Source organism: Pseudomonas sp. NPDC089918 (genome assembly GCF_050280605.1).
GTDB lineage: Bacteria > Pseudomonadota > Gammaproteobacteria > Pseudomonadales > Pseudomonadaceae > Aquipseudomonas.
Genome location: NZ_JBNNVP010000036.1, coordinates 1 through 56,835 on the forward strand (window position 1 = coordinate 1; position 56,835 = coordinate 56,835).

Here is a 56,835-nt window from a genome sequence, read left to right on the forward strand (position 1 = left end):
AGGCGCCGTCGAAGGCGATGACTGCCGTGCGACCGGTGGCGCCACGGACGATCTTCAGGGCGTTTTCCGCCGCTTCCGCACCGCTGTTGGTGAGCTTCGGCATGGGCGTTGAGCGTCTGGCCATGCTGCGTTACGGCGTGAACGACTTGCGTCTGTTCTTCGACAACGACTTGCGGTTCCTCGCGCAATTTCGCTAGTCGTAACGAATTCTTAGGAGAGCAGGATGAAATTCAGTGAACAATGGCTGCGTGGCTGGGTAAGCCCGCAGGTAAGTCGCGACGAGCTGGTTGCTCGTCTGTCGATGGCCGGTCTTGAGGTCGATAGCGTTACGCCGGCCGCCGGTGAATTCAGTGGCGTGGTGGTGGGCGAGGTGCTGAGCACCGAGCAACACCCGGACGCCGACAAGTTGCGCGTTTGCCAGGTCAGCAATGGCTCGGAGACTTTCCAGGTCGTGTGCGGTGCGCCAAACGTGCGCCCGGGCCTGAAGATCCCGTTCGCCATGATCGGTGCTGAGCTGCCAGGCGACTTCAAAATCAAGAAAGCCAAGCTGCGTGGTGTTGAATCCAACGGCATGCTGTGCTCCCAGGCCGAGCTGCAAATCGGCGAAGGCAACGATGGCCTGATGGAATTGCCGGCCGATGCGCCGGTCGGTCAGGACATTCGTGAGTACCTGAGCCTGGATGACGCCAGCATCGAGGTCGATCTGACCCCGAACCGCGGTGACTGCCTGTCGCTGGCCGGTCTGGCCCGCGAAGTAGGCGCGCTTTATGCTGCCCAAGTCGTGCGCCCTGTGATTGCCAACGTTCCGGCCGTGCACGATGAAGTGCGTTTGATTGAAGTACTGGCACCGGCCGCGTGCCCGCGTTACCTGGGTCGTGTGATCCGTAACGTCGACCTGTCCAAGCCTACGCCGCTGTGGATGGTCGAGCGTCTGCGTCGTGCCGACGTGCGCAGCATCGACGCAGCCGTCGACATCACCAACTACGTGATGCTGGAACTGGGCCAACCGCTGCACGCGTTCGACCTCGCCGAAATCAATGGCGGCATCCGCGTACGCATGGCCGAAGAAGGCGAGAAACTGGTTCTGCTTGATGGTCAGGAAGTCAGCCTGCGTAGCGATACGCTGGTGATTGCCGACCACACCCGTGCCTTGGCTATCGCCGGCGTCATGGGTGGCGAGCACAGCGGCGTCAACACCGCGACCACTCGCGATATATTCCTGGAAAGCGCGTTCTTCGACCAGATTGCTGTCGCTGGCAAGGCTCGTTCCTACGGCCTGCACACCGATGCCTCGCACCGCTACGAGCGTGGCGTGGACTGGAAGCTGGCCCGTGAAGCCATGGAGCGCGCCACTGGCCTGCTGCTGGAAATCACCGGTGGCGAAGCCGGTCCGATCATCGAAACCGTCAGCGAGCAGCACCTGCCGTCGATCGCGCCGATCACCCTGCGTGCCCAGCGCATCACCCAGATGCTGGGCATGGAGATGGATTCGGCCGAAGTCGAGCGTCTGCTCAGCGCCTTGGGCCTGATCATTTCTGCCGATGGGGCAGGGCAGTGGCGCGTTGAAGTGCCAAGCTTCCGTTTCGATATCAGCCTGGAAGTCGACCTGATCGAAGAGCTGGCCCGTCTGTACGGTTACAACCGTCTGCCGGTTCGCTACCCGCAAGCCCGTCTGGCGCCGCAAGCCAAGGCCGAAGCGCGCAGCGATCTGCCTGAACTGCGTCGTCTGCTGGTGGCTCGTGGTTATCAGGAAGCGATCACTTACAGCTTCATCGATCCGAAACAATTCGAGTTGTTTAATCCGGGTGTCGAGCCGCTGCTGCTGGCCAACCCGATTTCCAACGACATGGCTGCCATGCGTTCGTCCCTGTGGCCTGGTCTGGTCAAGGCGCTTCAGCACAACCTGAACCGTCAACAGGATCGCGTCCGTCTGTTCGAAAGCGGCCTGCGCTTCGTCGGTCAGCTGGAAGGCCTGAAGCAAGAGCCGATGCTGGCGGGTGTTGTTTGCGGTAGTCGTCTGCCGGAAGGCTGGGCACAAGGTCGCGATGTGGTGGACTTCTTCGACGTCAAAGCCGACGTGGAAGCGGTGCTGGGCTTCGCCGGTGCATTGGATTCATTCACTTTCGTGCCGGGCAAACACCCAGCATTGCACCCGGGCCAAACCGCGCGCATCGAACGTGAAGGCCGTTTGGTAGGTTTCGTTGGCGCGATCCACCCTGAGTTGTCGAAAACCCTCGGTCTCGACCGTCCGGTCTTCGTATTCGAGCTGGTTCTGGCCGAAGTGGCGTTGGGCAAAATGCCTAAATTCCAGGAGTTATCGCGCTTTCCTGAAGTGCGTCGTGACCTGGCACTGCTGGCGGACAAAGACGTTGCGGCCACTGCCGTACTGGACGTAATCCGTGAAAATGCAGGTGAATGGCTGACAGACCTCAGGCTATTTGACGTGTATCAGGGTAAAGGCATTGATCCGCATAGAAAAAGCCTTGCAGTTGGCTTGACCTGGCAGCATCCATCGCGCACTCTTAATGACGATGAGGTGAATACCACGACGCAAAACATCCTCACCTCGCTCGAACAAAGGTTGAACGCCACGTTAAGGAAGTGACGTATGGGGGCTTTGACGAAAGCTGAGATGGCGGAACGTCTGTATGAAGAGCTGGGCCTGAACAAGCGGGAGGCCAAGGAATTGGTCGAACTGTTTTTTGAAGAAATCAGGCACGCTCTTGAAGACAACGAACAAGTCAAATTGTCCGGTTTCGGAAATTTTGACCTTCGGGACAAACGCCAGCGGCCTGGCCGCAATCCGAAAACGGGAGAAGAAATCCCGATCACGGCTCGCCGTGTGGTCACCTTTCGTCCAGGGCAGAAGTTGAAGGCCCGAGTTGAGGCTTATGCTGGAACCAAGTCATAACGACGAGCTACCCGTCATCCCGGGCAAACGCTACTTCACCATTGGTGAAGTCAGCGAGCTATGTGCCGTAAAACCGCACGTGCTGCGCTACTGGGAGCAGGAGTTTCCTCAACTCAACCCCGTCAAACGCCGCGGAAACCGCCGGTATTATCAGCGCCAGGACGTGCTGATGATCCGGCAGATCCGCGCGCTTCTTTACGATCAGGGGTTTACCATCGGCGGCGCACGCTTGCGTTTGTCCGGCGATGAAGCCAAAGACGACACCACCCAATACAAACAAATGATCCGCCAGATGATCGCCGAGCTGGAAGATGTTCTGGTGGTGCTCAAGAAATAAATTCCTGCTTTTAAATACTTCCAGTTTTCAAAAGCTTGCGATATATTCTTGAGCGTTCCTCGAGATGAGGGACAGATTCAACGCCTAGTCGGGGCGTAGCGCAGTCCGGTAGCGCACTAGCATGGGGTGCTAGGGGTCGAGTGTTCGAATCACTCCGTCCCGACCATATTTTTCAATGACTTTGCCGAACCATAACCAGTTCGGCTTTTTCATGTCTGAAAAATTACTCCCACATTTACTCCCACGGATGTCTCGGATCTAGGTAGCTGTGAGTTCGCGCCGTTTTTGGCCCTTCTCGCGCTGACTTTGGCACCAACCTTGTTTTACTTTTCTCTTCCCTTCAGTGCGTCATCAAACTGAAGTTTGTCGAAGCTTTACGCCTTCAATATGGCGTCGACGATATAGCAGGCTGTCTCGACCAGTGACTTCCCTCGCCCGACGTATGCCAGGCTTGTTTGCGACGACTTCCGACCGCGTTACGCGGTGAACATCGAAGTCCTCGGCCCGGACGGTGAACCCGATCCGCAGCTGCCCCAGCTCGCCGGTGTGCCATTGCCGCTGCCTACCGGGGGCGAGGAAATGGGCATGTATGCCTTTCCGGAGGAGGGTACTCAAGTGGTGGTGGGCTTCGCCTACGGTTTGCCGAACAAACCCTACATCCAGACGATCCTGCCCCACGGCCTGAGCATGCCCAAGGTGCCGAAAGGTGACCAGGTTTGGCAGCACAGCGGCGCCGCCCAGCAGCGCGTCGATGCCGACGGCAACTGGTTACGCCAGACCGACGGCAAGATCCAGGACAAGGCGATCGAGCGCGAAGTGGAAGCCCTGGAGAACCGTGAGCAGTTCCAGAGCCACACACAGACGATCGACGACCATTCGACCGAGACGGTGGGCGGTGTGAAAAAGATCGAGGCGCTGGGCGCGCTCAAACTGTTGTCGGGCGGATCTGCGAGTCTGGCGGCGGTGGACGATCTGCACCAAGCGACTGGACGAGATCTGAATCTGGTGGTCGGGCAGAAGCATAACGCCACGGTTGGTGGCGACATGCAGGAGCGGATTACAGGCTTGCGCCGGAGTGTGGCTGGGGGCAGTCAGCGCCTTCAGGCACCAAGAACCTGGCTTGGCTCGGAAAGTGTGAACGTGCTGCAGGTGCTATGTGAGCTGCTTGACCTGGTACAGGAGATGAACACGCAGATCGCGGCACATACGCACCCCCAAGTTCCAGTCCCGATGAATGCAGCTGCTTTCGTTGCAGCTGCCGCAGAGGCGAGGGCACTTTCGACAACGTTATCTAGCGTGACACTTTGATATTTGGCCTATAAAACTCACTCGGTTTTATACGGGCCATGATACTTTGAAGCCTCTTCCAGAACGCATTGTAGTATTTCTTTAAAGGGCGCTCGCCCATTCAGTGCTTCATGAACCGACCTAGTAGCATAATATCGATAGTCTGCGTTCGGGTCATTAATCGTTCGGACGCCTTCTTCATTATATTTGGCCAAAGTAGATAAGACCTGTTTTCTAATCTCATTGGGGCCGACTTCCAGTAGGTTAGAATGCCAATCCAGAGTCTCGCCATCTATAATTTCATTTACGACCTCACGCTTCCAAACCATACCTATCTGAGCATCGTCCTTCTCTTGGGAGTACATGCGACCAACATAAATACCTAGAAAGACGACAAACTCTTTACCTACTAGAATGTTTTTACCTCCGATCTGTAGTATACCCCTTTTGTTATAGTGAAAGACTGGGGCGCCTGACATTCCAGGTCTAGAGGCCGAATCAATCAAGAATAGAGGTTGTCCATTCCAACCCATCTTCAGGCTTGAAGCTACTGTAGCTCGTTTCCATACAGGGTTTGCATGATAATCGGAAATATTTTCCGGGTATCCGGGTATAAATAGCTCGTCCGTCACATCTATATTGTCAATACATGCCGCTAGCAATTCTTGATCAGAAAGCTCATATTTTTGTAATGGGCATAGCTCGGATGGAAAATCGCCTTGCTGTATCAGGTTTATATGCCCAGTGAACTCTCTGCCGTCGCCTGCCTTTACTGACATTTCGTACGACCTGTCAATGTCTAGCGGTATTATCGCTACATCTATTCTCGGATAGTTTGTTGGGTGTACATAATAAAAAGTCTCATCTTCAGAAGATAGTGGGACTATAAATGGTATCCGAGTTCCTCCCATTCCGGGGAACTCTCGAACCATAGTAACGATAACGTTGTTAGGCGATGCTTTATGCGGATGTTGAATCTCTAACGTTTCCGGATGTCGCCCGGTGAGGTTGTGCCACGCTGTAACAATGTAATATTTCTGGTTGTAAAAATATAGCATTCCACTCCCAGTTGAAAGTACGGTTGAGTTAAAGCGCATTTTCAAATGTACAACCGAGTAGCTAGCTGCGGCCATGATAATTCCTTTTTAATCAGAGCCTCTTGGCCCGTTGATACACAGGTGGCGTCAGGCCGTCCTCTTTCGATAAATAACGCATGTTCAAAAAAAATCCAAACAAAAATTCACTTATCCCCCTCCCGCCGACGGGCTTTGCGTCCCTTTTTTGTGCAAAGACAGGTAGTGGTGCAAATCAAGGCCGCGCCCAAGCCCGCTGCGGGGGCTGTGAGGCATTTTGCAGTTTCACGAAGTGCAAGGTTTTGCAAAGAAGTGCAGCAGCTTTGCGAAGCGCCCAAAGCAAGCCAGGTCGGTGGCTGATCTCTAGAGGCCCCGGTTTGCAAGGAAACGTCATTTGAAAACAAGCGTCATAACGAGTTTTTGATTTCTCAATAGCTCGCACCAGGGGAGGTTTGGACGTGTTTCAGGAAGGGTATCAACTTGCCTTAAAGCCCCGGCGCAGAGGGCTTTCAGGCTGTTTAGCGCATTTCACAGGTGACCAGCGGTGATATGGCTAATTCGGACGACCGTAATCGACCCATAGCTGCCGGTGGCGAAAGGCAGTAAACGGCCCAGAGTGTGTAAAAACGCTGAGCCAAAATTGAAGTCTGCGCTTCTATGCCAAATCTGAAATTTATCGGCTGGTTGGCAGACCTAGATTTTGCGTAGAAACGCGATTTTCAGTTCTACTTTGGACACCAATCGCGCTGAAAAACGTTTTTACACACTCTGGGCCAGAAGCGGTCATTCGAATGTTCTTACGAGGCTAGGAGAGATCCACTAGAAAAAACGGCATCCTTAAAAAGATGCCTTAGGAATGTTGAGCTTTTGGTGGAGGCGCTCTTGATATTGTTAATCAAGAGTTTTTGAAAATCTTGAAGAACTCATATTCTGTCTTCAAGCCTTTCAAGTATTCCATTAAGTATTTTGATAAGTACATCAGCTGGGACTGTTTCATATTTAAGTTGTTTGAGTACAAATAAGTACGCCATGCTTAATACTGATTCGTCGTGAGGGGCGACGTCGTATGCCCACTCTCGACAATACTTGATGATTGGATATAGCGGAGAGCCTTTGCCGTAGACATTTAAATCTAACCAACTTTCACTTGAGGATTCAAGCTGAGCAGCTAGCCCATTTATTCTAGCATCCGGATGAAATATAAGGCTTAGTTCTAGAGTTATCGGATCTAGGCAGGTATAACCTGCACCAACATCACCAAAGTCGATTAGCACTGGGACGTAATCACTATTTACTAAAATATTTCCTCCATGCAGATCTCCATGTATGCAAGCCTCAGAGATCTCAATATTTTTCTCCTCTAGTACTAATAATCTCTCTAAATCATGTGTTGTTATTATTTTTTGAAAATTTTCGTCACTCAAGATGTGTCGTCGAATTTCTTTTATTGGAACTAATGTTACACTTCTCGAATCTGACCATCGAGCTAAAGCAGCGCGTATCCTTGTTAATACATCAATAGCTGCTTCAGGATTCGTTAAAACTAACTGAAAAAAAGTATCGGTATGTTCGTCAGCTAGAACGTAGAATATAGCTGCAAACCCACGCAACCCTTGATCATTAAAACTTAGAACGGGGGCAAATGCGCCGAGCCGAAGGTGCTTTACTTCTGCATTATATGCCACAATTTCTTTATTAACATGACTTGCAAGTCCTAATTTACCAACGCACTCACACCTCACTCGTCCAGCCTGATCCATCACTGAGATTTTCAGAACAATCGCATCTGATAAGCCGCCTAGTTTCTTTAGCCTACAGGAACTACCCCCGTTAGCGCGAGTGAATACTTTGATTGCTCTTTTTTGCTCAGGCTTAAGTTCAATTACTTGCGCACCGATATTTATCCGGATTGCGTCTGTAATAGCTATACGTGAAGCTATTTCTTGAATTTCAGCTATTAGTTGATCACCATCTTCTTTGAGGTGATATGCTACAGTCGGTACTAACGTCCCGTCTCCCCACAAGTCGACACTTTGTCCCTGTTTGGCTAGCCCTCTCAAGAAGGCATCTGGCTCGGAACCTGTTAATATGTAAATAGGGGTGCCAGGTGCATAACTCCTTGCACAGTAAAATACCTCATGCCCATGTTCAACTTCTAAGTCGAAAGCACCGTCTACTGTGGGGATTTCCAGATCAAGAACCACCAAGTCAAAAAAATGATCCTTTAGAAGGCTCATTGCACTGTCCCGACTTTCTGCTAGTAGCACTTCAGTTGGAGTGGTAAACTTCAAAAGTTGCTCTCTTAGCGTTTCCGCATATGAGCGGTTATCTTCAACTAGTAGAAGCTTCATTTTCTTTATACCATCTAAGTTCGAAACGTGCGCCACCGTCCAGGCTGTTAGAAAGCAGCAGTTCACCCTCCATTGCTTTCATTGCACTAGATGCTGTGGCAAGACCATAACCTGTATGAATATTTTTATCTTTGTTGGTGACACCAATTTTTAAAGCATTATTAGGGTTCCCGTTAAATCCAGAACCTGAATCTATTATTGCAAAAAACACTTCGTCGCCTGCGCGCCCCCATGTAAGCAGCACCTCAGGAGGTGTTTTTCTGCTAAATTCAAGAAGCGCTTCATTTGCATTTCTTAAACCATTAATGATTGCTAAAAACATTGAGCCGCGGTCTGCGCTAACCATGAAAGGACGCTGCCCAGCCTCAATCAACGTTATGCCTTCAAAGATTTTCGGATTTTCTTCGATGATTTGGTCTATCAAGTCGCCAAGATTAAAATCGCTGTAATCTGGAGATGCAGAAGCACGTTTTAGTTCTCGCACGGCTCGAAGTATTTCTTTTAACCTCGACATTAGCCTGAACGTCTGAGATTCAGCGAAGCCATCAAACTCAGACATTGCCTTCATATTGATTTCGCCAATTATCGTACTAAACTCATGAAGGATAGTACCAGTAACTTCCTCGGTAGCGCGCGCCATCACAGATCTTATTAAACGGCCATTCACCTCACCTTCAGATGAGTGATTTACATCTGCGGGCCGTATCACCGAAACGTCCGCCCGCTCCAGCGCCAAGGTTAAAGCCTTTTTTATCCAACTAACTCCTTCTTGTGAAAGCGCTTCTCTCAATAATTCAGTACTTACTTCGCTGGGGTTTTGGGAAAAAAATCTTGCTGCTTTTAAACGTTCCTTAACCGTGCCTGCAATAATACATTTTCTAGCTTCTTCGGAATTCATCTTTAGCTATGTCCTGCGTAAAACCGGGCACGGGTCGCAAAGGCTTCTGCACCACCCTCCATCACGTTGGTGATGGCTTCTACTGCCTCGATATCATCAAGAGGTTTACACAGCTGCACATAACCGTTTCGACCGTCTGAAGTCATCTCTATAACTAAATCCGCCTGCCCGAGAACGGGGATGTTAGCGTTATGAGTTGAAAGAATAACTTGCCCCTCACCTTTCCTGCGGACTAGTGCCTTAATGACGGTATTGGCAATAAATGAGTTATCCAAATGATCTTCAGGCTGATCTATTATTAAAGTTCGCTCGTGATGCTGAAGAACGATTGATAATATAACTGTGCACCGCTGACCGGCCGACAATGCAGTCACATCTTTATAATCTAGACCATCCAAGAGGGATAACTTAACATTGTCTTCAACTTCACTTGTCACAATCTCGGATATACCGGTTTCAGCTAACACTCCTAACAGTCTCGAGCACCGTTCGCGAGGGATGTTTGTTATCTGTGAAAGTGACTCAAAATCATTGTACTCAACAAAGTCCATTAGTTCCTGAGGGCTAACTTTTTCTGAAATATTTGAAGCTAGCTCATTGTATTTCATACCGCTGCCCCGCAATGCATTTGCTATTGAGCGAGTGTATTCGGCGAATTGAGCTGAACCTTCTAGCTCAACTTTTACCCAAGGAGCTAACGATTCATTTAACTTAGCTACAATCTCTTTGCGAAGAACCGATCGTCCCGCTCGAATTTCTAAAAGTTCTTCCAGCTTCTGATCTCTTCGGGCTCTTAAGTTGACCAGTCTGGCCTTCCTTTCATTAATAAGTTTTTGTCTGGACTGAATCTGAGCGGCATTTGCTCTTAATATGGTAATCTGCCGCGCTAACGCACCAGCTCCGACTGTATTATGATCAAGCTCACCCCTGATGGTTCTGGATTCTTTTTCTAATTCTATTTTGGATTTCTGTATGTCCTCAAGCTTACTTTCTGCTAGCTCCTTCATTTGCCTGAAAGAACCTAGTGCATCGTCCAGTTGCATTATCGTTTGCGAATATTTAACACGAAGCTCAGATAACGGGTCTTCGTCCGGTGAACCATCCCACTCTTCAGGCCCGAAATCTTCAAAAATCTGACTTTCTAATTTTTGAAACCAGCTTCCAGTCGTATTGCTAAAGCGTTGTAATACTCCGTCCTTCACACCTAATTCGGAAAGTTTAGAGGATACTACACCGAATTTTAATTGCTTAACTGCGATTTCCTCGGACTCTCCAAGGTACTTTTTTTGCTCTAGTTCAAGTTGGCTTATTTTGTCCTGGAGTATCTGAAATTCTTCAATCCCTTCACCGAGACTTATTATTTCTTTTTCAAGTGCTTCGAGTTCTTTGTAGAATGAGCGAATACTATTCGACGTTTCCGCAAGGACGGATTTAATTGAGTTCCTGTTAGAAATAAATCCGTCAATAAGTGAAAGTCTACCAGTTTCACTCAAGCCGACGGTTTCTATTTCAGTTTGAGATAAAATTATTGGAGAGATAAAAGTGGAGGAAGCTCTGAACTTATCTTCGTCAGCACCTCTGCTTACGATTACGTTCTCGATCAAGTCATTTAGCGTTATGCACACTTCGCCGCCTTCAAGTACTGCCCGCGCGTGATCTAGCGAACGACTTTTAGATTCGCTTGTCATATTTCTAACATCTAGTGCGTAACGTATGAGTTCAATTATCGAAGTTTTTCCTGTTCCACGAGCGCCGATTAGAACATTCAATCCTGCCGAAAGGGTTATATCAACCCCATTTAGAAAACCACCTTCAATTTGAACTCTTTCAATATTCATTCGCCCCCCCTTTTGCGCAGCATAATATTGCTGATTTCGCCCCAGCATTAGCTATAATAGCTTCGGTTGCTGGCATAATCAACTTTCGCTCGAGCTGCTTGTTTTGACTTTGATATTTACTGTTTGTTTTTTTGCGCTTTTTTTCAGAGCCAATATGTAAAGGTCTGATAATGTGGTTTGTCTGGCGTCTTGTTAAGAGGTTTTATGAGGCAGCGTTATTTTTTAATATTACATTACCTGATGTAGATTGAGGCTGATGACAGCTAACTTATGATCAGTTATTGCTCCCGAGAGTAACGAATTAGCTTCCTTGTCTGTCGTAAGTGACTTTCCAACTATGAACTCGACAACTTTGCCGATGATGATCTCTGCAGTGAGCATGTTATCTCCAAGGAAGACTCATAACCTGAATGGACCATGAAATTGTAGACGTATATCGATGACTGCTTTTGGCCGATTGCTGGCCCTCGCGAAGGGCTGCAATCGACCGATTCTGTTGAAAAAGTCGGTTTTCCCAAAACGCTCGAACATTGATGGGTGAAAACACCTCTTTTGCACGCTGCTACGTGAAATCCGAGTCCTGAACCTTCTGCCAAAAACACAGATTTCAATCTCAGGCGCGTACTTTTCTGCCGTGGAAACCGAAGCCGACTTTTTCAACAGAATCGACCCGTAGCTGCTAGTGACAAACTAATGAAGCTAGTTCCTCTTGTCCGTCCTGCCGAGCCAGGTACAACGTGTCATCTCCCATATTTCGACCCGCATCGACCCAGATACAAAATGTCCGTCTCGAATTGCCACCCTGCGCATACCCTCATACTCTGAAACCTTGCGTGAGGCGTGGTTGGCGACGGCCTTGGAAACCGACATTACCGGATGCGATAATGTCTCGAACCAGTACGCGTTAATGATCCGGCAGGCTTCTCGCATGTAGCTTTTTCCCCACCATTGAGCAAGCTTCTACAGGGCTACTCATACAGATCCTGGTCACGGGTTCATGGTCGCCTGGCGAGAGCCATGAACGCTGCCATGATCTCGGTGCGCTCTTCGTCCAGAAGCTTTTTCACCATCGCTGAGTAGGGCTTCGAGGGAGCCTTCAGCTCGTCCAGCTCGACGAAGATCTCCATTGCGTGGTTGTACAGATAATCGAAGAATTCACCGGGCTCCTTGGTGGCCGCTTTCATCAAGGCATTGCGCGCTTTGAGTAGTTGCTTCTTTACTTCAAGCATCAATGTTGTGCGTGTTTCCACCAGTTTTTTGCGGTTCAAACCAAAGATCTGATAGGTGTGCAGTCCGTAGGGGTCCCAGGCGGTTCCCACTCTTTCCGGCGCAATCAGGCTTAGGCCACCTTCGACAATCCACTGCAAGTGATCATTCGGGTTCCGACGGGTCGGGTCGATAAGGTAGGCGTCTTCACGGTCAAGATCATCGCCTTCGGCGACTGCCCGCTGGCCACCAATCGGGAAATAGTCGTATTTTCCCAGTTTGTATCTGCCAGTATGCGTTTTTTGCGGATAAGGCTGCTCGACAGTCAGTTTATGTACTTCATGATATTCCGAGGTATTGCAGTGACTGCAACTTGGTAACAAATTTGTCCACGTCGAGGCTAGCCACCAGTAGCCTTTGTGGCTCGAATCTTCGCTAACGCGTCCTTTGGGACGAAAGTGTTCGACCTGAGCAGACATCACGGCCTTGTAGCTCGATTCGCAATAGGCGCATTTTTCATGAAATAGATTGTCCAGCGTTTGCTTCACATCCTTGCAACGGTACGCTGCAAAGTTGAACTTCTTGGGGGCTGTAGCTTTTGTTTTTTTACCGCTATTTTTCGTGGCTTTCGCCTTGGCCAACACGGGGGGGGTTGCCAATGCTGCGTAGTGCTTAATGGCGCGGGCCCTTTCCTTAGCCCCTTTGCCGTTTGGCAATGCCAACGATAATGGCTCGTCTACCGTGTTTCGATCTACGAAAATCACAGGCCCACTCCATTGGAGTCGGCCCGCAAGCGTGCGAGGATAAGTTTGACGGCGTCTTCTCGTACTGCTGCCCTGTCAAGGGTGTCTGAACGAAGCTGTTCGATGATGTGCCGGCGCAATGCTTCATTGACAACCTGCTTTTCAGGCGTGTCGCCGATAATGGAAAAGGCGTTCATTTGTTCTGAGAAATGCGCATCAGGCGAGGTGCTGCGCGAATCGGACAGCACGATCCGGTCAAGTTTGCGCATGGTCTCGGGTTCTACGGTGCTGGCCAGACCGAAGTACTCCGAGGTCAGCAGTTGCTCTGCGCGCATGGCGGTGACGTCCGGCAAGCCAGTCATTTCCTGGACGCAGCCTTCATCGTCCCTGATAAGTACATGAACCTCGCCGTCGAGCATGCCTCTTAGACAAAGGGGGTCGTGGGTGGTGTAGATGAACTGCACTTGTGGCATGGCGCGGCGCAGTGCGGAAACGATCTGCATTTTCCATCGGGGGTGCAAATGCAATTCGATTTCGTCGATCAGCACTATTCCTCGGGCATCTTCAAGGTTTCCCCACTCCTTGAGCATGTTGCGAATGATGTCCAGGCTCATGGCAAATAGCGAGCGATACCCATCGCTCAAGCGAAAGACCGGGATGCTTTCGTTGTGTCTTCGTACGAGCACTTCACCTGACGCCAGTCGATATATTTCGTCGCTCATGTCGAGATTCAGGATCTCGCGCAGCGCTCGTGCCACCGGGAAAAAATCCCCGTCATCAAGTAATTCCAGCCAGGTAGCCGAGTGGGGCAGTGGTTTGTTTTTTTCGAATAGGGAAGCAATGCTCGAAGATTTCCTGATGATTCTGAAACTCGATTGCTCATCTTGAAATGAACGATGCGCACCATAGCCAAGAATCAAGCTGCTGCGCAGATTCTGGCTGGTGAAAGAGCCGTCCCGGCGAATACGGATATCGCTTGTTTCGCCGTCATCGAAGGTAACCTTAATGGTTGATTGAAGGGCTAGGGGTCGATCGTCGGCACCGTCTGTCAGGGTATCTCGGGGCAGGGTTGCTTCCCAATCAAAGTTGATTCGGGACCTCAATTTTGGGCTCATCACACCCAATGCAATCGCCTGAAGTATCGAGCTCTTTCCTACTGCATTTTCGCCCAGAAGCACTGCTGCCGGGGCAATGCCACGTTCCTGGGTGGCGTCGTGACTAAGGTTTATCTGCAGCTTTCGAATACCCTTGAAATTCTCTATCTCAATGACCCGAATTCGGGAAAAGTGGAGTTTTTCAGGGTTCGTTTCAGGGTTTCGAACAGTGACGTTTCGCTCGGCAAGAGCCGGGCTGATCCCGGCTAGCCGATCAATGAAAGCCTGCCACTCTGCTGTGGAGGACACTGCAATGAATCCTGCCAGTTCGCTGGAAAATTCGCCCTCCGATGGCGGAGATTTTCTGATGGACGTTTTTGTAAGTGCTCCGAGCACCCATAATTTCGCGGCACCTACGAATGTCAGACGGCTATTGAATCGTTCTTCCACTACAGAGTGTATGGTTTCGTAGTTCTCTCTGTGCAATTGCCTCAAGTGCGCCCAGAGGTCGGAAAAATAGGCAGATCGTTGGCTAACGAGGTGACTGCGATTGAGTTTTAGCGTTTCAATCGTATGCCGGCCCCGAACAGTTTTATGAGTACATGCGCCATTGAATCTGAAGGATATATGTTCGAATGGCTTGTCGCGACAGGGGTCGATTAGTACTGGCGACTCGATTTCTGCATCTTGCCACGGGGTAAACGGCGGTGCTCGCTTTGATGTTGTAGGGTATTGGTTTGCTTTGAATCTTGCACATACCGGGCAGGCTGGAATAAGGTTGTTCCACTCGTACGCATACCATACATAATGGTCTGCACTTGTCGTATTTTCATACCCTACAGACCCTACACTCCCTTTTGCATTCATCAACGGGCGGTGGTGGTGAACAGCGAAGTCCTGACCGCTCAGCGGGCTTTCGCAATAACCGCATTTGTTCTCGAACACCCCAAGAAGAGCCTTTCTGACACTGGGCTGATTCCAGAGGCGAGAATCGAGGTGCGGGCGCCGGCTCAAGCGCGCCTCATCTGGCAGATCGAAGTGGGCACGTAGCAGATTCATTTCTTCTGCCAGCGACTCGCTGTGCAGTGCGGAGGGTTGTAGATGTGGGGCTCGCCAGATAGGTCTCAACGTCAGGTCCCTTTAAACGTTCAGTTGCAGAGCCCACAGCGATGTCTTGCTGGGCTCAATGAAAGAATCAATTTGGGCCGAAGCTTAAGTGACGGCACTTTGGGTGGCAAGGTGCCACTGTAGTGGGCCGAACGCTGATTGCGCCTTTGCATCCGGCACTTCTCTGCTAGCTGCTACCGGATGAATATGGTAATGCCAATCGCGATCCCACCCTGTGCAGTAGTCACTCGGTGCCAATGTACTGTGCAATCTGAATTCAGGTTTCATATCCGGAGCGTTATGCATTGCTCGGATCAGTTCCGCCCATTTGGTGTTATTCATCACTGGCAAAATTATGCCGGCAGTCAGCAAGTCGCGAATTTTCGCTTTAGAGATCTCTTCGAGTTCGAGTAACTGATGCATTCGAGCCGCGCCGTATCATGGAGTGGGCACAGTCTAAGCGCGGTGCGCGGCTACTGTAAGCGTCGGTTTGCGGCTCGAAGCACTTGTGCGACGCTATGTACCGTTCATGGGTGAAAAAGGCTGAGAGGAACAAGGCGGAACAAAAGGGGACAGATACATTTTTCGTACTCTGACCGGCAGCTTCTGGCCGATTTTTGCCTGTCGCGAAGGGCCGCACTCGACCGATTCTGTTGAAAAAGTCGGTTGGCCCAAAACGCTCGAACATTGATGGGTGAAAACACCTCTTTTGCACGCTGCTACGTGAAATCCGAGTCCTGAACCTTCTGCCAAAAACACAGATTTCAATCTCAAGCGCGTACTTTTCTGCCGTGGAAACCGAAGCCGACTTTTTCAACAGAATCGACCCATAGCGGTCGTTTGCCTGCAAAAAAATCGCAAGACTATGCCGTAATGACATTTAAATGCCATCATCTGCGCGAAATGCAGCCTAATGAGGAAAGTTGATGAGCACTGGAAGTCCCGAAAAGCTTCGCGACTTTTTTGATCGCCTTCGTAACCTGACCCCACGCACCTCAGCAACTAAGATTGTTGCGTTGAATCCGGTCCATCTTTCTGGATTTTTCGACGCCTTGCGGGCTATCCCCCAGGACACACTGGCACCCAATCGTATGGCGCTAACTCAGGCTGTGATCGATGTGCGTTCTTTGGCTGTCTTATTCGACGGTATACGCACTCCGCTCCAATGCCTACGGGCTGTGGGCGGATTCTGTAATCCATGGCGAATCGCCCGACTGGGTAGGGACGAAGTGCGCAGTACTGCGGTGCTTGCTTGGCTACTTGACCCCGCTGGTGATCATGGCCTAGGCGATGTGCTACTAGGAGCGATGATGGCTCACGTGCATCGCGTTCAGGTGCAAATTCCGCATACGCCATTGGGCCGAGTCAGCGTGATACGTGAGGCTCGACTGAATAGTGATGGTAGCAATAGGGTAGATATCGAACTTCGTAGTAACAGTCCAGGTGGAGCTTTTTATCTGCTGATTGAAGCAAAAATTGATGCGCCCGAGGGGGCGGAACAAATCGTACGATATGTCAAATCAGCAGAATTAGGCGCCGGTAGCCTGCCATGGGCCGTCATCTATTTAACTACAGACGGTCGTGCATCGCGGAACATCGTTGAGCTGGACAGCAACCGAGTGGTTAATCTTTCATGGAAGGAACTGGCTCGCGTGTTACTGCGTTCACTTGATTGCATGGCAGTCACTAATCCGGCCTTTCAGGGATTCAGTTTCCGGCTGGCTGAAACTTTCCTGCGCCATGTGCGCGCTTTTTGATCAAGGAATCTTTCATGAATTACAATAAGCAAGCTGGCCGTATGATTCTCGGGGACTTGCAACTATTTAACCAAGCTGCCGTTTTGTTCGAACAAGAACTCGAGCCAGAGGTCCGGGCCAATTTTTCTGAAGTGATCCAGTCGTGGACTAATGAGCATGGTTGGAGTTCTATGGTCGACGGTGAGGATATAGTTGGTTATTGGATAGCCCCACCAAGGTGGAGTTTTAAAGATGAGAAAGGTGGTGATAGGGCTAATCCTTGGTATGAGATCGCAACAGTAGAAGAAAGCCAAAACTATTGGCTTGCCAATCTTTGTGGTGTCGCCTCAACGAGCGTGAGTCTGTGGTTTTCTGTGGCAGAAAAAGACTTGGGTTTTGAAAGCAGGAAGGCTTGGAAAAAATCCCTGCAAGTGGTCGCTCAAAAGTATGCTGATCACCTAAAGCCCCTCGGTTTCATTTATGACGAACCGTACTTTCATCTCCCCCTCAAACTGGACCCTGCCAAGCTTGCCGATGCGTGGGGTGATGACAGCTATGACGAACTGTTCGAACCGTTAATTGCCGCGCTCGAAGCGTTAGAAAAAGCAGTGCCAATATTCGATGAGATGGTCGCAGAAATGCGGGCGAATTAACGTTGAACGGCCAGCTCTATTAACGAGATTGGGTCGGATGCAGCCAGTTATGCCAAGCCGCTTCCGACTCTAGGCATCGCGATATGAGTCAGGCATATCGCTTTAGCATCTCCTATCGGATGGTCACCCCAGCCAGTATTTGTGCTGGTTTTTATAGTTTTTCTTATTTGAGGGTGGACCAGAGCACCAACACAATTAATTGTGGAAGTCCGCTTTTGGCCGACTGTCGCCCTTCGCCAGGGGCAGAAATCGGCCACAAGCGGTCGTTCATGAGCGGCCATTTTCGACTGTGGATTCAACCGGTCGATGCAACAGATTGGCTAAATCGTTCAGCGGGCGTTTCGTAGTTTAGTGTTTTCCGAGGACGGCTGTTCAGCTGCCTTGCCACTTCATTGAGCGTGGCTTGCGAGTGCTCCGCCAGGTCGGTCCCTTTCGGGAAGTACTGCCTTAACAACCCGTTGGTGTTCTCATTCGATCCCCGTTGCCAGGGACGATGAGGGTCTGCCGATGTACACGCTGTCATCAGCAACCAAACCAGTTACACAGTGTTCTACCCACATCCCCACGTTTGGCTTCATTCACGATGTCGTCGAGTACCCGACCGACGGTACGCCCAAGATCAACCAACGGCGCTACTAGCTTGTTGCCGATTTCTTGCAGCTCTTTATAGCCCTTGACCAGGTCGTTGCCATCGCCCAGGCCGTGGGTTAGATCGTGAATAGCATTGTTTAACGTTTTTACGATTGTATTGTTCGGCCCGAAACAGCCGCCTTCCTGACCAATCTGTCCACTCATGCACTTGGTCAATTCTGCAACGGTGAGGCGCCCCGCCGTGCAACTTGCAAACGAAATCGGCTCTCCGCCCGTGGATGCAGCGCATTCGGCAGCCATGCGAAGCTCTGCATTCATCTGTGGCCCCGCGACGCAAAGCGCAAAATCGATCGCTCCTGTCGAGGTCGTACCACAGGACAATGCCTTACCAAGGTCACCAGGGATGATTTCACCGATGGCGCACTTCGCTGTCGCTTGAGTGTCACCATTTGCCGCAATAGCGCAGGCGAGGGATTTCTTGGCGGTAGGATCCATCGGGATACTGTCGTTCAAACAGGCCAGACGCTGCGCATCACTTTTTGAGGTTGCAATGCAGCGCGCCGTCTTTACGCCCTCGCTTTGTTCGGGAAGACAAGCCAGCACTTTGTCTTCCACACTATTGCTGGATTCGATGCATTTGATCGCTGAGGCCACCTCCGGGGGCAGGGTGTCATTGCATTTGAGCACGGCCTTCAATGCACTTTGCTCGCCGGTTGCGCACTTGTATTTCTCCTCGATCTTGGCCAGGTCTCCGTGGCCGCTGCATTTGGCTATTTCCGTCAGATCCGGACCCGCCGCTTTCAAGCAGTTTGCCTGTTCCACGACTTCCTTGAGCCGATCATCCTTGAGAAAGCAATTGGTTTTGTTCTGCTCGCCGCCAGCAGTGAAACAACTGAGTGTATTTAGCTCATCCGGAGTCAGGGACAACCTGGCAAAGCAGGTTTTGGCTTGCTCCTTATTGTCCTTGGATGCTGCGAGGTCCTGGCACGCCTTGAATGCCGTAACGAGTTCATCGGTGTTTTTGCTCAGCATTGCCAATCCTTCCTTGACCGGGCGTACCAAACCTTCTGTCGTCGTTCTGATCCGCTCAATTTCCTGGGTAACCATCACATCAATATTTGGCGGCCTTGGCACGATGTTCTGGCAGTGCCCGTCCCTCACACAACTCAACACGTCCGAGAAACGTCTGGGGATACTGCTCATCAAAGTCGGGTAGAGGGTGCAACTGTCCAAGTTCGCGGGGTCGTCACACAGCTTGTCCAGCAGTGTCATGACTTGCAGGCAGGCCGGCGACGCTCCGTTGTCGAGACATTGCACCCCGTTTAGCCTGTTGAACGTCGTTTGAAATAGTGGGTCCATGACGGTGCCAGTGCAGAGCTCGACATTTCCTGCCAGGCATTCACGAACCAGTTTCGAAGGAGGAATATTGAAATGCAACGGTACGCGAAGCCCGGTGCAGCTTGAGTCCAATAGGCATTTTGTAATACTTTTGTTGTCCAGAACCACACCCGAGCACGCGGCAAACTCATCCATTGGAAGGCCCAGCTCAAGGTCCTCACCGGTTGACGAAACTTTGGTTTTAACCTTGTCGAAGCATGACTTCACCCGTTCCTGTACTGGCGCTACCAAGTCCTGCATATCGAGAACTGAAATCGTCAGGGACGACTTCACCGTCCCTAATTGAGGTTTCACATCAAAGTCTGATGCCTGGCTCAAGATGCCCACGATACGGGGTGGTTGCTGAACTCTGCTGACTTCCACTTCACTTGAAATGCTGGCCAGGTAGGTATATTCGTACAGTCCACGTCTGCGCATCTGCAGAATGGCTTCATCAAGCGTTGACTTCTCCACGTTTGACGCTGCCGCGAGGTAGTAGTACTCGCCTTGTTTGATGGCTGAAAAATTCACTTCTGGATACAAGTTGCGGATGGCCGCAAGCTCGGCCTTCACCTCCTCAATATTGGTATAAATCTTCCTTTTTATAAGCGCTTTAAAATCTTGGCTGACGCCTGCGTACTGGGTCCTGGCATAACCTATGCCATTAAAGCTCGGCAGAGGTGTTCTCGCGATAAGTTGTGGCCACTTCTGTTTTTCGACGTGTAATTCATACACATAGAATTGACCTTCGAGTATGGTTGGATCGCCTGTTTTATCGAAGCCAAGGCATTTTAAAAGGGGGCTGAAATCAATGATCTTTCTTGCCCAGTACAGAGATTCATGGGCTTCGATTTCCGTAGCGTAGCTAGCAACGACAACCGAGTATGGAAATGTTGGACGCATGCCTGCAATGGATGAAGACTGCATGAGCTTTAGTGGAGGTGTAGGGAAGGCGACGATGGCGGCAGGGATGTCAGGATTCGTTTTTCTCAAACAGTCGAACCTAGTCCTAGCGTCCGCAAGTGTATTCCCGCCCATGAGCTGTGTGAAATGCCTGAGCTCTATCGGAATTTCGGCTCCAACATTAAATACGTTGTCTACACGGTGTGTTGTTTCGCTGGCTTTAGCAGAAACTGCAATGACAGCTATAACTAAAACCTTCGATAGGTAGCGAATCATCCATGTCTCCCTAGCGAGAGTGGGTGAACTGTATTCCAGACATTAGCTCACCGTTACTAGATCGCAAGGTTCCTGACTCTCTTTAAAGTCAAAGTCATGTAATAAGCATTTTATATAAAGGCTATTTTTTTTATATCGAACCATTCCTTGGTCGTAAAATTTTGCCATCTATTATTCGGTCAATAAATCCATTTGAGGGACGTCATAATGAGAAATCTGAATAGGGTTTTCGTTTTATTGATGGCTGTACAATATTTTGCGTTTTCGCCATTATCTCTGGCCGAATCATCCCCGACAGTAGAGTTTTCACCTAGCGTAGTCGCCATCCAGCCTGGAGAATCATGTCAAAAGGAGGCCGGTTCACTCAAGTGTCGATGGGACGGTGAATGTGCACCGGTCGGTAACACATGTCGCTCTTGCGGAACAGATCAACGATATTCTTATGACCTAGATAAATGCTACAGATGCTCAGACGGAAGCGCATTGATTAAAAACCAAAATGGTCAATTTGTGTGCCCTAACTGAGATTTTCAGGCTAGCTTAGCCACGGGCTTAAGCATGTTTAAGCGTACGGTTGTATATGGGCTATTTCTAGCTCTTCTACCTGCAATTTTATCTAGTCATGCAGGAAATGGCTTGCCTGTCATAGTGATAGAAATGCGAAGAACGTTTAATGCATCCGACTGCGCAACGGGCGAAGTATATATTGGAGGGCAACTTGTCGGGTTGTTTAGCACGTCCCCTAGCGGGTTTTATTCAAATCTAACCGGAGGGCAAGCTAGATTAGGTGTTATCAGCAAAAATGTGTCTAAGGATCCTTTGCCTCACCTGACAGGAATAGTTCCTGGACTCGTATTTAAAAGCGATACAGAAGGTGATAGCGTCTTCTATTTCACTGAATCTCGCGGATATACTATTTATGATAGGCCGCGCAAGTTGTCTAGGGTTATACCAAGTGATACATTTATAATTGGAACTTCGCTGGAGAATCGCGAATGCGGGATTTCATCTCCAGAGGAGTCTACTTACTATGCAGTGCAGGGTGATTATGCATCTTCCTCAATCACCATGAATAAGCTGCTTTACGAGGGGGGCGCTGCAGAAGAGAAAATTAGTCAGAGAGTGATAATTATATATACTGACGCTTCCGATGTGTTCGAGATCAAAAGCGAAAATGTGTCATTTAAACAGATTAGACCAATAAGAAGCGCGCAAAATATATCTAAGGGTGACTTGTGCTTATCCAAGACAGAAGATCTTTCAAATACAATAATTTCACTTGGCGCGCAGACATACCAGCGACACGATGATGTCTGGTTTTGTACCGAAGGCCCTTTGCTTTTGAAGGACTTTTCGACCTCAGCTATAGAGAAGCGCTCTGATCTTCGCTATATAGAGTTATATACATACGAATCGTGCGGGAACCTCCTAGGCTTACCGATGGTATGGCAAATTGTCGTTGAGAGAGACAGTTCTGGTCGTGGGGGGGCCATTTGGTACAGGTGCTCTGCTACAGAGCCTTGGCAACAAGTATCCAAGTTGAGCACAATTACATTCAAATGATGCAGAGGTTACCATGCAGGCGCATAATTTTCGGTTTTTGCAAAGACCTCTAGGTAGCGAGCTATCGGTGCTAGCATGCTTACTCTTGCTTGGAAGTCCTTCAAGTGCTTTAGGAGAATGTCAGAATGCAGCGGTACCGACATGCGATATGTATACCAAGTGTTTTGCAAAATATTGTAATTGCAAGGGCAGCGATGATGAATATTTTGAAACCTACGGCGCAAGCTACTGCAATGCTTTTCTCGGTGCAGCAAAATTCTCAGAGGTAGGTAAGGTGTGGCGGGATTCAACGTTGCGATGCCTTCAGGAAAGCATTGTTCCGCGCCTTAATCTAGATAATCCGACATCCTGCAATTGCAAAACAATGAAGGATTTTGCTTATCAGAGTCACGTAGCGTGCTACACCTCACCTGCAAACTCAATCTGTGACCTGCCAGCGGAGGATATCTACGAAATTTATAGCATCGTAAAGATTAAGGATGCGCTTACATCAGAAGGCTGGAAGCAAATGCATACTGTATCAGAAATTTGCAGCAAGACGTCTAAGGATGATGGGCGGCGAACGATCTGGAAAACCATTGAGTCAATTCTTTCTATTCGCTGAATATCTCCATGTGAGGGGTTAATGCTTTATCGTGTGCGTTATTAATAATAAACTTACTTACGTCGCGATCCCGCTTAAATAAAATGTATTAAGCTCAAGGCAGAAACACCTGGGCCAAAAATTCTCGCCAAAAGGATCTGATATTTTTCTGGTTTGCCGAGTCGCACCGTCAGTCCCCGATCTGATACCTTACAGAAGCTTAAGTTCTCAAGATAATGTATATAACATGCGACCCTAAGAGTTTTTTCAGGTTAAGTTAATTGAAGCTGGTCCGTACTACTGCTTTTGACCAATAGTAGGCATTCCTGAAGGGCCGCTATGGGTTGTGGATTCAACCGGTCGCGACAGGCAGAAAACGACCCAAAGCGGACGGTTGCTAAAAGTACTTTCTTGTCGGAGAAACGCTTACTGACACGTCGCCACTGAGCACATGTTGCATTGGCATCCAGGTACGCAGATCAACCAGCCGATAATTCAATTTATGACCGTGATCGCGCCGATTGCGATGGCCGCGATCAGCATCACCAGCACGGTGCCGAAGGTCCATTTCAGCGAGACCCGCTGGTTATCGCCATAGTCGATGTCCAGTAGCCCGCACAGTAGGTAAGTGGAAGCCACCAGCGGACTAAGCAGGTGCACTGGCTGGCCGATCAACGATGCGATGGCCATTTCGTAGGGGCCGATGCCGTAGTGGGCAGCGGTTTCGGCGAGGATGGGCAGCACGCCAAAATAGAACGCGTCGTTGGTCAGCACGTAGGTGAACGGCATGCTAAGCAGCGCCGTGATCACCGACATGCCGTGACCAGCCTGCTCTGGCAGGATGGCGATCAGGTTGTCGGAGATAGCCTCGATCATGCCGGTGCCGCCCATGATGCCGACGAAGATGCCCGCCGCAAAAATCAGCAAGGTTACGGCTAGCACGTTGTCGGCGTGACGACCGATGACTTCCTTCTGCTGTTTGAGAGTCGGGTAGTTGATGAGGCAACCTAGGCCGAAGGCGACCATGAACAGGATCGGCAGCGGCATCAGGCTGAGCATCATCGAGCTGATGAGGGCGACCGTCAGGACCACGTTGAACAGAAATTTCGGATCACTCAGGCGAACGTGCGCGTAGCCTTCGAGCACTTTGTCCTCGCTGACGCTGACAATGCCCAATCGGCGGTATTCCATTCGACCTAGCCACCAGGCGGCAAAAATCACCCACACACCGCCTGCGATCATGATTGGAACCATCTGTAAAAACAGCTCGGTGATGTCGACGTGCATAGCACTGGCCGCTCGCGAGAACGGGCCGGCCCACGGCAGGATGTTCATTACTCCAATGGCCAGCAGCAGCACGGTTGCCATGACCTGTAAACGAATGCCGGTCAGACGGTACAGCGGCAAAAACGCCGCCGTGGCAATGATGTAAGTGGTCGCGCCGTCGCCGTCCAGTCCAACGCACAACCCCAGCACGGCGGTGCCGACGACGATCTTGCGCGGGTCGCCCTTGACCAGCCGCAGCAGCACCTTAATCAGCGGGCTGAACAGACCGGCGTCGGTCATCATGCAGAAATACAGGATTGCGAAGGTCAGCATGATGCCGGTGGGAGCGAGCATCTTCACTCCGTCGTACATCATGCTCCCCAGCTTCGGGGCGAAGCCAGCCAGGCAGCCGAAAACAATGGGCACCAGCAGCAGCGCCACCAGCGGTGAAAGGCGCTTGCTCATGATCAGGTACATGAAGCAGGCGATCATGGCGTAGCTCAGAAAAATCAACATAGGCATCCCTTTTATTAGTTTTGTAAGGGCGCGAGCGCAGCTAGGCTCGCTTTCTTCAGGCCGAACGAAGCCCGTGCACCTAGCGCACAGGGTCAGCGGATTACAGGTCTAGCGGTGCGAGAACATCGGCTGACCGCTATGGGGCAGGTCGGCGACCAAGATGGAACCGGTGGAGGAGTCGGTGATGAACAATTGCCGATTGCCCTCGCCACCGAAGGCCAGGTTGGTCAGGGTGCGGCCCTCGGTGCACGAGCGTATGCGGTACAGCGGCACGGCGTGAGGGTCGAACACCCAGACGCAGCCGTTACCGGCATCGCACACATACAGATTGCCTTCGCTGTCCAGTGCCATGCCATCGGCGCCACTGACGCCCCCGGCCATGGCCGTGAAAATCCCCACCTTGCTGGTGCCGCCGTCGCTCTGGATCGGCAGGCGCCAAACTGCGTTGCCCCGGGTCATCGCCACGAACAGCGCGTTCTGCGCCAGGTCCATGACCAGGCCGTTGGGGCTCGGGCCGTTGTCGATCAGGCGCGTGAGGGTCTGCTTTGCCAGGTCATAGGCATAGACGCGACCGGTCGGGTCCTGCTGGCCGGTCTGGCCCTGATCGGTGAAGTACAGCTTGCCACTGGCATCGAAAAACAGGTCGTTGACGCCCTTGAAGCCTTCGCTGCGGCTGTGGGTGAGGAAAGGGGTCACCGCTCCGGTGTGCGGATCGAGGGTTAGAATCCCTTGCTTGTAATCGGCGATGAAAACCCTCCCGTCGCGGTGGATTTTCAAACCGTTGGGCCAGCCATCGAATTCGGCGATCAGGGTCCAGCGGCCCTTAGGATCGATGCGCAGGATGCGGCCGTAGGGGATATCGGTGACGTAGAGGTTGCCGGCCCGGTCGAAAGACGGCCCTTCAAGAAAACTTTTGACCTTCTGCCCGGGCTTGTTGGCGCGTACCCAGTCGGAGTCGCCGTCTTTCCAGAATGCTTCGGGCAGCGTGGTGAACACGCGGGTCGGCAAATCGCCAGGCGGGGCGTAAAGGCTCACAGGATCAGCTCCTACGGGGGCGAACGGGAAGCACCGATTTTGCCGGTGACAAGGCCTTTCCGCCAAGTTGTTATTGTTCTATCCAACAGAACGCTGTGTTTACTGATAGAACAAGGTTCGACTTTATTTTTTCAGCTGTCAACCCGCCAGGTTTTTCTGTTTTTCATTTCGCGATTCCTGCTGAACGCTCCCAACCGATCACGAAAGGTCTTGGAATGGCTCTTGATGAGTGGCGTTGACAGTGGGATTTAATCGGCCCATGATTAATTCAGAACATTGTTCTGCTAGACAGAACGGTTGCATTTCAACACCCGGAGACCGGCGATGAACCCTAATAACAACGTAGACATCCTGATCAGCGAGGTCGGCCCCCGTGATGGCCTGCAAAGCGTCAGCGCGACCATGCCCACTGCGCTCAAGCTTCAGTGGCTGACGGCCTTGGCCGACGCGGGATTGAAAGAGATCGAGGTCGGCTCCTTCGTGTCTCCCAAACTGCTGCCGCAAATGGCCGATGCCGCTGAGCTGGTGGCGCACATGCGTCAGCGTTCGGACGTCTTCGTCACCGCGCTGGTGCCGAACCTCAAGGGCGCCGAAGCGGCATTCAACGCGGGCGTGCAGAAAATCACCCTGCCGATTTCCGTCAGCGAACCGCACTCGCTGGCCAACATCCGCAAAACCCATCAGCAGGTGTACGACGAAGTGCGCGCGGTCATGGCACTGCGCAACGAGCGCTTCTCCCAGGTTGAGGTCGAGGCCGGGCTGTCGACGGTGTTTGGTTGCACGATTCAGGGCGAGGTGCCCGAAGACGACGTGCTACGCATGGCCTTGGCCATGGTCGAGCTGGGCGTCGATGAAGTGGGGCTCGCCGACACCGTGGGGTACGCAAATCCGGCCCAGGTGCGTCGTGTGTTCACCCGTCTGCGCAATGAGATCGGCAACAAGGCCGGCAGCGCGCATTTCCACAACACCCGCGGGCAGGGTCTGGCCAATGTGGTCGCGGCGCTGGACGTCGGCGTCACCACCATCGATGCCTCCCAGGGCGGCATCGGCGGCTGCCCGTATGCGCCGGGGGCGTCAGGCAATATCGTGACCGAGGATCTGGTTTATCTCCTTGAATCCATGGGCCTGCGCACCGGCGTGGACATCGACAAGCTGGTGGCCGCTCGCGCCTGGCTGAAACAGGGCCTGCCGGGAGAGCCGCTGTACGGCTTCATTCCTGACGCAGGCGTCGGCAAGAATTTCCATTACGCTGGAGGTGCACGATGAGCCTGCTCAATCAGAACCTTCAAGCGCTGCCGCTGGCCGGCGTGCGTGTGGTCGAGTTCGTGCACATGGTCATGGGCCCGACCTGCGGGCTGGTGCTGGCCGACCTGGGTGCCGAGGTAATCAAGGTCGAGCCAACCCCGGAAGGCGACAATACCCGCCGCCTGACCGGTTCCGGCGCGGGCTACTGGATGACCTACAACCGCAACAAGAAAAGCTTCGCGGTCGACATCAAGACCGAGGAAGGCATGACCGCGGTGCGCAAGCTGATTGAAAGCGCCGACGTGGTCACCGAGAACTTCCGCCCCGGCGCCATGGAAAAGCTCGGCCTGGGCTACGAGCAGGTCAAGGCGATCAAGCCGGACATCATTTACAGCTCGATGAAAGGCTTTCTGCCGGGGCCGTATGAACACCGCACCGCGCTGGACGAGGTGGTGCAGATGATGACGGGCCTGGCGTACATGACTGGCCCGGAAGGTCGCCCGCTGCGCGCCGGTGCCTCGGTCAATGACGTCATGGGGGGCATGTTCAGCGCCATCTCGATCCTGGCCGCGCTGTGGCAGCGCAAGACCACCGGGGAAGGGCAGTTCGTGCAGACCGGTCTGTTCGAGAACTCGGCGTTTCTGGTGGGGCAGCACATGATGCAGATGGCGACCACCGGCAAACCCGCCGCGCCGATGCCCAGCCGTTTGTCGGCCTGGGCCATCTATGACGTGTTCAACACCCTAGGCGATGAGCAGGTGTTCATGGGCGTTGTGAGCGACGGCCAGTGGGTCAATTTTTGCGAGAGTTTTGGCTTCGCAGAGCTGGGGCGTGACCCTGAACTTGCGAAAAACACCCAGCGCGTGCAGGCCCGGGTGAAGATTCTGCCGCAGGTCCGCGAGCGTCTGGCGCAGATGAGCAAGCAGGAGGTCATGGACCTGTGCGAGCGGACCGGTCTGCCGTTTTCGCCTATCCAGCGTCCTCAGGACCTGTTCGAGGACCGGCACCTGAACGAGTCGGGTGGCTTGGCCCATCTGGCGCTGGAGAATGGCGACGCGGTCACAGTGCCAATGCTGCCGTTCGAGATGAATGGTCGTCGCTTCGATACCCGCCTCAATGTGCCGCAGTTGGGCAGTCACTCTGCCGAGCTGCTCGAAGAAATGGGCTACGCATCGGGTGACATCGAGGCGTTGCGCGGGCGTGGCATCGTCCGCTGATACCGCTGGAAGGGATTCCTGATTCCTGTCGCTGACGGACATTCCCGCCGTCAGCCTTATAAAAATAATGCTGAGGAAACCCGTCATGGCCATCGTCACGACACCCCCGCACAGCAGCGACATTAGCAGCGTGCGCTCTCTGGATGCCGAGCAGACCCGCGTCCTGCATAAGGCCGCCTGGCGCTTGATCCCCTTGCTCGCGCTGGCGTATTTCTTCAATTACCTGGACCGTACGAGCGTCGGCTACGCCGCGTTGCAAATGACCGAGCAACTGGGCCTGACCGCCACGCAGTTTGGCCTGGGCGCGGGCATCATGTTCTTCGGCTACTGCCTGTGCGAAGTACCGAGCAACCTGGCGATGTACCGTTTCGGCGCCCGTTTGTGGATGGCGCGGATCATGATCACCTGGGGCCTGGCCGCTGCCGCCACCGCGATGATCGTCGGGCCGTACAGCTTCTATATTGTGCGCCTAATCCTCGGCATCGCCGAAGCCGGCTTCTTTCCCGGCGTGATCTTCTTCCTCACCCTGTGGTTCCCGGCCCAGTACCGCACGCGGGTGTTGGCCTGGTTTACCGTGGCCACGCCGATCTCGTTTCTGGTAGGCGGGCCGCTGTCGATCTGGCTGTTGCAGATGCACGGCTTGCTCGGGCTTGCGGGCTGGCAGTGGATGTTTCTCATCGAGGGGGTACCAGCGTGCATCCTCGGCCTGATCACCTTGAAGGTGCTGAGCAACCACCCGGCCGAGGCCAAATGGCTGACCGCCGAAGAGCGCGATGTGCTAACCGGCATGCTGGCTGAAGAACAGACAAAAGGGCAGCACAGTCACGGCTTCAAGGCTGCGCTGAAAGACCCGCGCGTGTGGATTCTCAGTTCGATCACCTTCAGCTTCACTCTGGGCTCTTATGGCATTGGCATCTGGTTGCCGCAGATGCTTAAGGCCCATGGCGTTGAAGTCAGTATGATCGGCTGGGTGGCGGCCATTCCGTACTTCTTTGCCACCGTAGCGCTCCTGATCTGGGCCAAACATGTGGACCGCACTGGCAAAGGCATTTTCAACCTGACCGTGGCCATGCTGCTGGCAGGCTTTGCGTTAATTCTGGCGCTGCGAATGGATGCACTGATTCCTGCACTGGCAGGGATCACTTTAGCTCTGATCGGCACGATCGCTGGCAAGACAATTTTCTACACCCTGCCGGGCAAGTTCCTGCGCGGGCAAGCCGCAGCGGGTGGAATCGCACTGATCAATTCCATTGGCGCTTTTGGTGGGTTCGTTGGGCCGTACCTGATGGGCTTTTTGAAGGACTACACAGGTTCGTTCACCGCTGGGCTGATGGTCATGGGCTGTATCATGTTCATCGCCGCAGGAATGGTGGTATCGCTTCGTTTTTTCCTGCGCGAATAGTGAGCAGCGGCTGAATTTTTTCAGAAGGGATCGGGCGGCTCTGATATTGTCTTGCGGGGACATGTCTTGCGGTTGGTGGGGTGATTTGCGAATCATCCGCCGCCTGCAAGCGACGAATCGACAATGAGTGTCTATGACTACCGAATCTGAAAAAAACCTTTCCGACCCGGCCGCCAATGCTGAAGGCGGGGTGGCGGCCGTAGACCGCGCATTTGCCATTCTGTCGGCCTTCAACATCGAGCAGGACTGCCTGACCCTTGCCGAGATCGCGCGGCGTACCGGGCTGTATAAAAGCACGATTCTGCGCCTGATCGCCTCGCTGGAAAAGGCTGGGTTCGTCCGTCGCCTGAGCGATGGTCGCTACTCGGTCGGGCCTGAGCCTCTGCGGTTGTCCCAGCTGTACCAGACCTCGTTCCGACTGCGCGACGTGATTCATCCGCTGCTGGAGTCGATCACTGAAGAAAGCGGCGAAACCTCTTCTTTTTATGTGCTGGAGAACGGCAGTCGCGTCGTCTTGTTTCGGGTCGAGCCCAAGCGTGCCGTGCGGGTGTCGGTGTTAGAGGGCGCACGCTTTCCGTTGCAGGCCGGGGCATCAGGCAAGATCCTTCGGGCATTCGCGCGCGATGCAGAGCCTGCGTTGGCTGAGGTCCGGGAGCGCTTCTGGGCCTGTTCCTTCGGCGAGCGGGACCCGGAAACTACCGCCGTGTCAGTGCCGGTGTTCGCCATGGGCCATGAGTTGAAAGGGGCACTGACCTTGTCCGGTCCATCTGAGCGTCTGCTGAAAGAGCACGTCGAACATGCTGCGACGATTCTATTGAAAAATGCAGCCATCGCCAGCAATGCGCTAGGCGGTAGTGACCGAGAGCTACGTGCGGCTCTGGCACTCTTGTCCGAATCGATGACACGGCGCTAACCGGCGAACGACCGCTGTTGGCCGATAATTGCCTGTCGTAACGGTTGGACCCAATCTGCTTTTCATGCTTAGCTATGCGTGTTGCGGTTTCCATGTAAGCAAAGTATGCAGACAGGCCAGGCGCGATGATGGGAGTGTCTTGTTACCTAGTCACTGACCGCCACGTCACCAGTCCATCCAGGTCATGGTCGGACTTCAGGTATTTGAGCATGTTTTGCGCCTCGGCCTTTTCTTCAAACGGGCCTGCGAAAACGTGGGGCGCTTCATCGAGAATTGTTGGTATGTCGATTAGCGTCATCTGTGCAGCCATCCGTTCAAATTCCTCATCGGTATGGGCAGTAATGCGTGCTACCCAGCCGCTGCGATTTCTCAGGGCGATAGGCTCCACTTCCGCTTCGCAGCGCTTACATCGTGAGGCTGCAGCTTTGATGGCTTGGGTGCAGGCAGGGCAGGGGCGCAGATCTTCGTGCACTAGAGCGTCAACACCGGTCTTTGCCAACCGTGGCATTAACAACACGGCGATCAGGGCTACGCCGGGAAGGAAAAGCCCGATTGCAAACCATCTTGGCCCTGATCGCCCGCGTGTACTCGCAACGTAAGCGGTCACGACCGTGAGAATGAGCCAGAGGGGGAGTGGGACGCCCATTGAACTTCCTTGTTTTGAAATTTGAGTGATAACCCCGCTGACCGGGCTCATCAAAATATCTACTCTTTGTCAGCAACGCCACCAATAGAGAACAAAGGCTGCAATCGACCCGTTGCGGTCATTCATCCCTGAGCCTTTCCCGCGCCATCTTCAGAATGTCGGCGTAGCTTCCTTCCATTGGAAGGTTCAAGTGTTTTTCAAACACGCAGCAAAGGTTCCAGAGAGCCCGCTCCTCAGCTTGGTCTTCGATGGATAGGGTATCGGTATCACTGAAACGACGGACAAATTCAAACAATACGACCGCTTCATCCGGTGTGAGGCTGATGGAAAGGGCATTTTCGAGGGAAGGGAGCATCAGATAACTCTCGGGATTGCATTATAAAAAATGCTTAACAATGTGCTTATGACGCCATATTGCGCAACCTACATGTCCGCTTCTGGCCGAAAGCGGTCCCCGACTCACAGGCCGGTGCTTTGGAGGAATGACCGCTTTTGCGTTACAAAAAGTGCACAGCGGGTCAAGTGTGACCTGTAGCATCTTGTTAGATTTTTCTGTCACTAACGCTTCTTTTATATTTTTCGAGAAGATGTTTGTCATTTGCTTTCGCATATAATCGTCTTATAGCGTCGTCCGTAATAGAGGTTTTCCCACACTTCGTTCCGTACAACCCATAGGGCACGACCGCTTGTTTCTGCTCAAAGTCGCGAAGGATTAAACGTGTTTTTTCTAAAGCACTCAAATATTTTCCAGCAATCGCGACAAGATCACGCGATCTTATATCTGAGATTATGTATCGGTGGATAACGCGATTTCTCAAGTTGTAGAGCTCGTTCAAACTATCGAAAGTGTCCACATCAATAACTTGGAATTTTAAAGCATCATCGAAGACTTTTCTCTCCATTATGCCCTTTTCACCATCTGCCTGGAAAAGGTATCTGATTTCGATATTGTCTGTCTTCTCCTCCAGTTGTTTTGCAATTACCAAACTCAACCTTAAATGTGCATCTATTTGATTTGCTGTAATCGCAATGATCTCAATGAATGCCATAGCGTCAATTGCTGAGTAAAGAAGATCATATGATGCTGCAAGAGATCCTGTAAATCGATCAAACTTATCGAGGTCTGCAGCCAGTTTACGATCACTCTCGGGGACTATCACAACCGAATTCAGAATTCTATTCACGATTGCAAGCTGTTCGGCAATCCTCTTGTCGCCTTCAAGGCTTACATCGTAGATATACTTACCTATCAATGCTTGATCATAATAAGCGCCGAAAAACAGATGTGCGCAAAACTCGGAGTTATCTTCCCTTGACTCGTTCCAGCTTAGTTCTCTGACTCCGTTGGGATTGGCTTTGGCAATTCTGGGAGCAAGTTCGCTCAGCGGATAGCAACTCAGCTGAAAGCAGCCTAACGGGTCTTCATAAGGTTGAAACCCGTAAGGCGACTTCTCTTCATAGTCGCTAAAGCCTGAATTTAGGTACTGCCAATCGATTGGAACTTGAATTAAAAGTATCCCGTTGGGCTCAGTCCAGTGTTTCATACATGCCTGCCATATCGCATTTTAGTCGGTCCAAAATAACAAACTTAACAGTTGGGGGACAGAAAGTTCCCGGTTCTTTCGGGCACTTGTGTCGCATGGCATGTGCGCTTTTGGCCGTTACCAGCTAGTCCTTTTCCATCGTTCTCAGGCGCGCTAAGCCCTGTTGGATAAAGCCGGCATTTTCGCCAATTCGATCCAGGGCAGTCCGGGCGTTGTCACCGGCGACAGCGAAGCCTTGCTGTTCTGCCACGAGCGTCAGTTCCATGATCGCTGCTTCCAGGGCTTGCTGGTTTTCGTAGATTCTTTCAAGAACGACAGAGAGGGAATACTCGCTGGCCATGACTTCGACTCCATTCGGAAAGTTGGAAGCATAGCAGCGTATCTGGAAGGGCAATTTCAGGTCGAGGGCGGGGAAAGGGTAATTTTGGTAAGGCGATGCGGCGAAGGGGCTGTAGCCCTTATAAACCGTAGCTTTGGCGTATTACCTCAAAGGGTAATATTTGGTAAGGCTGGAGGTAATATTTTGCCAAGTGACTGATTTTAAAGGGTTTTGTAAAGCAGGGGGATTACTAGGGCCAAAGGTAATTTTCTAACCTATTCCTTACCCTATTATTACCTTTGTATAAGTTACTTAAGTCATTGAGTTTATTGAGTTATTTTGCCGCCTAAAAAGAAAATTACCAAAATTACCTTTTTCCCATGGGTCAACCTAAAACCGGGTATTGCAGGGAGAAAGGGGAGCTTGGCCGGCGCTCCCAAGCAATTTGTGTAACTGTCACCAGTCCCGCCTGACGCTACCTCGATACTGCTGGAGGCCTTGAAAATAGTGGGAGCGGGTGAAGGGGAGCGAACCCTCGGTATCAGCTTGGGAAGCTTCCGACAAAGCGTGAAAGTACGGCAGCGATAGTGCTCGTGATTGGAGCTGAAAACGGTTGCTTAAATTTTGCTACAACAGGCGGAAGGAAGAAGTAGGCGGGATGGAAGCAAGTGTTGGTGGTACGGAAGTGGTACGGGCGGTTCGGAACAGGTCTATGGGCCTTTGTTTATTAGGGTGGGGCGATTAGTAAGTCCGATCCATCATGGTGACAATACGTCCCCAGGGATGGGTAACTGAGTGGTGAAGCAACTGCGTTTCGGTCCCAACCAAATGGGGCACTACCGAAATTCAAGATTTTTCGATTTTAAGAAACGGATTATCGAGTGGCATCAATTCAAAAAATAGCTTGGGATCCTCAACCAAGTAGCCCTTCAATGTGGTTCTCTTCCTAGGGCCTTGCACTTGGCATGTCCAGATATTCAGACCATTGTCTCGCTTCCTGTGAACCTTCAGCTTCTCGAACTGCTTTTGCACCCAACGCCATTGCTCCATCTCCTGATCTGAGCCCCACGAAACGCCTGGAAACTCCTGCGCATAGCGTTGGAAGAGGCCAGGTGTTACCAAAAATACGCTGCAACCCACCGTGTGGATTTTAGCCTTGCTGTCATTGATGATCAACTTGTGGCTTTGGATACCTTCCTTGACCCAATCCAGAAATACCTGACCAGGGTTATCCGGAAGGGGAGTTGAGATTTCGAGAGCACTTGCGGGCGGTGCATCACTGGCCTCAGGCTCTTCCAACTCGAACATGTCCAGCAGCGTGCCGAGGTAATCGACATCCTCTAGCACCATGGGATCCGGCTGCGGTTGGCTTTGACCTGATCTTGTACTGACTGTCTCGAGCGCTGGTGTTGGTACCGGGGTGTCGGTTAAGTGGTCATGGGCCGCAATGCTTATCGTTCCGCTAAAAGTCTCAGGCCGGTCTTCATTCCCCCAAATCAGTGCCGGTTGAAGGCGCAGAAAGGTGAAACTCTGCTGCCAGTTGCCCTGAGTCACCAGCGCGGTCCAGATGGCTTTGCCTTCCGGCGTGGATTCAACCAATCCATGCGATTGCAGTTCGTCGAATACCGCGATGTTGGATGAAGGAATACCTTCAATCGATTGCGACAGCAGGTAGGCTCGCAGCTTATCCGTGACCGCCTTGCTGACGAGCCATAGGGCGTCCTGGGTCAGCCATCCCGCGGCACCCGGCTGGTTGAGTTTCAGCTCGTGCTGAACCAGATGACGCAGTCCGCTGATCAAGTGATGTTGCAGCGAATGAATCGGCGCTTGCAGCGCCTTGTTCGGGTTGCCACCGATGTTCTGTGCGGTGGAGACCCGGTCGGCTTGAATCACCAATTCGCCCAGCACGCCGGCACGTTCGTACTGACCGGCCAGGACATACAGCAAGCTGGCCCACAGCGACGGAAATCCACTGAGCCAATCGAGGATCGGGCGGTCGAGAATCTGGGTGTAGAGCAAACCGGTTGCGGCGCCGTGCAGGTGATAGTCGCGACCTTTGACATAGCGAAAACGGTAGGGCTGATCCAGGGGGCCGTGCCAAGGATGCCAAAGGCGGCCATCCTGACGCTCGACCTGCAGGTCCACGGCGATCTTGCCGATGTCATGCAGCAGAGCGCCATAAGCAATACCCGCCGACCAGGCATCGGTCTGGGCGGCTTGGTCTTCGGGCGCAGCGCCGGTGGGAAGCAGATACGACTGGCGCAGTTTCAAACTACAGGCGACCAGTTCAAGGCCATGGTCGAGCATGCCGCCGAGATACGCATGGTGGTGCGTTTCGCTGGCCGGGAGTTGCTGGACCTGTTCGGCGTAGCGATGGATCGGATTTAAATAGAGTTGAGTGAATTGGGCGTGGGAGAGGGCGGTGTACTGCCAGATGCGATCGAGCAACTGGCGGCGGTGCTCCGCGGCTAACAGGGTGTGGGGTGATTCGATGGGCAGGTAGCCTTCGGTAACGCTTATAGTTAGTGGCGGAGAGGGTTTTGGCCGTTTGTGGCGAAACAGATTGAACATGCTGACCTCCGGCAGGTGGCGGGGCCAGTGGCCTTTTAGCCTTTTCGCTTTTCGGGTAGCGCTCTTACCCTTGAGGCCCCATTCCCTTCCAACCCTTACCCGTCCTTTTGGCTCTTGTCCCTTTGTGCGGCAATCGGAATATCGATTTCTCCTGGTGCCGTTTTGTTGGCGGCGCGAGGCTAGTACGGAAAAGGGAAGAGTCGGTACACTGCGGTGCATATTTTTTGGGTCTTGCCATGAACCTCACTGACGCCACGCTCGTGCTGCTGCTCGCGGCACGTATCCATGGGACCGACGAAGCCGTCAGGGCCTCAGCGAAGAGCGTGGTCAAGAAGTTGCCACGCAGTAAACGCGATCTGATCTACAAAGTGATCGACAGCCGTAGTCCGCTCGACCTGGTGGATTTTCTGGCGCAGAACCTGGATACGGAATGACATGCTGCGGGGCTGCCCATCTGTTGTTCTTCGCGTCAGAGTCCCGCATTGCCACTTATACCCTAAAGATACATAGCTCTTGTTGAGAGTAGGGGTAAGTGGCCAACAGACCTAAGTAACTGGGGCTTCTGTCCGCCAATGCATTACGATGTATGGATACATCGTAATGCATCGAAACATGAATCCGTCGACTTCAGTCACCAAGAACTTTTCGGATTGCGCGGGCAAAACCCACCTCGAACATTGTTCGGCCGCGCTGATTGACGATTTCCCCGTGACTACCCTCTTGAAAACCTCGCTCCTCAGGTAGTAACCAGTAGGCATCGAGTTACTCCAGTCAATAAAGATGGCGACTCAGTTTATATGATGCACTTGCTAGTTTGGTATAGGTTCAAAATTGTGTTGAGTGCGCACACAACTTAATGCGAGCGATTAAGTGCCACAACATTTTTTGAATTTTTTATCGGAACCACACGGGCAACGATCATTTCGCCCAATCTTTTTCTTGTCTGAGGTGATTGACTTCTGTTGAGGCGTTATAAATTCAGTTGCGTTCACTTCACGCTTTACAAGTGTCGATGTCTGGAAGAAATTCCAAATTGAGTTTTCTTGCTCGTAATGGTTCTTTATTTCTTGCGTCCAGTTCTCGCAAGGCATGAGAATAAAATCTTCTGAGCAATCCTCATGATATTTAGGTGCGTTGATTGCAATGCCGACTATGGTTTTTAATTCAGGGAAAGCGTTCTTTGCAGCGCCACAGGCAATCTCTAAAATTCTTTGCTTTTTGTCTCTGTAATCTTTCTGCTCTAATAGCGCCTGGCTAACTTTCAATTGTAGAAATACATACGCGGTTCCGTCATGGTAGGACGGCATTACGGTGACCTTTCTGGCTAAGCCTCCCAAAGACTCAGGAAAGTCTTCTACTGATTTGAACATTGTGTCCGCTAGGGTTCGACGGATAAAGCGAGGCTCTTTTACCATTTCGAATATTGCACTTTGTCCGCGCAATAAATCCGCATTACCTCTGAGTGTTCCATCTATCGAGTTCTGGCATGTACGCTGGATCATTTCATCCCAGGCATATGATATTTGTGACGCTTTTTTGGTCTCTAGATAGACATCGCTATCAGAGAAATCCTTCCAGTCGCCTTCATGAATCATTAAGCCCGTGAGATTGTTTTCAGTAACTCCTATAAAATGTTGGTTTTGCTCGTTAATATTTAGAAGATAGTGTGCTAGCAAGTCCTCTTCCCCGCAATAAGACAGCAGGCTCAAGGAATTGATAGCTTTGATTTTTGCATCAAGATATGAAGAAAAATCGATAACGGTGTCTAGTTCGTTTAACAAAATCGGGAGGTTGTGACTATCGAATACGTGTACTGGTTTATCTTTGTCCAAGTTAATCATGAATGGCAGGCTGGGGACCGCCGAGGTAGCTGAGGCGGATGAATAAGAAACTCCCAAACTACCATAAATATTGTCTTCGGATTGTTTTAAACAGGCTTCTTTGGCGCCGTGTGCGACAACTATCTTGTGCACTATCATCGAATCCCGATCAATATTTAGTGGGAATGGTATAGTGCATTTCCCATCTGCATAAATCTGCCGCCCGCTTTTGATATATCGTTCTGCGCCATGCGCTGTGTTAATTTGTTTATCGATTACATTTTTCTTCCATCGATCCCAAAGAACTTGAGGGTCTTTCTCTGAGGTCAGCGGGATTCGGTTGTCGCGATCGAAGAAAATAAAAACATGATTTCCGAACACTGCCAACAAATCACATAGCTCGTGTTTGTCGTCTTTGTAGGGGTTTGGGTAGGTCCAAAGCTTAAGGAAAGAGCGCTCGCAGTACTCAGAAAGAATACGCTCACTTTCTGTTACGCCCATGTTTTTTTTTGATGTCATGACTGTTCCGGTGAAAAAGATTTACTTTGGCTAAAAGGCAATGTGTTGCGCTTTGCTATAGAGCTATTGAAGAAGATCAATGTTCAATAAGCTCTTCGCAAAGCGATCTAGAAATTTTCTGGCCTCCCGTAATCCTTCAGTCAACTCATTCTCACTTACTTCATGAGCGCGGTGGATGATTCCATCCCGACGGCCTATTAGCGCACTAATCCTGTCACGGTGAGGTAAACGCTGGGGAGGCGTTAGGGCGCCGATACGCTGTAACGCGTCTTGGAAGGCACGTAACGCTTCCCTAGGGCCGAGGGTCTCTGTGCCGTTTTCTTTGAACGGCGATAACGCCAAATCTTCGCGCCGCTCGAACAATCCGTAGAGAAACATCTCTACAGCATGGACTGTGGCGATTGCCGCGAGACGTCGGTTATTTGATCCGCCTTCATGTTGCAACTCTTCTGCCTTACGGAAGAAATCTCGAGCCATTAGTAGAAAGCCGTCTACTTGGGCAAGCATTTGGTTGCGATTGGCTAGATAATCGAGCACAACCCCTGCGGTGAATCCCTCAGACCAAGGATCTACTTCCCAATTACCACTCTCATCTTGCTGAGAGATTAACCAAGTATCTCCCGACTCAAGCAAATGAGGTACGTCCGCAACCAAAGAGGATCTACGAATCGCTTCCAAGACGAGCACGGTGCTCATCAGGTCAGGCTCGTTCACATCTTCTTCTCGCGGAAAGGCTCCATTGGGAAGAACTTTCGATAGCAGCCATGTGACAGCCTGGTCCACAACTATATGGTAGCGGTCGTCTCCCAGCCGCTGTAACGCGACCACAGCGAGCGCAGTAGCTCGGATGCTCTGCGGTTGAGCGTTGTCGTTGCCAGCTGTCCAGCCCCGACCCTGAGATTGCCGCTTTGCCAGCCAGCTTGTGAGGACTGATATCTCTCTTTGCAGTCTTCCCACCAGCGCTCGGCTTCGGCTAACTCTCCACAGATAAAAGCCGATTTTCTCAATTAGGTCCTCTGGGGCTTGCTCCTCTCCTCTGCCAAGCTCCATCATCTCTTGAGCGGATCGATCTACTGTCGCATCCAGTCTGGTTTTCTCAGTTGCGGAGCCATAGAGGCTAAGAAACCAGGTGTAGGACATACTCCATGTCGATGGTAGATCATCGTTCTCATCGTTTGTCTGGATAACTTTTAGCAGTGCATTACGACCTTCGGGGGTTCTAGGTTCTATGCCCACCAGAGGAAATAATTCTGGAGTCGGGAACTCAAGTAAACGCGAAGGTAAGAGGGCCATGGCCTTTTCAAAAGACGGAGGGTAAGTAGCCAACTCTTCGAGTAATGCTGCTGTCTCACCCCGACGGCGATCACGTTTTGCTTCCGTGAACTCAGCAGCAACTATCGCCACGGGACGTTCAGCGCGTTCGGCTGTGCCGGTGGCTATAAGCTCCTCAGGGAGGTTGCCATCCTTGATAGCCCAATGGGTTCTGTGCCTCTCGAACTGTCGGATGTCGAGCTGTTCAGCGATTGCGAGCACGGAGGAGCGCTCTAGGAACGCGTGCTGCTCATCTAGCTCAAAGTCAAAGGTTAACTCAGATCCTCGACGGGAGATGTTCCTGGCTCGGCCATGGCGAATAACCCGATCATGTGCTCCACCAGCACCGACCTCGTACATGAGGAGCATGGGAATGTTCTCTAGAGCCCGAATCGTTTCCGGGCGCGCAAGATCGACGTTCGCAGCCTCATCCCCGCTGTATTCCTTGAACCTGACAATTGGGAAGGAGTATGGAGGTGTTTCCCACATCTCATTGTGGCCAGCGACCAATAAATTAAACATCCATGTACCTCGATCACTGCATAAATTCGAGAAGAATCCGCTCAGCAAAAAGTAGAGATAGTCTCCACGCGATCTGTATTACAGATGTGCCGAATGCTTAGCCTGGTGGGTGTCGCGCCAGAAAGAAAACACAAGCCCTCAGGACACATTACGGAGTCATTTGTACGGTGTCCACAGTTACCTTCTAAGCGATTTCTACTGGTTCTTGGAAGGCAGCTATGGGAGGTTTCGGCCGTTCATGGCTACGATGCATGCCGGTCAAATCCGATGCACATGACCAACCAGGTCGTCTGCAAAATGGGGGGGCAAGTAGCTGCTGCTACTCAGAAAGGACTGACTCGCATTATCCGCGAGCATTTTTCACCATAATGGCTATGCATCGGAATGCTCCCCCAACGACATACGATGCAAATTTAGGGTATATCCTTATGAAATAATTGCCCAAAAAAAGCCCCTTTGGTGAGGGGCTTGCTTAGCAGATGTCTCAAAAATGCTCTAACTATGTATTTGAGCTGGGGGAAATAAGCAGTGCGGGGCTTTTTTCTGAGCGCAGAAAAAAGGGCTCAACTCGCGTTGGGCCCTGTGAAACGTTTGCAGTGGTGAGGTAACAATTAAGCTCCGTCGTTCATGCATAGTGAGTCATCCAAGACCGCTTGCTTCAGTTGCTGCTCCAGGCGGAGAACATACTCCGAGGCGCTTCGGGCGTGACCACTGGCGCGAAAGATCGCACGCTTGTCAGCCTTGAGCAGGCCGAGCCAGGAGTCGATGTAGCCCTCGTGCCGCAGCTCTCCCTGTATACCGGTGTAGGCACATAAAAAAGCAGCGCCCATTTCGGCGATCAACTCCTCAAATGCGTAGCCTGGCGAGCCGAACGGACAGGATGAGGTCACGCCTTCGCGCTGCAACCGAGAGTGATGTCCGGTCCAGTGCGTCAGCTCGTGCAGTGCGGTGGCGTAGTACCCACCTTCGTCGTGAAATTGCGCTTTTGTCGGCAGTTGGATGAGATCCCTGATCGGGTGGTAAAAGGCTTCGTCGGCAGATCGATGAACGATGTGTGCACCCGAACTTAACAGCAGATTTTCCGCAGCACTGTTGGCCAGGAAGGGATCGGTCGGGTCCGTATCGAGTAAGGTTTCGTTGAACGTTTCGAGCCCCTCCGTTTGCTCGATGTTGAACAGAAAATGCGTCCTGAGAATGCCAAAGTGAGCGACCTTGGGTTGACCGTTCTCATCGAGGACCGGTTGGCCTGACTCGGTCTGTTCCTCGCGCTCCATCGGCTTGTAGAGCACCGCCAAGGTGCTGTGCTCACCCTTACGGATGTGCCCACCGGCCTTTCTGGTTTGGTTGAAGGTCAGCCAACGATCTTGAGTGAACCCCTGCAATCGGGCCTCGACCCAGAGCAATGGTAAATTGATGCCCGAATAGGGACGCCGCGTGATTGCGTTGATGGGGTAGGGGTGATGATGACCGACGTCAGTTGAGCCACTTGAGGACCAGGGTTTGATCCAGGGGGCAACGCCTTGGTCCAAAGCAGTAACGATCTTGTCTGTCACGTCTTGATAGATATCGCGCATGGCATTTTCCTCAATAGAAAGCGGAGGAACGCCTTGCCCGTCGGGGAGGGTTCCCCGGTTGGGTGATGGGCTGGATTGATGCAGGTCTTGCATGCCGTCCGAATGTGGGGGGGGGCGCCGCCATATGCGCTTAGCGCTGATGCTCTCCTGCAAGCGCTATCAGCAAGGCGTCAGGCTGGTCCGGCTCGTGGAGTAGGCAGAGGCTCAGTTGCAGCAACGGGTTTTGGCGTGGATGACCGGTTGACGCGATGTGTGCTACCTCGAACACCACATAGGGCTCGTGTGGATAGGCCAGGTGAGCCTCGAAAGCTGCGCGCAATACGTTGCTCAGGCGATCGACCAGCAGCTTCTCAGGATGACCTGAGCGCTCGAGCAGTACTGCGCATTGCCAGGCGGCAGGGGTGAACACAATGGGCAATCGAAGGGTGTTCAGAGCTTCGGGTGTAAGTGAGTCGGACATGGTGTGTCTCCGTTGAAAGCGCGAAGAAACCATCCCGTGGGGGAAAGAATTTCCCCGCGGTGGGTTGAAGAAAAACAAGAAGGTTTGCCTGGCGAGCAGAGCTCGGAAGGCGCTCAGGAGAGCAGTAGGCGTTCATCACCGTAGAAACGGTCACCGTGCGAGCCACCGAACGCTAATCGCACTTGGGGAGAACCATCACCGAAGTGACGTAGCCTTGAAGGCTCTGGCTACCTGGGAAGGTGCTGTCGATAACAGCGATCCGTACCTTGTATTTAGCCGGACGATTTATATGGGTCAATCATTGTAGAGAAGCTGTGTCACGAGGTTTGTCTTCTGTCTTCCAGTGAAGATTTTTCGGCTGGACAAACGGATAAACGGTCAGGCACGGTCAGTTTTCAGTAGTAGGCTGTTACTCCTGTCTCAACCATGAAAACGCTCAGAAGAGGGCGAGACCATGCCGACTCAGAACCCTGTTAAGAATTCACGTGCCCACCGCTGGGCGTACGCCTGTGGCATGTCGGTAAAGCGTGGTTATCGCAAATTGAAAGCGTTTGAGTCCCGCCTGGCTGAGCGTGCGGTGACGGCAGGTATGCCCGCAGGTAAATTAGTTGTTCGCGGGAGCTTTCTGATTGCCCAATTGGCGCTGCTCGGAGCATTTCTTTTTGTTAGCTTCTGGTTGTTTGTGCTGATGTGCACATTCGTCGCATTAGCAGCTATCCCAGTTCAAGATTCAGACGCTCCAGATATTGATGATCTCGATGATCCAATGCATAGGACGTCTTGGCCTGAGCGGTACGATAAATGGGGTTCACTGAAGTAACCTTGTGGTTATTTTGAGCCCGATTTACCTGAAATAATTCTTGCTCCGCTCATCAACTGAGAGGTCCCGCTAGAGCTCGCTGTCTGCGCAGCCTGGGTTCCCCGGCTGAGCATTCCTTCTACACCTGAACCTACGCTATACCCAGCCCAGCTCATAGCGGCTAGAAAAACCATCGGCAGCACAATGAACATCGCCCCCATCACATACTCAATTACTTGCGCCGTAACTGTCCCCTCCATGAAGCCGGATGTGGGCAGCGATAACAGCACTTGATTGGAAGCCGAAACTTGGTGGTACAAGGTGTCGAGCATGCTGGAGTCGACCCAGCGTGCCAGCTCCCACCAGAAGCTCAGCATGTGCAAGGTGAATAGCGCGAATGTCACCGTCATGACGGTCTTCAACTGATAGGTACTGACCAGCAAGATCAGCGGCAAGCTGATGATGATGCCCATGATCAGGAAAGCCTGCACCATCGGCAGGGCGGCGCGTAGCGCATTCATCGCCGGGAAGTTGCTGAAGGAACCGAGGGCCAACCCGGTATTGGTGGCGAGGTTATTGAGCCCCTGATTGATCGAGCCGCCACGAGCGCTGGAGCCGTAGTCCTGGTACACCTGTCCGGGCGACATGGACATTGATTGCTGGCGCGGGCTGACCAGCTCGCGCAGGGTGGCATCCTCGATCTCGTTGCTCGAACGGCCAGTCAACCAACCTTTCAACTGAGTCGGCAGCGAGGGATCGACCTGCTCGATCAAGCGCTCGCGCAACCCAACACCACTATCGCTCCACCACTGCTTGCAGGTGGGGTAGCCCGCGCCATTCTCCAGTCGTGGCAAAGACACATCGCGGCTTTCGTCATACGGCCAACTCACTCGCGGCGTGCGTGAACGATCGGTGTCGTAGTAGCCGGGTGTGTCGAGAAAATAGCTTGAACCGATCCACCCTGCGTCGTGACTTTGTGCTTTGTCCAACTGCGGACGGTTGGTGAACAGCCGAGAACGGGAGTAGCCATAACAGTCGCGAGTGAAGTCGGCGACTTCCTGCAGCAGTACCTGGCTGTCGATGCGCGAACTGTCGATCTCCATGCGCATCTGCCGGATATCTGGTGCGCAGGGAATGGAGGCGGTGGCTGCGGCGGTTACCCCTTTGCTCACGGCATGTACCAGAAACCACCAGATCGGCACGTTGGCGGAGCGTTCGCCGATGGTATTGAAGGTGGCCCCCCAGGCGGTTTCTGCTGGCCTGGCCACACTGACGCCGCAACGTTGGCTCGCCGCATCATCGAACGCCATTGACGAGAGGCTCAACGGAAAGACCGGCGCGCAGCCGAACAATACGACGATGTAGGCCAGCCACAACCGGTTCTCGATCCGCGGCACCGAGAGCAGTCCCTTGTTGCCTTCATCCGCGCCTTGCTGACGGGCCGACAGCCATTCTTGCAGGATGATTGCGCCGAAGGGCGTGGCGAATAGCCCAGTGTCAGACAGGACGCTCCAGAGGCCATTGTTAATGATCCAGGCCAGCAGGGAGAGGTAAAACTCCAGGTAGCTGTTGGTACTCATGAGCATAGTGGTGACCTCACAGTCGGGTGAGTTCGACGCAGGTAAAGAGCACGAACCCTAATGTCCCAATGCGCTTCACGCGCAGTCGATCCTGTGGTCGATGTCGGTAGCGCCGAAGCAGGTCCCACCAGAGCGCAAAGAGGGCGCCGTAGAGCAGGGCGCGCCACCACCGCAGATAGGGCCGTACGGATTCGAATGCCTGCTGCCAGGCCTCGAAGCTACCCAGCGCAGTGCGGCCAAGCCAGGTGACCAGTGCGGCGGTCAGGATCATCACCGCGGCAATCCCCAGACTCGCAAGTAAAATGAATAGCGGTGAGCGTTTCATGGCTCACTTGTGCCTGGCGTCAGCGTCATTAAGTCGACCGGGCTCGGGGTCGCCTTGCTCGACGGTACGCGATGCGTCGGCACCACCGGTATGCCGATCGAGCACCAGGCTGGCGGTATTGGTGGCGAGCATCTGTCGTACCTGCAGTTCGGTCTGCAGCAGGCGTATTTCGCGCTCCAGGGTGTCGATGTTTTTCATCAAGGCTGTCTGTGCCGGTTCGGCTGAAGCGATATTAGGTTCGTGACTGCCTGCCAGCAAGGTGCGCAGTAGCAGCAACGCTTTGTCGAGCACACTGGACAAGGCTGTCTCACTCGCCAGGCGCCGCGCCAGGAGTTCTTGATCGGGATCATCGCGCAGGGCTTCGATCACACCACGGGTCACCGGCAACATCGGGCTGGAGGCTTTAGCCAGATTGTCAGAAGTAGGCGGCAGAGAGCCGGACAGCAACCCTTGCAGGGCCTTGAGGCGTTCGCTGTAGGCCTCCTGGATTAGCGGCGTCAATCCGCTGCCAGCGGTAGCACGCAGGGTTTCGCAGCTGTCACAGGTCGAGACTTCGCTCTCGCCCAACACTCGAACGGCCCATTCGGATTCCTCCTGGGGCGAAGCCCAGGTCTGGCAAATAGCCCCACCCAGGCAATCACTGCTACTGATCGAGGCGCTGTCATCCACCGAACGGTTATGCAGCAGGTTATAGCCCGCGCGCACCACGTCGGAAGTCACCCGGATGGGCGTCTGCCCGCTGCCTCCAGCCTTTGATCCGCCGACCCAGGACACTCCATTGTTGCCGTTACGGGCCTCGGTGTTTTTCACCGCAGCCACCGCATCACCGCCGGTTTGCTCCAGATTACCCTGCATTTCTTGGTTCCTGGCCAGCGCGCCCCAACCGGCCTGACCGACCTTGTCCGCCATCTTCTCGGCCATGGCCTGGCAGGTCAGTTTGGAGCGATCGAAGTCGATGCGGCCTTGCATCACGCCGTTACTGAGCAACTCATAGAGGCCGGGGTTGGCGCGCTGGATAATTAACGCCGGCAACGACATCACCGCTTGGGTCGCGTTCTGCACGACGCTGCCCATGATCTGCTGGAAACCTTCGGTGACGCCGTTCAACTGGTTCTGTAGGGTATTGGTGAGGTTCATGTTTCCGCACATCATGTTCGCTCGCCAGGACCCGCCGACACCGAGACCGCTGGGTCGGTAGAGCGAGCTCGGTGAGCCCACTGCCGAGCCGCCACCGATGGTGTACATCACTCGGTCGTCGAGCACTTCGCCTTGAGTGCCCAGACGGTAATTGTCCTCGGCGGCATGGACATGCGTGGCGATGGCGAGCAGTCCGTAGAGCAGCAGGCTCTTCACGGCACACGCGCGCAACCGGTTCATGATGCACCGCCTTCGAAGTCGATGCTGAACAGAAAGGTCTGCCCCTCACGTTTGCAGCAGCTATAGGGACGCCACAACGACCAGGCGTAGCCGCCATCCGCGCTCTGTACCGGATCGCTGGGAAAGATGACGCACGTGGGCTGAACCTGGGGGTAGAGCAATTGCCATTTGTGGGTCGAAGCGTCGTTTTCAACGATCGGGCCAGGCGGCCAGTAGCCGTCGCGTTTCGCGGGCGTGAGCGGTAAGTAGACATGCGGCTGTCCGTCACGGGTGATGACATCGCCGGCCCGTTGCGCCATGACTGCGGCCGCCTTGAAGTCGTCGGGCTGCACCAGAAATCCCTGGCGGGGATAGACGTTGCCCCACATGTTTCCGTAAGCCTGAAGACCGATTTCACGGATCCCCGGCATGAGCGACTCGGGGTAAAGATTTTCCGGGAGGCCATGGCGCCAGGCCAGCGAGTCCAGGGTACTCAGGTAGTAGGGTATGAACGCCGTTGCACCGCTGGCGCAGGCATAGCCGGATTGCGAGGCCAGTTGCGTGGCGGCCCAGCCACCGGGGTAGCCAATACCGTCGACGTTCTTGAAACGAGGCAGGTTGTCGCGGTGGGGGCTCGGCGTGATTAGGTTGCCGCCACCTTCCGCGCCGTTGATAGGGCTGGAGAGGGCGGCCATCTCGGTCCAGGGGTTACTGCCGGTGGTGGCATAGCTCGAAACCACCAGTTCAGGAATGAAATGACGAACCTTGGTCGAGGTTTTGACTGTGCAGCCGAAGGGCGTGCAGAACAGCCAGAAACAAATGCCGACGACCCTGTAGGCGAGGCAATTTGGCGACAACACAGAGGACGTGATGCTGCCGGTGTCCAGCGCCACGCTTGGCCCGCACGCCAGCAGGAGGCTCAGTGCCAAAGGTCGTAGCTTCTGGGGCGCAATTGATGGGCATACGACAGGCATGATCCAGGCTCTTTGGGCTAATGGCCTGGACACGTTCGATGATTGAACGTACACCGTCAGTGACAAAGCTGAAGCTGGCGTTGTCGGTTTACAAGGATTTGCAGGGCGACGAGGTAGCTATTCGATGCTCAATGCACGGCGAAGGGTGTCTGACTCAGTGAGGAGCTGATCCGTCGTGATTTCGAGAATATTGGCGAGTTTGCACAGGACCATCAGCGACGGATTGCCCGTGCATCGTTCGATTTGACTGACGTAGGTACGATCGACCTCGGCCATGAGCGCCAACTGCTCTTGGGTAAGGTTCTTTATACGTCGCATCAAGCGGATGTTTTCCGCCAGTTGCAGACGCAGCTGTTCGTAGTCTTGAGTCATGCGCGCAAATTGCGCCTTGAGGGACTCTCAATCCACGGGATATAGTCTACATTGGTATTGATCTAGGCCATTTGATGCACATACCGGTTATCCAGTGTTCATTTGTTTTCGTTATGATTTCGAGGCTGGGTCCAGTGTCTAACAATAAAATCAGAACTCTAGGGTGTGTATGGACGAAAACTACATTTCAATTCCTGCGGCGGATGGTTGCTCAAGTCTTCTGACACCTTGGGGCAACGAATTTGCTCCGATGATCGAACGTGGCGTGCAATGCGCCCAGGCTTGGCTTGATACGCCCGGTGAGATTCCACTGTGGTGGGAGCTGGCGCAAACCCGCAAGACCTTTCCTGTCGGTGACTGCCAGGATGCCTTCGAAGCTGGATTCTTGTTGAGGATTCAGCAGCGGCTCCGGGGCGTACCGCAATAACCGGTCACTCGCTTTAGAGCGCGAGGCCTGAATGGATTCCCCTATGCGGGTTCTATTCCTCGCGCTCTATCGATCCGTTCAGCTACCCGATACGCCGCTTCCAGCTCCGAGCAGCCGTTCTCCTGCATCAGTGTCCAGCGCTCGGCTTTCTCCTCGGGCTCCGTCATGGCCAGGGCGAGATAGAGGCTGGGCGGCACGGCCCGAAACAGCGTTTCGAGCTTCTTCGACAGCACGACCCCCTCTGTGTATTTACCCGGCTCCTTACTGGCGGAGAGCAACAAGGCTTTTTGCGCCGGTGTGAGCTTCTTGAACCGTGCGATTTCTTCGATTTCCGCGGGCGGCATGTTCAAACAAATCCACCATTCGATCATGTTGAGCATGGTCTGCGCAGCCGTGGGAAAGTCGGCAAGGTTTTGCGTTGCCAGCCAGAACCAAGCGCCGAGCTTGCGCCACATCTTCGTGCCCTTGACCACGAACGGTGCCAGCAATGGGTTCTTGGTGATGATATGGCCCTCGTCAGTGACCATGATGATCGGCCTCCCCAGATACTGGTCGCGCTCGGCGAGGTTGTTCACGGTGTTCATCAGGCTGATGTAGCTGATGGACATCTGGGCCTCGTAGCCTTCGCGCGCGTACGTGGCGAGATCGACAATGGTCACATCGCTCTCGGGCCAAGGCGTGCCCTCGCGATCAAACAGTTCACCCTCGAAACCTTGGCAAAACAGGTCGATGGACTCACCCATTTCCTGGGCACGCTCGCGACGCTTCTCCGGCAAGTGTGTGTCAGCGGCGACGCGCAGCAACGCGTCGCGCACGTTGCGGGTCAGTACCTGGCGACACGCCGCGACACACGTTTGCGCCGCATCGAGAATGCACTCGCGGATCAAGCTGCGATCGGCTCGACTCAGGCGCGCCTCTTCCTTGGCCTCGCCGCCGGTGATCATCAAGCGGGCGGTGATTTCCAGTTCGCCGAGAACATCGCGCTGATCTTCGCGACTGGTTACCACCTCATCGTCCAGCTCATCGATCGACAGACTCGCCACCTGATCCGGCTGCTCGACCAGGCGCCAAGCGTCGGCGAACGGTGCGAGGCTGATCGAGGCGCCAGGTTTCAATTGGACCTTGTTGACCGACAGGCCCTGTGTCGCGAAGTAGTCGCCCTGCAAGCCGAATGAGTTGCCGGCCTCGACGATAAACAGGCGAGGACGGTACACGGCCATGACCTGCATCAGTAGGGTGACCAGAGTGGCCGACTTGCCGGCGCCGGTGGGGCCGAACAACAGCAGATGACCATTCATGGCTCGGTCCAGGCGTGATAACGGATCAAAACTCAACGGCGATCCGCCACGATTGAACAGGGTGATGCCCGGGTGGCCGGTGCCGGTGCTGCGGCCCCAGACCGGAGCCAGGTTCGCTAGGTGTTGAACAAACATCAGGCGCGTGTACCAGTTGCGCGTGTCACGGGCCGGGTTGTAAGCCATCGGCAACCAACGCAGGTAGCTGTTGCAGGCGGCGACTTCATCGCCTTCGCGTACAGGTTGCAGCCCCGCACCCAGCAGCGCGTTGGCCAGGCTGACTGAGCGCTGGTGCAGTTGCTGTTCATCGTGACCGCGCACGTAGAACGCCAGGGTGCCGTGGTAAAGCTTGTGCTGGCGGCCGATGATTACGCGAGCCTCTTCGACATCCTGGCGGGTCTGGGTCGAGGCCAGGTTTTCACCGATAGCTTTTCGCGCCAGGCGGTTCAACTGATCCTCAAGTACATCCTGCGGTTTGACCACCAGGGTCAGGCTCATCACCGTGCCTTCGGGTAACTGGTCGAACAGTGCGTTCACCGCATCGCCCTTATGGGTTTCGCCGGTGAGTTGGCCAATCAAGGGTACCCGCCGCAGTTTGTCCACCACCATCACCCGGTGGGGCTGATCGTCGAAAAACCAGAGTCCGCATTGCACATCCGAGCGCGGTTCGTTGAAGAACAGCCGCTCGGCAAAGTCGTGATCGAAGGGCAGTTCCAGCGACTCGCCATCGCCCGGCTCCGGAGATGCCACGCGGCGATAAAACTCCTCGGGCGCTTCATCGGTGAGCTTGGGGGCCGGATTGAACCAGGGCACTAGCCAGGCATACAAACCTCGTCCATCGACTCGCATCGATTGCACTCCACACGCCTGCAGCGAAGCCGTAACCCGTTCGCAAGCCTGTTGCAGGGATTGCACCGGGGTGAGTCCCGTCGCCTCTGCGTCAGACTCCAGCCAGCGATAGACCACCAGGCGTACCCGGCGGTTATTGCCACGCCAGGGCAGGCGTGTAACCACCTTATCCTCAAACAGACCACCGGGCTTGGCGATGGCCTTCAGATGACGGCGGCTGAGTTCCAAATACGCCTCGGTGAAGATGGTGCCTCGCGCGCTGTCCTGAATATAGCCAGTGAGCCGGTTCAGGTAGGGGGTGAAGTCATTGTCGTCCTGGCAGAAAAACTGCGCCACCCAAGGCGCTTGATCCAGCTCGTCAAAGCTGTCCTGCAGGGCATCCTCGAGGGCATCGCGGGCGGCCATCAACCAATCGGGTTCGCGCCCTTCGGTGCCGATGGGCAGTAACTCGAACACCGCACCCACCGAGCGATTGTCATCGAGCAAAAAACACTGCTCGGTGTCGAGGTATTCGACCCACGGCAGGTGATCGGTGAAGCTGGGGTTGTGCGCATAGAGCGCGGCTTCATCGGCCAAGGTGGCGCGAGGGCGCAATGGGTTGCGCCAGGCTTTCCGCGTGGCAGTGCGGTTGCCCGCATCGCTGGTACGCACTACAAGTCTTCCTGACGTTCACCAGGTAACGCGTACTGCACCCGTTGGTAGAACGGAAAGACGGTCGAGTAACCGGGGATCGGTGCCTGCTCGGTACCACTCAAGTGCGGATACACGTACAGCACCAGATCGGGATTGGGCAGGCGAGGGAACAGGTTGCGGATCTCGTTCGCCGCTGTGCGCGTGTACGGTTCCTGGAGAGCCGCGGAGACATCTGCCTGAGCCAGCGGGCGGCGTAACTGCTGCCGAGCATCCAGCAGTTGCTGCTGAGTGCCTTGCGAACCAGCACCGTTCCAGATGTCCAGCATGGTTTGCTCGCCATGGGGCAGCAGCGTCTCCTTGTCGGTGGAGCACCCCGCCAGACCCCAGCAGAGCAAACTAATCCAGGTCAGGCAGAGAAGCTTGGTCTTTTTCATGGCGAACGCTCCGGCCCTTGGGCTCGTAGTCGATGGTGATCTCATGGTCGAGGTGCAGTGCGACTTGGGCGGCCGGTGGCACGTACACGGCCGCAAAGGCCTCGCCATACAGTTTGTTGATCCACTCGCGGATGTCGCTGACCCCTCCGCTGAGAATTGCATTCAGCGCGCTATTGCCATTGCTGCCGGTGACTCCGAGCGTACTTCCGCCCGAACTGATCACGCTGCTGTTGCTCTGCTCATCTCCGAGCAAGGCAGCGACACCGGCGCCAGCCGCAGTGACCAGACTCTGGCTACCGAGGTACTGCTGGGCGTTCGAGCGGCGCTCACCGGCAATGCAAGGAATGCCATACGGATCGGACAGGTAACCGAGTCCACCACGGATCTTGTCGGTGTTCGAACTCTGGGTAGTGGAGGCATTGCGACCGGCTACCGCCTTCGGCTGAGGGACCGTGCGGATGGTGCCATCGGTAAACACAAAGGTGATCGACTCGACCTGTCCGCGTACGCAAGACAGGGTCCAGTCACCGGACGCCGTACCGCTCATCACGGCCCCCGCGACGTCCGGCAGGTCGATGCCGTTGGCCGTCAGGTTCTCGGGACCGACCAGCACCTTGAAGGGATAGGGATCATTCACGGTGCCGTCCACCGGGACTCGGCCGATCAGCGCGGTCATGGCGACCGAGCCCATCAATGTCGCGTTTTCGGGGATCGTGTAGGCCGGCTTCGCATCTTCGGTACGATCAACTGATCGCGTCAGGTCGCGCTCACCCTTGGTGACGGCATGTAGCTGTTTCTGGCTACGATCAATCGCGTTATCTTTCAAGCCTTCCAGAGAGTTGAAAGCGGTAGGCAGACTCAGTGCGGAGGAGGACTTGGTTTTGCCTCGGGCGTCGGTGGGCGGAGCATCCGAGGGTTCAATCCACTGCAGCGCATCATTGGCAGAATGCTGCCCGTCGAACTGGGCACCGTCGCCCGGCTCAAACCCCAATCCGATTGGCATGTCCTGGCCTTTGCCGGTCAGCCCCGACAGCTGTTCCTGCAATTGCGTCAGCAGACCGCGGGCCTGGCGACTGTCTTGTTCCGCTTTGAGTCGGGCCTCGTTGGCTTGTCGGCGGCCTTCGTCGACCTGCTGGGTCACGCTGCCCAGTGCCGTCTGGATATGCGAATCGACACTGTTTTCCCGCTCGCGCAGATGGTTGTTCTCCGTCTGCAGCGAATCGTTGTGTTTCTTCAAACCGAGCATGTCGCTGCGCATGGCCTTCACCTGGCCGACCAGGGTGGCGACCGTATCGCGTGGGGTGTCGCCCGCAATGCCGAGCGACTTGGCTTGCTCGGCGGATAACTGAAGGTTGCCCTGATCAACTGGGTTCTCTGGCGAGGGCGTGCTGCCACCCGCGACCCAGGTTTTCAGGATGATCAGCACCATGGCCAGCAGCGCCGCCGGTACTAGCCATTTGAGCAATGCATTAGCCTTCATCGCCAGCACCTCGCGCAACGGGCGGGAGCAGCACGGCTTGTTCGAGGCCAGCACCGCGTGTGACGAGGTAGGCGAGCGTGGTGTCTTCAGCACTGCCGACAGGCCCGAGGAAAGCATGCTGAAAGGTCGCGGCGAACAGCTTTGCCTGAAGCCTGCGAGGATCGAGTTGCACAGTCTCCAAACCACGATTGCGCAACTTCACCGCCGTCACCCAGTAATCACCGAGTCGCCAGGCGGCGATGGGTGTGCTGGACACATTTTCGGTCGGCAGCAGGGTCGGCAATTCGGTGCGCAGCTTGAGCGGGACGCGGCGTACGCCGGGTAGGGATTCTACGGTGCGCAGCGGCGCGTACAGGCTCTGTGCGGCATAGCGCGTCAAAGCGACCGGAGTCGGCGTGCGTTGTGGAACAGGGACAGCGCTAGATTCAGCCTCGGTAGCTTGCACCTGAGCATTCTTGAGAATACGCACGGGCTCCAGCGGTTGATCGCCGGGCGTGGCCGCGATATCCAGCAGGATAATCTCGCCCGTCGTGACCGATTGCAGTTGCAGTCGGGTCGGTGCAATGGCTTCCGACGCGCGCAGGTACAGCGTGCCGCCGGTTGATTGAATGCGCAGCTTGCCCGTCAGGGTTGAGGGCACGCCGATTCGAACATCCTCGTCGACAAAGATCACTCGTTCCTGATTGATCACCAGTGGGACCGCGAGGGGGAGGCGTTCCCAGTGCATCAGTTCGACGGCCTGCGCTGCAGCACCCCATAACATCAGTGCGACGGTCAGTCCCAGGGCAGAAATCCGCTTCACGGCTCACCTCCAGGCAGGGAGATTTTTTGCGGAGTGCCCTGATAACAATCCAGTGCCAGCCCCCACTTATTGCGTTCGGGGTCCAGATCAAAACGCACCACGCGTAATGGATAACGCACCACCACCCGTTTCACCGGTTCGGCGGCGTAATACTCATCGGCGTTGAGGTCGAGCTTGACCAGCCAGCTGTCGCGATCGAGTTGCTTGACCCTGAGTTCCGGATCTTCGCTGTAGCCTCGGCCCAGAATTTCGTAGACGCCACGCACCCGCTGGCGCAGTTCGCCGGCGGCCTTGCGGTACTCATAATCACCGTCGAGGAAGGCCTTGCAGGCGGGTGTCAGGTAGGACTGCAAGCCATAGATGGCGCGGCGATAATCCTGCTCGCCATCCGAGGGCCAGCGGTTGAGCTGGCCAAAGATGTACAGGGCAAAGGCATAAACATTCTCTGAGGGGATATCCCACCACTTGCGCGTGCTGCCCGAGCGCAGATCTGGGGGGACATGCACGGTCAGATCGGTCGGTGCCGAACGCCAGCCGTACCAGAGCCCGGCACAGACCAGGGCAAGGATCATTACCGCCAGACGCAGGCTGAAGATATGCGCCTGTTGGGCATCGACCTTGTTTCGAAAGCGGCTCATGGCTGCCACCGGGACAGGGCAGGGCGCAGTCGACGCGAACGGCGAACCGTCCAGGCGCCGGAGTGGAGAATCAAACTTCCGCGCCCCAGGCGCCAACGGCTGGCCAGTACCCATTCGAGTTTGCGGTACAACCAGGTCTCGGGGCGGGCCCGTTTGGCCCGACGCAGTAGCGTGCCACCGGCAAACAACACCAGCGCCATGCCTGCGATCATGCTGGTCGGCGCCACGGCAATGGAGGCAGTGGCGATCGTCAGAGGAACGCCCAGCAGCAGGCCAATGATTGCGCCGGTGCCAAGCGCTACCCACATCTCATCATTGGTCAAACCGCGTAATACGGCAGGATCGCGATTGAGCCGCTCCGGCAGAAAGACCAAGGTGCCGTCGGCAAGATGTTCGATTGTGTCGTTCATGCCGACCTCACAGAATCGCGGCAGCCTTGGTCAGGAACCAGATGATGATCACCACCAACAGAGCACCGATACCGACCACCGCACCTAAGTCTTTCCAGGTCTTGCGTTGGTTCTGCACGTCGGCATAGACAGTCAGGGAATGCCAGGCCACACCTAGAAAAGCGAGTAGGGCGATTAGCAGACCGAGCAAGATGCCGCCGTCGTAGGCGTAGTTTTTGATCGTCTCGATCAATCCGGATCCTTCACCGCGCGAAGGGGCTTCCATGGTGGGGAGCTCGGCGAAAGCTAGGCTTGGGCCGAGTACCAGCAGCAGACCGATCAAGCGTTGGCTGGCACGATCTCGCAGATTGTTTTTCAGAGGGGCAAAGCACTTGAGCATGGTGGCGATCTCCTGGGTTAGGACAGGGTGAAGAACATCAGGACCAACAATGTGAGCAGCACGCGTGCGGTACTTCCGCCAAGCGCGCCGAAGCGCACACTGCCGGTGGCCCAACCCCGGTAAGCCGTCCACATCACCCAGGCGCACCAAAGCAAAGCCAGAACCAGAACTAGGGATAGCCAGAGCGTCGAGCTGCTCTGCGGTGCGAAGCCGGAGGCGTTTTGGAACGCTGCGATCTGAGCGTCAGTCATGCTCATGGCGACGGCTCCGCGGGCGGAGTGTCGAGGCGGTATTCGCCGACTAGTTCACTGGGATCGCGAGGTTGAGCACGGGAGGGGGAAAGGTAGCCCTGCACACCGTGGCGGATGCGCTGGATGTCTTGGGAAAGACGGAGATAGTCGAAGCGATAGCGCTCGACTGGTTCAGCCGTGCTGGCTGCCTCAGCTTGCGTTGCAAGGCGTTCGATAATATCGAGCTGCTGCTGGACTAGGCTGAGCTGATCCTGCTCATGACCAGATGCGGCATAGCTGTTGCCATCGACGATAGCCAGCGAGAGCAGTAACAAGCAGCGAAAGATGGTAGTTGGCATGATGCTGGCCCATATGGATCTGGGAGCAGAATCAAGTTAGAGGTCGAATTTTTCCGTAAGAAACCTGAGGTCTGATGAATCGCTTTTTCTGGGAGGTACTGGAGATGTTTACTTACAGCTATGTGGTCCTTCGATCTTTGATGGAGAGAGTGGTTGAGGCTCTAGGGAAATTCCACTCTCGATGAGCTTCGTTGATGACGATATCGTCACAACCCATTTTCCGTGAACATCAGGTAGGGCCTGCTGATACCCTTGTCAGGAGGCCCCGGCCTGACTCTCTCCAGATTGAGCACGATTCCCGTGTAATCCTGACAGAGAGAACACATGAGCACTCGCCGCGCTACTTCCCTCCGCCCTGGGCAGTTCAAACACCTGATCCGGGTTGCATCCGTCACTGGCCGAATGCCAGAACGCGACGTGATGCTGCTTTGGCTGACCCACACCACCGGCATTCGCGTCACCGAGCTGGCCTTGCTTGAGGTTGCAGACGTGCTGTACCCAAGTGGCGCAATTAAGCCCGAGGTGTACTTACGCGCAGATATAACCAAGGGCTGCCGACCGCGCAACGTGTACTTGACCCATGCCCGATGCCTTGCCGCGCTTGATGCGTGGCTTGTGATGCGTGCCCGGCGCCGCTGGGGGCTTTCAGGTGCAGATGAGTACAGAGGATTCCGCCCAGGTTCGAAGTTGGTCACGACTCACAAGGGGCATGCTTTTGAACTGGCTTTCAAACACCGCCAGTTGGACAGTGGGCCGGAGGTTTACCGTGCCTGCGACTCGCTGCAACAGACGATTAGCAGGCTCTACCGGCAGGCCGGTATCAAGCAGGGTTCATCCCACAGCGGCAGGCGCTCACTGGCGGCGAAGGTGCTGGCTGCTACCGGCGATGTAGAGACTGTGCAAACCATTCTTGGGCATGCATACCTCGATCACAGCAAACCGTACCTAACTGTTGACATCGCGGTTATCCGCCGAGCTTTCGAGCTTGCTCTGGCATAGTGATGTCAGTGATTCTATCTATTAGTCACAGATGAGGAATCCGGTATGCACTCAGATGGAAAGACGCCGGCGACACTGCATCTGGTGTCGCTGGCCAGCTGATCGACCACTACATGTAGTGACACAAAGGAAAACGCACGCAGCTATTCATAAAAAATATGCGCGTGGTTCTCAGCCCCAAAAGGTTCGCGATTTCTCAAAAGCGTTTGGATGGGCTGTTGCTTTCAATGATGGCGGCCTTGACAGAATGAAGGATCATTATGATCCCGAGCTTGGCAAGCTCGTAGTAGCGTTCTCCTGGTGGAGCCGAGCACTTTCAAATGGCGTTCCAGAGAAAGATTTTGACCGCTACATGGATGCCCACCTGGCATTTGCTGATTCGTTGGTAAACGGTGTCGGCCAGGCAGAGGCTAGAGCAGCGATTCAAAAATGGGAGCGATTCGCAGGCTAATACCGATTACAGAAAAAGGGCGCATTCCTGTGCCCGCGAGCGAATCACACAACTGATTAGGAACCCCAGAAATGCTGATGCAAACCCGTGAATACCATCCAATAGCCGCCCTATCAGGCGCTCAACCGGTCAAGTTTCAGGTGTCGCCGTTTTTCCTGCATGTCGACATCGGCCAGCCCTACACCAAAATGGCGGTCAAGCTGGGTCAGCTGCGCTTCGAGGACGCTACGATGACCTTCGACAAGATTCCGGTGGTAAATGTATGTGGCGGTAGCGGCAGCGACCTGTTCTGGCAGATCTCGCTCAAGCCCGAAGATGCCGCCGACCTGAAAGTGCTGATCGCTGAAATCCTCGAAGCGGCCAAGAGTCTGTAGCGAAACATGCCCTGGCTCGCCGGGGCTTCAAGGAAAATCAGAGCGACACTCCCCTCACTCGCAAAGGAAAACGAGCCATGAACAAGAACATCGCCGGCAGTGAAATTCATCACTCGCCCAGCTTCGCCCAAACAGCGATTGATCAAATGGGCCTGCCGCTGAACTTGCACAATGAGTTGCAGGTGCGACTGGACAAGATCCATACCGACGGTATGACCGAGACGCTGGTGAAGCATTTGGTATATGCGAAGGGCATCGTGCG

Annotated in this window: 51 protein-coding genes, 1 tRNA gene and 4 pseudogenes (1 of these 56 only partly in view); 21 read left to right on the plus strand and 35 right to left on the minus strand. The window is 53.8% G+C overall.

Features of this window, described 5'->3' with window-relative positions; translation table 11 throughout:
• The 6 genes and pseudogenes from ACQKPC_RS22440 to ACQKPC_RS22465 all read left to right on the plus strand — a co-directional run.
• Positions 1-197: pseudogene (locus ACQKPC_RS22440) on the plus strand (hypothetical protein); the annotation flags it as partial.
• A gap of 26 nt (positions 198-223) precedes the next feature.
• A complete protein-coding gene (gene pheT, locus ACQKPC_RS22445; RefSeq protein ID WP_427626363.1) occupies positions 224-2,605 on the plus strand; it encodes a phenylalanine--tRNA ligase subunit beta in 2,382 nt (793 codons plus the stop codon).
• 3 nt (positions 2,606-2,608) lie between these two features.
• Complete coding sequence (gene ihfA, locus ACQKPC_RS22450; protein ID WP_002553164.1) at positions 2,609-2,911, plus strand: integration host factor subunit alpha; 303 nt, start codon at positions 2,609-2,611, stop codon at positions 2,909-2,911.
• Entirely contained in the window at positions 2,892-3,248 is a 357-nt protein-coding gene (locus ACQKPC_RS22455) for a MerR family transcriptional regulator (RefSeq protein WP_003179985.1), read from the plus strand. Before ihfA ends, ACQKPC_RS22455 begins: the two co-directional genes overlap by 20 nt.
• A gap of 89 nt (positions 3,249-3,337) precedes the next feature.
• A tRNA-Pro gene (locus ACQKPC_RS22460) sits at positions 3,338-3,414 on the plus strand.
• A 287-nt stretch (positions 3,415-3,701) separates the two neighbouring features.
• Positions 3,702-4,556, plus strand: a pseudogene (locus ACQKPC_RS22465) (phage baseplate assembly protein V); the annotation flags it as partial.
• Between the two features lie 17 nt (positions 4,557-4,573).
• Here ACQKPC_RS22465 and ACQKPC_RS22470 read toward each other — a convergent pair.
• The 8 genes and pseudogenes from ACQKPC_RS22470 to ACQKPC_RS22505 all read right to left on the minus strand — a co-directional run bounded on the left by ACQKPC_RS22470 (position 4,574) and on the right by ACQKPC_RS22505 (position 15,268).
• Positions 4,574-5,668: a hypothetical protein gene (locus tag ACQKPC_RS22470; protein ID WP_427626366.1), complete on the minus strand. Its 1,095-nt coding sequence runs from the start codon at positions 5,666-5,668 to the stop codon at positions 4,574-4,576.
• Between the two features lie 863 nt (positions 5,669-6,531).
• Positions 6,532-7,959 carry a phosphotransferase gene (locus ACQKPC_RS22475; RefSeq protein WP_427626368.1) on the minus strand — a complete coding sequence of 476 codons (1,428 nt, stop codon included), beginning with the start codon at positions 7,957-7,959 and terminating at the stop codon, positions 6,532-6,534.
• Entirely contained in the window at positions 7,940-8,857 is a 918-nt protein-coding gene (locus tag ACQKPC_RS22480) for a hypothetical protein (RefSeq protein ID WP_427626370.1), read from the minus strand. The genes ACQKPC_RS22475 and ACQKPC_RS22480 overlap by 20 nt, the downstream gene beginning before the upstream one ends.
• A gap of 2 nt (positions 8,858-8,859) precedes the next feature.
• Positions 8,860-10,695, minus strand: a complete 1,836-nt coding sequence (locus ACQKPC_RS22485; protein ID WP_427626372.1) for a hypothetical protein — start codon at positions 10,693-10,695, stop codon at positions 8,860-8,862.
• Positions 10,696-11,394: 699 nt separating this feature from the next.
• Positions 11,395-11,646, minus strand: a pseudogene (locus ACQKPC_RS22490) (GNAT family N-acetyltransferase); the annotation flags it as partial.
• Positions 11,647-11,690: 44 nt separating this feature from the next.
• A complete protein-coding gene (locus ACQKPC_RS22495) occupies positions 11,691-12,665 on the minus strand; it encodes a hypothetical protein (protein WP_427626374.1) in 975 nt (324 codons plus the stop codon).
• Positions 12,662-14,797, minus strand: a complete 2,136-nt coding sequence (locus tag ACQKPC_RS22500) for an AAA family ATPase (protein ID WP_427626376.1) — start codon at positions 14,795-14,797, stop codon at positions 12,662-12,664. The genes ACQKPC_RS22495 and ACQKPC_RS22500 overlap by 4 nt, the downstream gene beginning before the upstream one ends.
• 153 nt (positions 14,798-14,950) lie before the next feature.
• Complete coding sequence (locus ACQKPC_RS22505) at positions 14,951-15,268, minus strand: DUF6678 family protein (protein ID WP_427626378.1); 318 nt, start codon at positions 15,266-15,268, stop codon at positions 14,951-14,953.
• A 503-nt stretch (positions 15,269-15,771) separates the two neighbouring features.
• Here ACQKPC_RS22505 and ACQKPC_RS22510 point away from each other — a divergent pair.
• Complete coding sequence (locus ACQKPC_RS22510; RefSeq protein WP_427626380.1) at positions 15,772-16,602, plus strand: PD-(D/E)XK nuclease family protein; 831 nt, start codon at positions 15,772-15,774, stop codon at positions 16,600-16,602.
• A gap of 14 nt (positions 16,603-16,616) precedes the next feature.
• Complete coding sequence (locus ACQKPC_RS22515; protein ID WP_427626382.1) at positions 16,617-17,234, plus strand: hypothetical protein; 618 nt, start codon at positions 16,617-16,619, stop codon at positions 17,232-17,234.
• A gap of 295 nt (positions 17,235-17,529) precedes the next feature.
• Here ACQKPC_RS22515 and ACQKPC_RS22520 read toward each other — a convergent pair.
• Together ACQKPC_RS22520 and ACQKPC_RS22525 are read right to left on the minus strand one after the other, a co-directional pair.
• Positions 17,530-17,736 (minus strand): annotated as a pseudogene (locus ACQKPC_RS22520) (transposase); the annotation flags it as partial.
• Between the two features lie 20 nt (positions 17,737-17,756).
• A complete protein-coding gene (locus ACQKPC_RS22525) occupies positions 17,757-20,381 on the minus strand; it encodes a hypothetical protein (protein WP_427626384.1) in 2,625 nt (874 codons plus the stop codon).
• 558 nt (positions 20,382-20,939) lie between these two features.
• Here ACQKPC_RS22525 and ACQKPC_RS22530 point away from each other — a divergent pair.
• On the plus strand, positions 20,940-21,944 hold the full coding sequence (locus ACQKPC_RS22530) for a hypothetical protein (RefSeq protein WP_427626385.1): 1,005 nt from the start codon (positions 20,940-20,942) through the stop codon (positions 21,942-21,944).
• A gap of 13 nt (positions 21,945-21,957) precedes the next feature.
• Positions 21,958-22,548, plus strand: a complete 591-nt coding sequence (locus ACQKPC_RS22535) for a hypothetical protein (RefSeq protein ID WP_427626387.1) — start codon at positions 21,958-21,960, stop codon at positions 22,546-22,548.
• A 474-nt stretch (positions 22,549-23,022) separates the two neighbouring features.
• Here the strand turns inward: ACQKPC_RS22535 and ACQKPC_RS22540 are convergent, their stop codons facing one another.
• Both ACQKPC_RS22540 and ACQKPC_RS22545 read right to left on the minus strand, forming a co-directional pair.
• A complete protein-coding gene (locus ACQKPC_RS22540; protein WP_427626389.1) occupies positions 23,023-24,309 on the minus strand; it encodes a CitMHS family transporter in 1,287 nt (428 codons plus the stop codon).
• Between the two features lie 108 nt (positions 24,310-24,417).
• Positions 24,418-25,344: an SMP-30/gluconolactonase/LRE family protein gene (locus tag ACQKPC_RS22545; protein ID WP_427626391.1), complete on the minus strand. Its 927-nt coding sequence runs from the start codon at positions 25,342-25,344 to the stop codon at positions 24,418-24,420.
• A 324-nt stretch (positions 25,345-25,668) separates the two neighbouring features.
• Between ACQKPC_RS22545 and ACQKPC_RS22550 the strand changes: the two genes are divergently transcribed.
• The 4 genes from ACQKPC_RS22550 to ACQKPC_RS22565 all read left to right on the plus strand — a co-directional run bounded on the left by ACQKPC_RS22550 (position 25,669) and on the right by ACQKPC_RS22565 (position 30,121).
• Entirely contained in the window at positions 25,669-26,610 is a 942-nt protein-coding gene (locus ACQKPC_RS22550; RefSeq protein WP_427626393.1) for a hydroxymethylglutaryl-CoA lyase, read from the plus strand.
• A complete protein-coding gene (locus ACQKPC_RS22555; protein ID WP_427626395.1) occupies positions 26,607-27,806 on the plus strand; it encodes a CaiB/BaiF CoA transferase family protein in 1,200 nt (399 codons plus the stop codon). Before ACQKPC_RS22550 ends, ACQKPC_RS22555 begins: the two co-directional genes overlap by 4 nt.
• Positions 27,807-27,891: 85 nt before the next feature.
• Positions 27,892-29,208 carry an MFS transporter gene (locus ACQKPC_RS22560; RefSeq protein WP_427626397.1) on the plus strand — a complete coding sequence of 439 codons (1,317 nt, stop codon included), beginning with the start codon at positions 27,892-27,894 and terminating at the stop codon, positions 29,206-29,208.
• Between the two features lie 133 nt (positions 29,209-29,341).
• Positions 29,342-30,121 carry an IclR family transcriptional regulator gene (locus ACQKPC_RS22565; RefSeq protein WP_427626399.1) on the plus strand — a complete coding sequence of 260 codons (780 nt, stop codon included), beginning with the start codon at positions 29,342-29,344 and terminating at the stop codon, positions 30,119-30,121.
• Positions 30,122-30,263: 142 nt separating this feature from the next.
• Here the strand turns inward: ACQKPC_RS22565 and ACQKPC_RS22570 are convergent, their stop codons facing one another.
• The 5 genes from ACQKPC_RS22570 to mobH form a co-directional block, all read right to left on the minus strand.
• The gene (locus ACQKPC_RS22570) at positions 30,264-30,818 is read right to left on the minus strand and encodes a zinc ribbon domain-containing protein (RefSeq protein WP_427626401.1); all 555 of its coding nucleotides are present in this window, start codon (positions 30,816-30,818) and stop codon (positions 30,264-30,266) included.
• 67 nt (positions 30,819-30,885) lie between these two features.
• Complete coding sequence (locus ACQKPC_RS22575; protein WP_427626403.1) at positions 30,886-31,122, minus strand: hypothetical protein; 237 nt, start codon at positions 31,120-31,122, stop codon at positions 30,886-30,888.
• Between the two features lie 187 nt (positions 31,123-31,309).
• A complete protein-coding gene (locus tag ACQKPC_RS22580) occupies positions 31,310-32,311 on the minus strand; it encodes a hypothetical protein (RefSeq protein WP_427626405.1) in 1,002 nt (333 codons plus the stop codon).
• Positions 32,312-32,435: 124 nt separating this feature from the next.
• Positions 32,436-32,651: a hypothetical protein gene (locus ACQKPC_RS22585; protein WP_427626407.1), complete on the minus strand. Its 216-nt coding sequence runs from the start codon at positions 32,649-32,651 to the stop codon at positions 32,436-32,438.
• Between the two features lie 825 nt (positions 32,652-33,476).
• Positions 33,477-35,201 carry a MobH family relaxase gene (gene mobH / locus ACQKPC_RS22590; protein ID WP_427626408.1) on the minus strand — a complete coding sequence of 575 codons (1,725 nt, stop codon included), beginning with the start codon at positions 35,199-35,201 and terminating at the stop codon, positions 33,477-33,479.
• 236 nt (positions 35,202-35,437) lie between these two features.
• Here mobH and ACQKPC_RS22595 point away from each other — a divergent pair, with 236 nt between their 5' ends.
• Positions 35,438-35,635, plus strand: coding sequence for a hypothetical protein (locus ACQKPC_RS22595; protein WP_044269227.1), 198 nt, complete (start codon positions 35,438-35,440; stop codon positions 35,633-35,635).
• Between the two features lie 432 nt (positions 35,636-36,067).
• Here the strand turns inward: ACQKPC_RS22595 and ACQKPC_RS22600 are convergent, their stop codons facing one another.
• The 4 genes from ACQKPC_RS22600 to ACQKPC_RS22615 form a co-directional block, all read right to left on the minus strand.
• Positions 36,068-37,540, minus strand: a complete 1,473-nt coding sequence (locus tag ACQKPC_RS22600) for a YecA family protein (RefSeq protein ID WP_427626412.1) — start codon at positions 37,538-37,540, stop codon at positions 36,068-36,070.
• Between the two features lie 63 nt (positions 37,541-37,603).
• Complete coding sequence (locus ACQKPC_RS22605; RefSeq protein WP_427626414.1) at positions 37,604-39,373, minus strand: prenyltransferase/squalene oxidase repeat-containing protein; 1,770 nt, start codon at positions 39,371-39,373, stop codon at positions 37,604-37,606.
• Between the two features lie 611 nt (positions 39,374-39,984).
• Positions 39,985-40,947: an ArdC family protein gene (locus ACQKPC_RS22610; protein ID WP_427626416.1), complete on the minus strand. Its 963-nt coding sequence runs from the start codon at positions 40,945-40,947 to the stop codon at positions 39,985-39,987.
• A 130-nt stretch (positions 40,948-41,077) separates the two neighbouring features.
• Positions 41,078-41,407 carry a hypothetical protein gene (locus tag ACQKPC_RS22615; protein WP_427626417.1) on the minus strand — a complete coding sequence of 110 codons (330 nt, stop codon included), beginning with the start codon at positions 41,405-41,407 and terminating at the stop codon, positions 41,078-41,080.
• A gap of 454 nt (positions 41,408-41,861) precedes the next feature.
• Between ACQKPC_RS22615 and ACQKPC_RS22620 the strand changes: the two genes are divergently transcribed.
• Positions 41,862-42,227 carry a DUF3742 family protein gene (locus ACQKPC_RS22620; protein WP_427626419.1) on the plus strand — a complete coding sequence of 122 codons (366 nt, stop codon included), beginning with the start codon at positions 41,862-41,864 and terminating at the stop codon, positions 42,225-42,227.
• 8 nt (positions 42,228-42,235) lie between these two features.
• On the opposite strand, the gene ACQKPC_RS22625 is transcribed toward ACQKPC_RS22620, so the two are convergent.
• The 5 genes from ACQKPC_RS22625 to ACQKPC_RS22645 all read right to left on the minus strand — a co-directional run bounded on the left by ACQKPC_RS22625 (position 42,236) and on the right by ACQKPC_RS22645 (position 46,813).
• The gene (locus ACQKPC_RS22625; RefSeq protein ID WP_427626421.1) at positions 42,236-43,792 is read right to left on the minus strand and encodes a conjugal transfer protein TraG N-terminal domain-containing protein; all 1,557 of its coding nucleotides are present in this window, start codon (positions 43,790-43,792) and stop codon (positions 42,236-42,238) included.
• Positions 43,793-43,802: 10 nt separating this feature from the next.
• Entirely contained in the window at positions 43,803-44,111 is a 309-nt protein-coding gene (locus tag ACQKPC_RS22630) for a hypothetical protein (protein WP_427626422.1), read from the minus strand.
• A gap of 3 nt (positions 44,112-44,114) precedes the next feature.
• On the minus strand, positions 44,115-45,488 hold the full coding sequence (locus ACQKPC_RS22635) for an integrating conjugative element protein (RefSeq protein WP_427626424.1): 1,374 nt from the start codon (positions 45,486-45,488) through the stop codon (positions 44,115-44,117).
• Entirely contained in the window at positions 45,485-46,441 is a 957-nt protein-coding gene (locus tag ACQKPC_RS22640; RefSeq protein ID WP_427626426.1) for a TIGR03756 family integrating conjugative element protein, read from the minus strand. Before ACQKPC_RS22640 ends, ACQKPC_RS22635 begins: the two co-directional genes overlap by 4 nt.
• A 117-nt stretch (positions 46,442-46,558) precedes the next feature.
• Positions 46,559-46,813, minus strand: coding sequence for a helix-turn-helix domain-containing protein (locus ACQKPC_RS22645; RefSeq protein WP_153649634.1), 255 nt, complete (start codon positions 46,811-46,813; stop codon positions 46,559-46,561).
• Positions 46,814-46,982: 169 nt separating this feature from the next.
• On the opposite strand from ACQKPC_RS22645, the gene ACQKPC_RS22650 reads away from it, so the two are divergent.
• The gene (locus ACQKPC_RS22650; RefSeq protein ID WP_427626429.1) at positions 46,983-47,240 is read left to right on the plus strand and encodes a LasR-specific antiactivator QslA; all 258 of its coding nucleotides are present in this window, start codon (positions 46,983-46,985) and stop codon (positions 47,238-47,240) included.
• Positions 47,241-47,281: 41 nt separating this feature from the next.
• Here the strand turns inward: ACQKPC_RS22650 and ACQKPC_RS22655 are convergent, their stop codons facing one another.
• Genes ACQKPC_RS22655 through ACQKPC_RS22695 form a run of 9 tightly spaced genes read right to left on the minus strand, consistent with a single transcriptional unit; the run spans position 47,282 to position 54,749 of the window.
• Entirely contained in the window at positions 47,282-50,035 is a 2,754-nt protein-coding gene (locus tag ACQKPC_RS22655; RefSeq protein WP_427626431.1) for a conjugative transfer ATPase, read from the minus strand.
• Positions 50,035-50,451, minus strand: coding sequence for a TIGR03751 family conjugal transfer lipoprotein (locus tag ACQKPC_RS22660; RefSeq protein WP_427626433.1), 417 nt, complete (start codon positions 50,449-50,451; stop codon positions 50,035-50,037). The genes ACQKPC_RS22655 and ACQKPC_RS22660 overlap by 1 nt, the downstream gene beginning before the upstream one ends.
• Positions 50,414-51,931, minus strand: coding sequence for a TIGR03752 family integrating conjugative element protein (locus ACQKPC_RS22665; RefSeq protein ID WP_427626435.1), 1,518 nt, complete (start codon positions 51,929-51,931; stop codon positions 50,414-50,416). The genes ACQKPC_RS22660 and ACQKPC_RS22665 overlap by 38 nt, the downstream gene beginning before the upstream one ends.
• Complete coding sequence (locus tag ACQKPC_RS22670) at positions 51,921-52,733, minus strand: TIGR03749 family integrating conjugative element protein (RefSeq protein ID WP_427626437.1); 813 nt, start codon at positions 52,731-52,733, stop codon at positions 51,921-51,923. The genes ACQKPC_RS22665 and ACQKPC_RS22670 overlap by 11 nt, the downstream gene beginning before the upstream one ends.
• Entirely contained in the window at positions 52,730-53,371 is a 642-nt protein-coding gene (locus ACQKPC_RS22675; RefSeq protein ID WP_016978885.1) for a PFL_4703 family integrating conjugative element protein, read from the minus strand. The genes ACQKPC_RS22670 and ACQKPC_RS22675 overlap by 4 nt, the downstream gene beginning before the upstream one ends.
• Positions 53,368-53,781, minus strand: coding sequence for a TIGR03750 family conjugal transfer protein (locus tag ACQKPC_RS22680; protein ID WP_427626439.1), 414 nt, complete (start codon positions 53,779-53,781; stop codon positions 53,368-53,370). The genes ACQKPC_RS22675 and ACQKPC_RS22680 overlap by 4 nt, the downstream gene beginning before the upstream one ends.
• A 7-nt stretch (positions 53,782-53,788) precedes the next feature.
• Positions 53,789-54,160, minus strand: a complete 372-nt coding sequence (locus ACQKPC_RS22685; protein ID WP_046509162.1) for a TIGR03745 family integrating conjugative element membrane protein — start codon at positions 54,158-54,160, stop codon at positions 53,789-53,791.
• Between the two features lie 17 nt (positions 54,161-54,177).
• A complete protein-coding gene (locus tag ACQKPC_RS22690) occupies positions 54,178-54,417 on the minus strand; it encodes a TIGR03758 family integrating conjugative element protein (protein WP_153649641.1) in 240 nt (79 codons plus the stop codon).
• Complete coding sequence (locus ACQKPC_RS22695; protein WP_427626442.1) at positions 54,414-54,749, minus strand: RAQPRD family integrative conjugative element protein; 336 nt, start codon at positions 54,747-54,749, stop codon at positions 54,414-54,416. The genes ACQKPC_RS22690 and ACQKPC_RS22695 overlap by 4 nt, the downstream gene beginning before the upstream one ends.
• Positions 54,750-55,073: 324 nt before the next feature.
• Here ACQKPC_RS22695 and ACQKPC_RS22700 point away from each other — a divergent pair, with 324 nt between their 5' ends.
• The 4 genes from ACQKPC_RS22700 to ACQKPC_RS22715 form a co-directional block, all read left to right on the plus strand.
• Positions 55,074-55,748: a tyrosine-type recombinase/integrase gene (locus tag ACQKPC_RS22700; RefSeq protein ID WP_427626444.1), complete on the plus strand. Its 675-nt coding sequence runs from the start codon at positions 55,074-55,076 to the stop codon at positions 55,746-55,748.
• 118 nt (positions 55,749-55,866) lie between these two features.
• Positions 55,867-56,199, plus strand: a complete 333-nt coding sequence (locus ACQKPC_RS22705) for a hypothetical protein (RefSeq protein ID WP_427626446.1) — start codon at positions 55,867-55,869, stop codon at positions 56,197-56,199.
• Between the two features lie 71 nt (positions 56,200-56,270).
• Positions 56,271-56,573, plus strand: coding sequence for a hypothetical protein (locus tag ACQKPC_RS22710; protein WP_427626447.1), 303 nt, complete (start codon positions 56,271-56,273; stop codon positions 56,571-56,573).
• 77 nt (positions 56,574-56,650) lie between these two features.
• Positions 56,651-56,835, plus strand: partial view of a hypothetical protein gene (locus ACQKPC_RS22715; RefSeq protein ID WP_427626449.1) — the 5' portion only. 145 nt of this gene lie beyond the right edge of the window; only the first 185 of its 330 coding nucleotides appear in the window; the start codon lies at positions 56,651-56,653; the stop codon falls past the right edge of the window.

Coding starts and splice junctions, on each gene's coding strand:
- pheT (WP_427626363.1), top strand. CDS start 224: ATGAAATTCAGTGAACAATGGCTGCGTGGCTGGGTAAGCCCGCAGGTA.
- ihfA (WP_002553164.1), top strand. CDS start 2,609: ATGGGGGCTTTGACGAAAGCTGAGATGGCGGAACGTCTGTATGAAGAG.
- ACQKPC_RS22455 (WP_003179985.1), top strand. CDS start 2,892: ATGCTGGAACCAAGTCATAACGACGAGCTACCCGTCATCCCGGGCAAA.
- ACQKPC_RS22470 (WP_427626366.1), bottom strand. CDS start 5,668: ATGGCCGCAGCTAGCTACTCGGTTGTACATTTGAAAATGCGCTTTAAC.
- ACQKPC_RS22475 (WP_427626368.1), bottom strand. CDS start 7,959: ATGAAGCTTCTACTAGTTGAAGATAACCGCTCATATGCGGAAACGCTA.
- ACQKPC_RS22480 (WP_427626370.1), bottom strand. CDS start 8,857: ATGAATTCCGAAGAAGCTAGAAAATGTATTATTGCAGGCACGGTTAAG.
- ACQKPC_RS22485 (WP_427626372.1), bottom strand. CDS start 10,695: ATGAATATTGAAAGAGTTCAAATTGAAGGTGGTTTTCTAAATGGGGTT.
- ACQKPC_RS22500 (WP_427626376.1), bottom strand. CDS start 14,797: ATGAATCTGCTACGTGCCCACTTCGATCTGCCAGATGAGGCGCGCTTG.
- ACQKPC_RS22505 (WP_427626378.1), bottom strand. CDS start 15,268: ATGCATCAGTTACTCGAACTCGAAGAGATCTCTAAAGCGAAAATTCGC.
- ACQKPC_RS22510 (WP_427626380.1), top strand. CDS start 15,772: ATGAGCACTGGAAGTCCCGAAAAGCTTCGCGACTTTTTTGATCGCCTT.
- ACQKPC_RS22515 (WP_427626382.1), top strand. CDS start 16,617: ATGAATTACAATAAGCAAGCTGGCCGTATGATTCTCGGGGACTTGCAA.
- ACQKPC_RS22525 (WP_427626384.1), bottom strand. CDS start 20,381: ATGATTCGCTACCTATCGAAGGTTTTAGTTATAGCTGTCATTGCAGTT.
- ACQKPC_RS22530 (WP_427626385.1), top strand. CDS start 20,940: ATGTTTAAGCGTACGGTTGTATATGGGCTATTTCTAGCTCTTCTACCT.
- ACQKPC_RS22535 (WP_427626387.1), top strand. CDS start 21,958: ATGCAGGCGCATAATTTTCGGTTTTTGCAAAGACCTCTAGGTAGCGAG.
- ACQKPC_RS22540 (WP_427626389.1), bottom strand. CDS start 24,309: ATGTTGATTTTTCTGAGCTACGCCATGATCGCCTGCTTCATGTACCTG.
- ACQKPC_RS22550 (WP_427626393.1), top strand. CDS start 25,669: ATGAACCCTAATAACAACGTAGACATCCTGATCAGCGAGGTCGGCCCC.
- ACQKPC_RS22555 (WP_427626395.1), top strand. CDS start 26,607: ATGAGCCTGCTCAATCAGAACCTTCAAGCGCTGCCGCTGGCCGGCGTG.
- ACQKPC_RS22560 (WP_427626397.1), top strand. CDS start 27,892: ATGGCCATCGTCACGACACCCCCGCACAGCAGCGACATTAGCAGCGTG.
- ACQKPC_RS22565 (WP_427626399.1), top strand. CDS start 29,342: ATGACTACCGAATCTGAAAAAAACCTTTCCGACCCGGCCGCCAATGCT.
- ACQKPC_RS22570 (WP_427626401.1), bottom strand. CDS start 30,818: ATGAGCCCGGTCAGCGGGGTTATCACTCAAATTTCAAAACAAGGAAGT.
- ACQKPC_RS22575 (WP_427626403.1), bottom strand. CDS start 31,122: ATGCTCCCTTCCCTCGAAAATGCCCTTTCCATCAGCCTCACACCGGAT.
- ACQKPC_RS22580 (WP_427626405.1), bottom strand. CDS start 32,311: ATGAAACACTGGACTGAGCCCAACGGGATACTTTTAATTCAAGTTCCA.
- ACQKPC_RS22585 (WP_427626407.1), bottom strand. CDS start 32,651: ATGGCCAGCGAGTATTCCCTCTCTGTCGTTCTTGAAAGAATCTACGAA.
- mobH (WP_427626408.1), bottom strand. CDS start 35,201: ATGTTCAATCTGTTTCGCCACAAACGGCCAAAACCCTCTCCGCCACTA.
- ACQKPC_RS22595 (WP_044269227.1), top strand. CDS start 35,438: ATGAACCTCACTGACGCCACGCTCGTGCTGCTGCTCGCGGCACGTATC.
- ACQKPC_RS22600 (WP_427626412.1), bottom strand. CDS start 37,540: ATGACATCAAAAAAAAACATGGGCGTAACAGAAAGTGAGCGTATTCTT.
- ACQKPC_RS22605 (WP_427626414.1), bottom strand. CDS start 39,373: ATGTTTAATTTATTGGTCGCTGGCCACAATGAGATGTGGGAAACACCT.
- ACQKPC_RS22610 (WP_427626416.1), bottom strand. CDS start 40,947: ATGCGCGATATCTATCAAGACGTGACAGACAAGATCGTTACTGCTTTG.
- ACQKPC_RS22615 (WP_427626417.1), bottom strand. CDS start 41,407: ATGTCCGACTCACTTACACCCGAAGCTCTGAACACCCTTCGATTGCCC.
- ACQKPC_RS22620 (WP_427626419.1), top strand. CDS start 41,862: ATGCCGACTCAGAACCCTGTTAAGAATTCACGTGCCCACCGCTGGGCG.
- ACQKPC_RS22625 (WP_427626421.1), bottom strand. CDS start 43,792: ATGCTCATGAGTACCAACAGCTACCTGGAGTTTTACCTCTCCCTGCTG.
- ACQKPC_RS22630 (WP_427626422.1), bottom strand. CDS start 44,111: ATGAAACGCTCACCGCTATTCATTTTACTTGCGAGTCTGGGGATTGCC.
- ACQKPC_RS22635 (WP_427626424.1), bottom strand. CDS start 45,488: ATGAACCGGTTGCGCGCGTGTGCCGTGAAGAGCCTGCTGCTCTACGGA.
- ACQKPC_RS22640 (WP_427626426.1), bottom strand. CDS start 46,441: ATGCCTGTCGTATGCCCATCAATTGCGCCCCAGAAGCTACGACCTTTG.
- ACQKPC_RS22645 (WP_153649634.1), bottom strand. CDS start 46,813: ATGACTCAAGACTACGAACAGCTGCGTCTGCAACTGGCGGAAAACATC.
- ACQKPC_RS22650 (WP_427626429.1), top strand. CDS start 46,983: ATGGACGAAAACTACATTTCAATTCCTGCGGCGGATGGTTGCTCAAGT.
- ACQKPC_RS22660 (WP_427626433.1), bottom strand. CDS start 50,451: ATGAAAAAGACCAAGCTTCTCTGCCTGACCTGGATTAGTTTGCTCTGC.
- ACQKPC_RS22665 (WP_427626435.1), bottom strand. CDS start 51,931: ATGAAGGCTAATGCATTGCTCAAATGGCTAGTACCGGCGGCGCTGCTG.
- ACQKPC_RS22675 (WP_016978885.1), bottom strand. CDS start 53,371: ATGAGCCGCTTTCGAAACAAGGTCGATGCCCAACAGGCGCATATCTTC.
- ACQKPC_RS22680 (WP_427626439.1), bottom strand. CDS start 53,781: ATGAACGACACAATCGAACATCTTGCCGACGGCACCTTGGTCTTTCTG.
- ACQKPC_RS22685 (WP_046509162.1), bottom strand. CDS start 54,160: ATGCTCAAGTGCTTTGCCCCTCTGAAAAACAATCTGCGAGATCGTGCC.
- ACQKPC_RS22690 (WP_153649641.1), bottom strand. CDS start 54,417: ATGAGCATGACTGACGCTCAGATCGCAGCGTTCCAAAACGCCTCCGGC.
- ACQKPC_RS22695 (WP_427626442.1), bottom strand. CDS start 54,749: ATGCCAACTACCATCTTTCGCTGCTTGTTACTGCTCTCGCTGGCTATC.
- ACQKPC_RS22700 (WP_427626444.1), top strand. CDS start 55,074: ATGAGCACTCGCCGCGCTACTTCCCTCCGCCCTGGGCAGTTCAAACAC.
- ACQKPC_RS22710 (WP_427626447.1), top strand. CDS start 56,271: ATGCTGATGCAAACCCGTGAATACCATCCAATAGCCGCCCTATCAGGC.